The sequence below is a fragment of the Paraburkholderia caffeinitolerans genome (genome assembly GCF_902859945.1).
Classification (GTDB): Bacteria; Pseudomonadota; Gammaproteobacteria; order Burkholderiales; family Burkholderiaceae; genus Paraburkholderia; species Paraburkholderia caffeinitolerans.
Genome location: NZ_CADIKL010000053.1, coordinates 1 through 50,728, shown reverse-complemented (window position 1 = coordinate 50,728; position 50,728 = coordinate 1). Strand labels below are relative to the sequence as shown.

Genomic DNA, 50,728 nt, shown 5'->3' with positions numbered 1-50,728 from the left:
CGTGGTTACCGACGTCGCCTACATGGGCAGCTACTCGCTCTATCACGTGCGCCTGCCCGGCGGCAAAACCATCGTCTCGAACCTCTCCAGCTCGCACCTCATGAACGAGGGCGCGCCGGCCTGGAACGACGATGTCTATGTCTCGTGGTCGCCGGCCAGCGGCGTTGTGCTCACGCAATAAGGGATAGGCCGAGATGAGTACTCCTTCGTCCACCGGGCTTTCGCGCTTTTTGCCCTCGGGCCGCGCGATCGTTATCGGCGCGCCGTATCTGTGGCTGCTGGCGTTCTTCGCGCTGCCGTTTCTGCTCGTGCTGAAGATCAGCTTCGCCGAGCTCAAGCTTGGCATTCCGCCTTATACGTCGATGTTGCAGGCGCAAGACGGCGCCGTGCACGTGGTGCTGCAACTCAAGCACTACGTGTACCTGTTGCAGGACAGCCTCTATCTGGCGACCTATATCAGCTCGTTGAAGATGGCGGCGGTCTCCACCGCGCTGTGCCTGATGATCGGCTATCCGATCGCTTACTTCATCGCGCGCTCGAATCCGGCCACGCGCAACCTGCTGATGATGGGCGTGATGCTGCCGTTCTGGACGTCGTTTCTGATTCGTGTCTACGCATGGATCGGCATTCTCAAGGACGACGGCCTGCTCAATCACGCGCTCATGGCCATTGGCCTGATTCACACGCCGCTGCGCCTTTATCACAGCGACGCGGGTGTGTATATCGGCATGGTTTATTCGTACCTGCCCTTCATGGTGATGCCGCTCTACGCGCACCTCGTGAAGATGGACCTCACGCTGCTCGAAGCCGCCTACGACCTGGGCGCGAAGCCGTGGGTCGCATTCACGCGCATCACGTTACCGCTTTCCAGGAACGGGATTATCGCGGGCAGCTTGCTGGTGTTCATTCCCGCCGTGGGCGAGTACGTGATTCCCGAACTGCTTGGCGGCGCGAACACGCTCATGCTCGGCCGCGTCATGTGGGATGAGTTCTTCAACAACATGGACTGGCCGATGGCGTCGGCCGTGACAGTGACGATGGTGCTGTTGTTGCTCGTGCCGATGGCCGTGCTCCAGTACTACCAGGTCAAGGAACTGGAGGAAGGCAAATGATCAGGCCCAACCGAGCCCTTTCCACGGGCGTGCTCACGATAGGCTTCTTGTTTCTGTACATCCCTATCATCTCGCTTGTTGTTTACTCGTTCAATGCTTCAAAGCTCGTGACGGTGTGGTCGGGATTCTCGGTGCGTTGGTACGGTGCACTCCTTCAGGATGACGAACTGATCAACGCCGCCATACTGTCGCTGAAAATCGCCGTGCTGACCGCAACGGCCTCGGTGGTCATCGGCACGTGGGCCGGCTTCGTGCTCGCCCGCATGGGTCGCTTTCGCGGCTACACGCTCTACGCCGGCATGATCAGCGCGCCGCTCGTGATTCCCGAGGTCATTCAGGGCATCTCGCTGCTGCTGCTGTTCGTTGCCATGCAGCAGATGTTCGACTGGCCCGCCCAGCGCGGGTTGCTCACCATCTGGATCGGCCACGTCATGCTCTGCCTCTCGTTCGTGGCCGTGATCGTGCAGTCGCGCGTGAAGGAGCTCGACAAATCGCTGGAGGAGGCCGCGCTCGATCTCGGCGCGAAGCCCTTCAAGGTCTTCTGCGTGATCACGCTGCCGCTCATCGCGCAGGCGCTCGTCTCCGGCTGGCTGCTGTCCTTCACGGTCTCGGTGGACGACGTGATTCTCTCCGCGTTCCTCTCGGGACCCGGCTACACCACGCTGCCGCTCGTCGTGTTCTCGCGCGTGCGGCTCGGTTTGAATCCGGAAATGAATGCGCTCGCGACCTTGTTCATCACGGTGGTAACGATTGGCGTGGTCGTGGCGAACCGCGCGATGCTCGCCCGCGAGCGCCGCCATGCGGCCCGTGCGCGCAGGCTCGACGAAAGTGCCGATGCGCGCGCCACGCGTGCGCCCGCCGCCGCGCCAACGGCGCTTCATGGCCCGGAACGCATCGTTTGACGACAGTTTGACGACAAAACGTTCGCCGGCTGGCGAACCATAAGGGGACAGAGGAAATGAGGAAGAAGCTGATAGGCGTGTTGTTGGCCGGGGCGCTGCCGGGGTTTGCCGTGGCTAGCCCGAGCAGCGATCAGATGCAGGCGTTGCAGAAGCAGCTCGACGCGCTGCAGAAGGAGGTGCGTTCGCTCAAGCACGAACTCAATGCGCAGCAGGGCAAGGCAGCATCTGCACAGGCGAAGGCGGTAGCGCCCGCCGCTGCGCCCGCCGCTGCGCCGGTAGTCGACGCCGGTTCGCCCGACTACGGCACGCAGCCCGCGAAGCTGACCAATGACGACGTGGACGCCATGAAGCAGCAGATGGCGAACCAGCAGCTCAAGGTGGATTCGCTCACCGAGGCGGCCAACACTGGGCCGATTGCGGGTCTGTCGATCACGGGTTATATCGACCCGTCGTACATCTATAACCATGGCCAGGGAACGTCCTCGTTCCTGTTCGCGAATCACGAAAACGCGTACCAGTACTACAACAGCACGATCGGCGACCTTTACCTCGATATCAAGAAGACCTTCGGCGTCGGGCCGACCGCGCCTTCGGTGGAGGTGTCGCTGATGCCGAACCGTGGCGCGGGCATCTTCATGATGAACGAGCACGGCGACAGCGGCTTCAATATCCTCAACACCGCATTCGCGACCGTGCCGCTGAATTCGCAATGGGCGATGGTGGCGGGCCTGATGCCAGGCCTGGCTGGCTATGAGATGCAGCAGTCCAATCTGATGCTGACGCTCACGCACAACATGCTGTTCGACTTCTCGGATCCGGGCAGCTCGATCGGCGCGGGCATCAACTATACGAGCGACCAGTGGGCGTTCAAGTTCCTGCTCGCCAACGAGCAGTTCCGCACCGCGGGCGCGGTGACGCAAACCGGCGTCAACGCGCTGGGCGACCCCATCACGAACAGCAACAAGATGCCGGCGTTCAGCGCACGCGTGGATTATCTGCACGGCAGCGCGCTCGACGTGGGCGGCTCGTTCACGATCGCCCGGCAGACCCTGCCGAGCGCATTCAACCCGACCACGGGCACGCCGTCTTACGGCTGGGGCGGCGCGGCGCCGAGTGCGTACGGCACGTTCTTCTTCACCGAGGCCGACGCCACCTACACGCTCGCCGACGTGCAGTACAACGCCGAGCTCGATTATGGCCAGCAGCAGCACGGCGCGTTCAACGGCGGCCAGGCGCAATGGTACGGCTTCTCACTGCTCGCGCACCGCAAGTTCAACGCGCCGCTCGTGGGCCATATGGGCGTGACCGCGCGCTACGACCTGCTCGCGGACACGAAGAACGGCGGCGGGGGCGGCGGCATCGGGCTCAACGGCAACGGCATGGATCCGTACAACGGCTTTGGCATCGACGCCGACTGTCTCGCGAACTCGAAGGCCGGCGGCGGCTATGGCTTCGAGTGCAAGGGCGCGGTTCGCCAGGATGTCGCCCTCGATCTGCTGTTCTACCCGACGCAGAAGATCATCGTGAAGGTCGAGTACCGGCACGACTGGGCGAACAACCATGTATTCCTGCATTCCGACGGTTCGTATTCGAAATCGAACGATCTGTTGGGCGCGCAGTTCATCTACTCGTTCTAATGCAGCTTGGACGGCAGCGTCCCCCGGGGACAAAGCCGTCCGCCTCGATTCGTGGCCTATGCTCAAATTCACGCAACAATCACACGTCCCCTCGTACTACGCTGCGAGCGCCCATGACGCGCCGCGCCACGCGCCGCTTGCCGGCCACGTGCGCGCGGACGTCTGCGTCGTCGGCGGCGGCTTCACCGGCCTGTGCTCGGCGCTCAACCTGGCCGCGCGCGGCTACTCGGTCGCGCTGCTCGAAGCGTCGAAGATCGGTTGGGGTGCGAGCGGACGCAACGGCGGCCAGTTGATCGCCGGCTACTCGTGCGGTATCGACACCTTCGCCAAATACATGCCGCAAGAAGACGTCCGGCGTATCTGGGACATGGGGGTGGAGTCCGTCAACATCGTGCGCGAGCAGATCGAGCGGTATCGCATCGACTGCGATCTCAGGATGGGCTTTCTGAGCGCGGCCAACAAACCGCGCCATGTCGACGAGTTGCGCGCCCGGCGCGACGAACTGGCGTCGCGCTTCGGTTATCGCGATTGCCATTACGTTGAGCGGGAAGATCTGGGGCGGTACGTCGACTCGCAGCGCTACTTGGGCGGCCTCTATCACGCGGATAGCGGCCACCTGCATCCGCTCAATTACGCGCTCGGGCTCGCGCGCGCGGCGCGCGGGGCAGGTGTGAGGATTTATGAGGATACCTGTGCAATTTCCTTGAAGAAAACCGCCGCTGGGCACGAGGTTCAGTGCGGTAACGGCAAGGTGGAGGCCCGCTATGTCGTGCTTGCCTGCAACGCATGGCTAGGTCAACTCGCGCCCGACGTGGCGCGCAAGATCTTGCCGGTGGCGACCTACGTCGTTGCGACCGAACCACTCGGCGAGGAGCGGGCGCGTGCGCTGATGCCCGCCAACGCGGCAATCTGCGACTGCAATCACGCGCTCGAATACTTCCGGCTGTCCGCCGACGGGCGATTGCTATGGGGCGGTCGCGCCAGCAGCTCGACGCGCCTGCCGGACGGGATCGGCGAGGCCATGCGGCGGGACATGCTGAAGACGTTCCCGCAGCTAGCTGACGTGAAGATCGACTACGCGTGGGGTGGCCTCATCGACGCGACCATGAATCTCGCCCCGCATTTCGGCCGCATCGAGCCGGACGTGTATTTCGCACAGGGTTTTTCGGGGCATGGCGTGAACGTCACGGCGCTTGCGGGCAAGTTGATCGCCGAGGCTATCGACGCGCAGGCGGCGCGCTTCGATCTGTTCGGCAAGATCAGGCACCGCGATTTTCCGGGCGGTACGCTGCTGCGCAAGCCGATGTTCGCGCTCGCCATGACCTGGAACGCGATGCAGGACGCACTGTGAATGGAAGCGGCGCGCGCGGGCTAGCGTTCGCTTTTGCGCCGCCAGTTTTAACGTAGTCTAGTTTGGAGAAAGAAGATGCTTAACGTCGCGCATATCGTCGACCTCATGAAGGACGAGGGCGAAGTCACTCAATACCGGGTTCCGCGCGGGCTGCTGCTCGCGGGCAATCCCGTTCAGACGCTCAAGCACCGGTTCCTGAGTCCGTGCGGGCAATTCAGTTGCGGCTTCTGGGAGAGCACCGAGGGGCTGTGGACCGTCGATTACGACGAGGCGGAGTACTGCGAGATGCTCAGCGGCGTGTGCGTGGTGCGCGATGCGCACGGCGGGGAGAAGGTGCTGCGCGCGGGCGACCGCTTCGTGATTCCGCCGGGTTTTCAGGGCACCTGGGAAGTCGTGGAGCCGTGCCGCAAAGTCTTCGTTTCGTATGCGCAGAAGGCGGCTGAGCCGCAAGCGCAAACACCGGAATAAAAAACGGCCCTCGCAAGGCAAGGGCCGAACAGTGCGTTCACAGGAGGCGTGGGCACTGGAGACGATCATCCGCGCGGCCGCTACAAGGCGGCCGCGCGAGGTTAGCTTAGTGCTTGGCCAGAACCAGCGACGGATCCTGTTCGGAATGGGCGTGCGGGTCGCCCTTCGGGATGCCGTTGAACAGCAGGTTCAGCCCGACGGAGGTCACGCAGGCGAGCAGGATGCTGCTGTGCAGGATCGGCTGGATCGCGCCGGGCAGCTTCGCGAACAGCGCGGGCGAAAAGGTCGGCAGCAACGAAACCGCAAGCGTGGCCGAGACGATATAGACATTGCGGCGGCTGGTTTCGAAATCCACGCGCGAAAGCGTCTTCACGCCGGTCGACGTCACCACGCCGAACATGAACAGCGCGGCGCCGCCGAGTGCCGGCAGCGGCACCGAAGCGACGATGGTCGCGAGCTTCGGCAGCAACCCGAGCAGGCACAGGATCACGCCCGCGGCCACTGCCACCCAGCGGCTTTTCACGCCGGTCACGACGAGCAGGCCGATGTTCTGGCTATAGATCGTGTACGGGAAGCCGTTGAAAATCCCGCCGATGACGCTCGCGAGGCCGTTCGCGCGCAGCCCGCTCGTCATGTCGGCCGAGGTGAGCTTCTTGTCGACTACGTCGCCGGTCGCGATAAAGAGACCCATCGACTCGATCATGACAATCACCATCACCACGACGATGGTAGCCACCGCGATCGGATCGAAGATTGGCATGCCGAAGTAAAATGGCTGGATCATGTCGACCAGCGGCGCCTCGGCCACGCCATGGAAATTGACCATGCCGAGCGGGATCGCGACAATCATGCCGATCGCGAGCGCCAGCAGCACCGAAACGTTCGACCAGAAGCCCTTGAGCCAGCGGTTGATGGCGAGGATCATCACGAACACGAAAGCCGCGAGCGCGAGATTTTGCGGCGCGCCGAAATCGGGCGAGCCCTTGCCGCCGCCGATCCAATTCACGCCCACCGGGAACAGCGACAGCCCCACGACCATCACGATCGAGCCGCCCACGATAGGCGGAAAGAACTTCACGAGTCTGCCGAACACCGGCGAGAGCAGCATCGTGATCACGCCGCCCGCCATCACCGCGCCAATCACGGCGGTCAGCCCGAGCCCGGGCGCGGTCGCGATCACGAGAATCGGCGGCACCGCGCTGAACGCAACGCCCTGCATGACGGGCATGCGCACGCCGAAGCGCCAGATGCCGCCCGACTGCAAGATTGTCGCGATCCCGCAGGTGAACAGGTCCGCGTTGATGAGCACCGCGATCGACTCCTTCGGCAGCTTGAGCGCACTTGCGATGATCATCGGCACCGCCACCGCGCCGATATACATCACGAGCACGTGCTGCAGGCCCAGCATTACGAGCAGCGGCGGTTTGGGCACGCTGTCGACGGGAGCGATTTCGCGTCGTACCGAATCGAGTTCTGCGGACATCGGGTTGTCTCCTTGCTGTGTAGTAGGTTTAAGCGGATTCAAGCAGGGTCAGGCAGGTTCAGGCGGATTCGAGCGGATTCTTTCAGGCTCACGCAAGCGCGAACGGCGTCGCGCGCAGCCGCTGCCCGGTCGCCGCGAAGATCGCGTTGCCGATGGCCGGCACGACAGGCGGATTCGAAAGTTCGCCGATACCGCCCGGCTTGCGGTCGGTCGGCGGCATCAGTTCGATCTGCACGACGGGCGCTTCATGGATGCGCAGCACCGGGTAGTCGTGGAAGTTGCTCTCGCGGACCTGGCCGTTTTCGATGTGCACAGCGTTCATGAGCGCGGTGCTCACGCCCCAGTGAATACCGCCCGCTAGTTGCTGGTGCACCGAGCCCGGATCCACGGCGATGCCGCAATCGACCACGCAGGTGACCTTGCGTACCGCGATCGTGTTGTCCTTCACCGCGACTTCCGCGACGATGGCGATGAAGCTCTCGTAGCCGTTGTAGATCGCGACGCCCATGCCGCGCCGCGTGCCGTCCGCGTCGTGAATCGTTTGGGGCGTCCATTGCGCGAGCGTCGCCGCGCGTTCGAGCACCGCGCGCAATTCGGGCCGGCTCGCGAGCATCGTGCTGCGATAGGCGATGGGGTCCTGGCCCACCGCATGCGCGGTCTCGTCGACCGCGCTTTCGATCGCGAACACATTGGGCACGAAGCTGACCGCGCGCCACCACCAGATCGGGAAACCGGGTTCGTGGCGCACCCATGCTAGATCGAGCGCCGGCATGTCGTAATGGAAGTCCGCGCGCATGCTTTCGGTGCAGCTCGGGTCGACCGGGAATTTCGCGAGAAAGCCGGGGTCGTCGGGTTCCTTGATCGACGGCACGACCGCGCGCAGGCTGAAGCCCGTCACGTGGCCGCTCGCGTCGAGCGCGACGCGTGCCTTGTGCACGCTCGCGCTCTGATAGAACGTGCCGCGAATATCGTCCTCGCGGCTGTACAGCAGCTTGATGGGCTTGCCGACGCGCTTCGAGATCGCGGTGACTTCAAGGACCTGATGCAGGCCTTCGCGCGCGCCGAAGCTGCCGCCGGCTTCGGTCAGATGGATGCGGACTTTGTCGCGCGGCACGCCTGCAATCGTTTCGGCCGCTTGCGCGCAGCGCGACGGCACCTGCAGGCCGCCCCAATAGTCGACCGAATCGGGCTTTACCCACGCGACGATGCTGAGCGGCTCCATCTGCGCGTGCGCTTTGTACGGCATCGTGTACACCGCCTCGACCACGCGCGCGGCTTGTGCGAATGCGGCTTTCGCATCGCCTTTGCCGTTCGATTGCTTGCCGGGGTCGTCGACGTGTTCGGTCATCTCGCGGATCGCGGCGTCCGAGCTGAAGTTGGCGAGATCGCTGTTCTCCCACTCGACCTTCAGCACCTTGCGTGCGCGCTGCGCGCTCCAGAACTGATCGGCGACGATCGCGACGCCGGGCTGGCACGCGCCGTTCGCGACGCGCGAGGGCGCATGATCGGGCCGGAAATGCGCGATCACCTCGGGAATGTCGAGCGCGAACACGTCGCGCACGCCGGGCAGCGCTTTCACCTCGGCGGCGTTGAACGACTTCACCTTCGCATTGACGACGGGCGGATGGATCACGATCGCCGTGAGCATGCCGGGCAGTTGCAGATCGATTGCGTATTGCGCGCGGCCCGTGAGCTTGTCGACCACGCGATAGCTGCGGCGCGGCTTGCCGATCAGCACGAATTGATCGGGGCGCTTGAGCGTGACCTGTTGCGGCGCCGGGCGCGTGGCGGCGGCGGTGGCGAGTTCGCCGTAGTTGAAGCGGCGTCCGCTCGCGGGGTGGATCACTTCGCTGTTCGCGGTCTGGCACGTCGACGGATCGACGGACCAGCGCTGCGCGGCTTCGGCGACCAGCATCGCGCGCGCCGTCGCGCCGGCACGCCTGAGCGGCTCCCATTGCCACGACACGCTGGTGCTGCCGCCGGTCGCGTGCATGCCCCACAGCTTCTGTATATAGACTGCCGCGAGCGGATCGTCGGGCTGGATGATCCGTACCTGGGACCAGTCGGCGTCGAGTTCATCGGCGAGCAGCATGCCGAGTGCGTTCTTCACGCCAGTGCCGCTGTCGTATTTATGGCAGACCAGAAAGATCTGGCCGTCCGGCGCAATGCGCACCCATGCGTTCGGCGCGAAGCGGCCCGCGGTGCTGTCGCCGACGGTGGCCGCTTGCGCGACGCTGATGCCCGCGCCGCCGATTTCCAGCAGCAGCCCGCCCGCGAGCGCGGCGCTCGTTTGCAGAAAGCGGCGGCGGCTGCCCGAAGCGGGCGCGGCCTGGAGCCCGTTTTGATCGTCGTAGCGCTTCATGCGGCCGCCTTGTCGCGCAGCGCGACGGCCGCGCGATGGATGGCGCGGCGAATGCGGTCGTAGGTGCCGCAGCGGCAGAGGTTGCCGGCCATGGCGGCGTCGATGTCACTGTCGCTTGGATTGTGGTTTGTCGCGAGCAGCGCGGCCGCCGACATGATCTGTCCGGACTGGCAGTAGCCGCATTGCGGCACGTCCTCGTCGCGCCACGCGGCCTGCACGGCGTGCAGCGCTTCCGGCTTGCCGAGCCCTTCGATGGTTTTGATCCGCTTGCCGGCGACCGCGCCGAGCGGCAACTGGCACGAGCGCACCGCCACGCCATCGAGGTGCACGGTGCACGCGCCGCACAGGCCCATGCCGCAGCCGAATTTCGTGCCGGTCAGGTGCAGCGTATCGCGCAGCACCCACAGCAGCGGCGTATCGGGCGGCGCATCGACCGCGTGGTCGGCGCCGTTCACGTTCAACTTTGTCATGTCGTCTCCTGAACGCCGCATTGGCGTAGTGCGCCGTTTCGATTAATCGATTAACTGATTTACCGAAGCATTGGCCGCAGCCTATTTCCGTCATGTGGGTAAAGCCTATGTGCACAGAATCGATATGTGAAATACGATTTAGGAATCCATTCGATACGAGGTTCATATGGATTTAAGGCAGTTGCGGTATTTCATTGCGGTTGCAGAGGAGGGGAATTTCAGTCGTGCGGCCGAGCGCCTGCACATTTCGCAGCCGCCGCTGAGCCAGCAGATCATGGCGCTGGAGGACTCGCTGCACGTGACCTTGTTCGTGCGCGGCCGCCACGGCGCGCGGCTCACGCGCGCGGGCGAGGCGCTGCTCGTGCGCGCGCGCAGCATCGTGAGCGATTGCGATTCGGTCGAGAAACTCGTGCGCCGCGTAGCGGACGGGCTCGAAGGCTATATCCGCATCGGCATCATCAATTCGGTGATGTACGGGCCGCTGCCGCGCACGATGCATTTGTTCCAGAAGCACAATCCCGAGGTCGAGTGGACGCTGCACGAATTGCTGCCCGAGCAGCAACAGGAAGCGCTGGTCGCCGGCAAGATCGATGTGGGCTTCGCGTGCAGCGCCGCGACGCGCGCCGAGCTGCGCTCGATCCGCGTATACCCGCAGCCGCTGCGCGTCGCGCTGCCCAGCGAGCATCCGCTCGCGAAGCGCCGCCGCATTGCGCTCAAAGCGCTCGCCGGCGACGCGTTCGTGCTGCTCAACACGCAAAGCCCGATCATTCGCGACGTGCTCGCGGCCTGCGTGCGCGACGGCTTCCAGCCGCGCGTGCTGCACGAGTCGATCGATCCCGAGACGGTGCTGAGCCTCGTCGGCGCGGGTGTGGGCGTGAGCATTCTGCCCGAATCGCTATCGACCACGCCGCGCGAGAACGTCGTGTTCGTGCGGCTGGACGAGCGCGGCGTCAACGCCGATTTATACGCCTCGGTGCGCCGCGACGACACGCTGCCGGCGCTGGAGCGTTTTCTGGCGCTGCTGGAGGAGGTAACGCTTGAGTGGCAGCGAGAAATCGGCGCAAAAGATATGGATGCCGAATGAAATAGACGTGTAAATCGGCGGCGGCAGGAGCGGGCTCTACCGGCCATGGACCATGGACTCGCAATAGACACACAATCGAAATGCCGGAATTTTGATCGCATGCTTGACAAAGCTTATTCGCGGGCGGCATGATCTGGCCGTGGGTAGAAGCGGTCGATTGAACAAGCAGCGGTGCAATACCGCGATCGTTCAACTGGAGATTGCTCACTGACGGAGTTTCTGTCGGTGGCGCCAATTTTCCAACCATTGCCGCTCTCACAGTGCTCCCGAAATCGAGGCAGTTCACCCGGCGCCGCTCAAGCGCGCCGTGAGCTGCTGCGTTCCACCTCAAGCACTGCGAGGAGAGCCCGCATGATTATCGACACAAGCTGCTATCCGACGAATCTCGTCGATCTCGCCTGGCGGCACGACGGCGACCCGTTCACCGGCGAACGCCTGATCGAAATGATGGACGGTCCGTTTCTGATCAACGGCAAGCCGCGCCGCATCGACAAGGCGTTCATCCAGCCGCCGCAAGGCAACACCATTTACACGTACACCGATGGCGTGAAGACCGGCACCGAATCGATCGATGCTTATATGGCGTACACGGTCGAAATGGTGAAGAAGTACCCGGAGCGCTTTATCGGCTGCTTCGTCTACAACCCGCGCTGCGGCGTCGAGAACGGCGTGAACGCCATCGACTACTACGTGCGCAAGCTCGGCTTCAAGATGGTGCAGTTCCAGGCCAACATGCACGCGTACCGTCCGGACCGCGCGCTCGACTGGCTGCGCCCGGCGCTCGCCAAATGCGCGGAGCTCGGCGTGCTCGTGAAGCTGCACACCGGCGACGGCCCGTACAGCATCCCCACCGAATGGGTGCCGATGATCAAGGAGTTCCCGACGGTGAACTTCATCATGGCGCACTTCGGCGTGCAGACCGGCGGCGTTTACTGCTTCGAGCCGTTCCAGCTCGCCATGGATCTGCCCAACGTGTATTGCGAATCGGGCTGGTGCCTGCAGTCGCGCATCGTCGAATTCGCAAAGGTGCTGCCCAAGCACAAGATCCTGTTCGGCTCCGACACGCCGCCGAATGAACCCGGCATGTGGCTGCGTCTGCTCGAAGTGCTTTGCTTCGATCCGCCGCAAGGCCTCAATCTCGACGAAGACACGCTCGAAGACTATCTCGGCAACAACACCGCGCGCATGATCGGCCTCGAGCCGACGCCGGTGCCGAAGTCCGTCGAAGAAGCCAAGGCGCTGCTCGCTGCATAAGCGCGCCACGTCACACGAACCGGAGACAAGCATGATTATCGATACCCATCTGCACCCGACCAATCTCGTCGACGAAGCGTGGCGCCACACCGGCACGCCGTTCACGGGCGAGCGTCTGCTCGAGATGATGGACGGCCCGTACATCATCAACGGCAAGCCGCGCCGCATCGACATGGGCTTCATTCAGCCGCCGCCGGGCAACACCGGCTATCGCGACGGCAACCGCCGCGGCCGCGAAGGCATTCGCGACTACATGTCGTATATCGCCGAGCTGTGCCAGAAGTACCCGGACCGTTTCATCGGCAACTTCACGTTCAACCCGCGCTGGGGCCCGGAAGAGGGCGCGCAGGAGCTCGAATTCCACATCAAGGAATACGGCTTCAAGATGGTGAAGCTGCACGCGAACATGCACGGCTACCGTCCTGACCGCGCGCTCGATTGGCTGCGTCCCGCGATGAAGGTGTGCGCGAAGTACAACACCGTCGTGCTGATCCACACGGGCGATGGCCCGTACACGATTCCGACGATGTTCTACCCGATCATCCGCGAGTTTCCGATGGTGAACTTCATCATCGGTCACTTTGGTATCCAGACCGGCGGCAACTACTCGTTCGAAGCGTTCTGGATGGCGATGGACACGCCGAACGTGGTGTGCGAATCGGGCTGGTGCTTCCAGTCGCGCATCGTCGAGTTCGCACGCGAGCTGCCGCGCAACAAGATCGTGTTCGGCACCGACTCGCCGCCGAACGAGCCGGGCATGTGGCTGCGCGAGCTCGAAATGCTGTGCGGACCCGCGCCGCAGGGCATGGATCTCGACGAGGACGGTCTCGAGGACTACATGGGCAACAACATCGCGCGCCTCGTCGGCATCAAGACCTCGCCGCCGCCGCGCAACCTCGAGGAAGCGAAGCTGCGCTTGACGGACAGCTACGCGACGCTCGACAACGTCCCCGCCTGATTGGGGACCATGCGGTGGGCCGCGCGTGCATCGGTCGATGTACCGGTGCGCGAGGCGGCCCGCGATAGCAGCTGAGCGCAATGGCGCGGCGCCGTGCAGGATAGGCGGCCCGCGCCGTTGAAAGGCTGATGACAAGGAACCACCATGACATCGACCCGTTCGTCCGCTCTCGATCGCGCAGACGCTAATCCGCAGGACTTTCGCCATTTTCTCGCCGGCTATCGCGCCGCGCACCCCAACGACGTGCTGACGATCAGCGAACGCGTGAGCGCCGACCAGGACGCCACCGCACTCGTCTGGCAGCTTGCCGCGCAGAACCGCCATCCGCTGCTCGCGTTCGAGCAGGTCGACGGCTTGCAGACGCCGCTCGTCACCAATGTGTTCGCGTCGAGAAAGCGCATCGCGTGGATGCTCGACACGAATGTCCAGAATCTGCACAACGAATTTCAGGCATGCAGCCGGCGCATGGTGGCGCCGCGCGTCGTGTCCGATGGCCCGGTGCTCGAATCGGTCGAGACCGAGCGCATCGACCTCACCACGATCCCGACGCTGCGCCATTTCGAAACCGATCGCGGCCCGTACATCACCAACGCGATCCTGATCGCCAACGATCCCGAGACCGGTATCGGCAATGCGAGCTATCACCGCTCGATGCTGCATTCCTCGACTGAGATCGCCACCAGCCTGCATTCGCGCGGACACCTGTGGCGCATGCTGCAGCGCGCGCAGGCGCTCGGCAAGCCGCTGCCGGTCGCGATGGTGATCGGCGCGCATCCGCTCTTCATGCTTTCTGGCGCCGCGAGGCTGCCGTATGGCGTCGACGAGCGCCACGTCGCGGGCGGGCTGCTCGGCGCGCCGCTCGACGTCGTGAAGACGCCGCGTTACGGCATCGAGGTGCCGGCTTACGCGGAGTTCGTGCTTGAAGGCGTGATCGACCCGCATGCGCGCGCCGAAGAAGGGCCGTTCGGCGAGTTCACCGGTTACTCGTCAGATCGTTCTACTAACAATCTGTTCAAGGTGGAAAGCGTGCTGCGCCGGCGCGATCCGATCCTGATCGACGTATCGGGCGGCAACTCTGCCGAGCATCTGAATCTCGGCCGCATTCCGCGCGAGTCCGAGATGGTCGAGAAGCTCAAGGAGCGCTTCCCCAGCGTGACCGCGGTTCACTATCCGTCCTCGGGAACGCACTTTCACGCCTACGTCGCGCTGAAGCAGTCGCGGCCCGGCGAGGCGCGCCAGGTGATGCTCGGGCTGCTCGGCTGGGACCCGTACCTGAAGAACGTGGTGGCCGTCGACGCGGACGTCGACATCACGCGCGACGAAGAAGTGTTGTGGGCGATTGCGACGCATCTGCAACCGCATCTGGACGTGGTGATCGTCGACGGGCTGCCGGGCAGCGCGCTCGATCCGTCCGCCTCGGGCGTGGGCACGACCTCGCGCATGGGGCTCGACGCCACGCGTGGCCCGCACTTCGACGGCGTGCGCGCGCAGATTGGCGCCGATGCGATGACGCGCGCCGCGCAACTGCTCGCCGGGCTTACGCCGCGGAACCTGCGGAGCGCATCATGAAACGCCTGATCGTCGCGATCACGGGGGCGAGCGGCGCGGTGTACGGCGTGCGGCTGCTTCAGCAACTCGCGCGCGTCGAGCACTGCGAGTCGCATCTCGTGATGTCGCCTTCGGGGCTGCTGACGGCGGGCCACGAACTCGGCATGGGGCGTCGCGATGTCGAGGCGCTGGCCGATGTCGTGCACAACCCGCGCGACATTGGCGCGACGCTCGCGAGCGGGTCGTTCCGCTGCGACGGCATGGCGGTCGCGCCGTGCTCGATGCGCACGCTCGCGGCCATCGCGACCGGCCTCGCCGACAACCTGATCACGCGCGCCGCCGACGTGATGCTCAAGGAACGCCGCAAGCTCGTGCTGCTCGCGCGCGAAACGCCGCTCAACCTCGTGCATCTGCGCAACATGACGAGCGTGACCGAAGCAGGCGCGATCGTGTTGCCGCCGGTGCCCGCGTTTTACAACCATCCGCGCACGGTCGACGACATCGTCGACCACACGGTCGGGCGCGTGCTCGACCTGTTCGATATCGACCACGAAGGCCTCGTCGGCCGTTGGCAAGGGCTGCGCGCCGACGCAGCCGCAAACTGATTATTCCGGACCCGTAGAAGGAGACAACACAATGAACCAGCTCAACACGCAAACCCAGCCACAGTCGGTGCAGCCGGTGCCGGTCACGATCCTCACGGGCTTTCTCGGCTCGGGCAAGACCACGCTGCTGAACTACATCCTGACCGAGCGCCACGGCTACCGGATCGCCGTGATCGAGAACGAGTTCGGCGAAGTCGACGTCGATTCGGAACTCGTGATGACCTCCGACGAGGAAATCTTCCAGGTGACCAACGGCTGCATTTGCTGCACGGTCGACGTGCGCACGGACCTCGTGAAGATCCTGCAGAAGCTGCTCGAACGGCCGGAGAAGTTCGATCACATTCTGGTCGAGACGAGCGGTCTTGCGGACCCCACGCCCGTGGCCGCGACCTTCTTCATGGATCACGACGTGGCGCGCCAGGTCGCGCTCGACGGTGTCGTCACGCTGGTTGACGCGCTGCACATCGAGAGCCATCTCGACGATCCGAAGCTGACCGGCTTCGACAATCAGGCAGTCGACCAGATCGTTGCGGCGGACCGCATCATCATGAACAAGACCGATCTCGTAAGCAACGACGCGCTCACGAGGCTCGAAGCGCGGCTGCATCATTTGAACGAAGGCGCGCAGATTCTGCGCTCGAACTACGCGCAAGTCGATCTGACGAAGATTCTCGGCATCGGCGGCTTCACGCCCGGGTGCACGAGTCTCGAGGATCACGATCATGACCACGACGACCATGCGCACGATCACGGCCATGACCACGTGTGCGACGCGAGCTGCGATCACGCGCACGATCACCACGACGCAGACCTCGGCCATCGGCACGATCCGTCGGTAAGCTCGGTGTCGCTCGTGTTCGACCGGCCGTTCGATCGCGAGCGCCTCGAATCGGGCTTGCGCGCGCTGCTCGCCGTGCAGGGCGACGACATGTTCCGCATGAAGGGCATCTTCGAGATCGCGGACGATTCGCGCCGTCACGTCGTACAGGCGGTGCACCGTCAACTCGACCTGCATGCGGGCGAGCCGTGGGCGAACGATGCGCGTGAAAGCAAGCTCGTGTTCATCGGCCGCAACCTCGATCGTCAGCGGCTGCGCGTGATGCTCGATCTGTGCACGTGGCGCGAGCCCATCTGCGCGCCGGCCTGATCGATCCCACAACCGTTATTTGACTGGCATTGGGCGACGTTGAATTTCGCCCGATGCCATGGAGCATTGATTCAATGACAAAACGAATCCATCTCGGCATGTTGACACCGTCGTCGAACACGGTGCTCGAGCCGCTTACCAGCGCAATGGTTGCCGGCTTGCCTGGCGTCAGCGCGCATTTTTCGCGCTTTCCGGTGACGGAGATTTCGCTGGGCGCGCGCGCGACCGGCCAGTTCGAATTCGACAAGATCGTCGACGCGGCGCGTCTGCTCGCCGATGCGCGCGTCGACGTGATCGCCTGGAGCGGAACCTCGGCGGGCTGGCTCGGCTTCGACGGCGACCGCGAACTGTGCCGGCGTATCACCGAGGCCACCGGCGTGCCGGCGACCACGTCGGTGCTCGCGCTCAACGAGATTCTCGAGCGCACGGGTGCGCGCCGCTTCGGCCTTGCGACGCCGTATCTCGAGGATGTGCAGTGCAAGATCGTCGATAACTACGGGCGGCACGATTTCGAGTGCGTGGCTGAACAGCATCTCGGGCTGCAGGTGAACTACAGTTTCGCCGAAGTGACCGATGAGCAGATCCGCACGGCGGTGCGCGAGGTTGCTCGCGCGAAGCCGCAGGCCATCACGACGTTCTGCACGAACCTGCGTGCCGCGCCGCTGGTCGAGGCGTTGGAGGCCGAGACCGGCATTCCCATCTACGACACGGTGGCGACGGCGGTATGGAAGTCGTTGCGGATGGTGGGCGTGGACACGCGCGAGGTTCGCGGCTGGGGCCGGCTGTTCCAGGAAGTGGTTTGAGCTTCAGCGAGTTTTCACGCAGAAACGCCCGGCATGCTGGGCGTTTCTGCGCGTTTCAGCATTGACAGCCGTTCACTTCCGCGAAGCCGTCGATTGCCCGGCCAGTCGCGATTTCCCCACGCTTTGCGCGCCAATCCACACGAGCAATGCCGTGCCCGCAAGCGCGCCGCCCGCCGCGCACACGCCAAGCCAGCCTTCGGCCGCATACGCGGCGCCCGCCGCGCTCGAACCCAGCGCACCGCCAAGGAAATAGCTCGCCAGATACGCGGTCATGATGCGGCTGCGCGCGGTGGCGTCGATTTCGAAAATCACGCTCTGGTTCGCAATGTGCAGCCCTTGCACGCCCACGTCGAGCAGCAGCGTGCCGACAATCAGCAGTGGCAGCGAAGCGCCGCCGCCCGCGAGCAGCGCGAACGAGATCAGCAGCGTCGCGGCGAACGCGCCGGTTGCCTTGTTCTCGTGGCCGAGGTCGACGAGCCGGCCGGCCGGGTGCGCCGCGAGCGCACCGATCACGCCCACGATACCGAATAGCCCGATCTGCGCATCGTCGTACCCATAGGGCGCGCGGCTCAGCACGAAGGTAAGCCCGGTCCACACCACGCTGAAGCACGCGAACGCGAGCGCGCCATAAACCGAGCGCAGCACCAGCAGCGGTTCGTGGCGCATGAGTTGCGCGAGCGATGCGAGCAGGCGCGCGTAGCGCACGGGCGTAACAGGCGTAACGGGCGTAATGTGCGTAATGTGAGTAAGGGGCTGCGTGTTCCTGGGCAGCACCATTGCGAGCACCACGGCGATGGCGACGCTGGCCCCTATCGCAATCGCAAAGATCGCGCGCCAGCCCGCCCAGTACGCGACATAGCCCGCCACGATGCGCGCGAGCAGCACGCCGAGCAGCAGCCCGCTCATCACCACGCCGACTGCGCGCCCGCGCGAGGCTGGGTCCGCGAGCGACGCCGCCATCGGAATCAGGATCTGCGTCGAGCAGGACGTGAAGCCGACCAGCATGCAGCCGGCGGCGAAGACCAGATAGTTCGGACTGAAAACGATGATGCCGAGCGCGGCGACGTTCACGGCGAGCAGCCGCAACACCAGCGCGCGGCGGTCGACCACGTCGCCGAGCGGCACGATCAGCACGAAGCCGGCGGCGTAGCCGAGCTGCGTGAGCGTGACCAGATAGCCGAGATCGGAGACTGGGCGGCCGAACGCGGCAGCGATCGTCGCGAGCAGCGGCTGCGCGTAATAAACGTTGGCGACGATCACGCCACAGGCGATGGCGAACAGCGCCGCCATGCCGCGCGTGAGGCCGGTATTTTTCTTCATCGGGGTCCCCTTGCGAAGCACAGCCATCGCGGCGCGTTGCCGGGGCGGCGCGCGCATCGCGGGGCTCACCCGATAGTAGGGAACCGGTTTCGATATGTAAAATATCGATTCAATAGCTTATTCATATGAAAAACATATGGATTGTCGGCGCGATTTGCCGGCACGCGCGCTGTCGAGGAACGGAATATGCTCACTCTTGTGCATAGTCACAGAAGAAAAGAGGGGAGCATGACAAGTCGATATACGAAACCGCCGCGCGGGCTGGCCTTGCCGCTCGCGACGGTCTGCGTGGCCGCGGGGCTGGCGTTCGCGGCGTCAGGCGTTCGCGCGCAGACCCAGGCCTATACGAGCGAGCCTGTCGATCTGTTCGCCGGGCCTTCCGACGCCTACCCGGTGGTGAGCGAACTCGGCCCCAACGTGCCGGTCACCGTGATGGGTTGCGTGAACGACTACTCGTGGTGCGACGTCGCGCTACCGGGCTTGCGCGGCTGGATCTATGCGGACTATCTCAGCTATCCATATCAAGGCGCGTACGTGCCGCTGACGGGCTATGGCGCGGTCATCGGCCTGCCGATCATCACGTTTTCCGTGGGGGCGTACTGGGGCAGCTTTTATCGCGACCGGCCCTGGTATGGCGACCGCGATCGTTGGGCGCATGCGCCGCCGCCGGGGCGCGGGCGCCCGCCGGAACCGCAGCGGTTTCACGGCGGGCCGGCAGGCGGCGAAGGGCGGCCACCGCCCCCTCCGCCCGGCGGAGCGCGTCCGCCCGTCAACGGCGCTCCGCCACCGGGCGCGGGGCGTCCGCCCGAACCGCCGCGCATGCCTGGCAACGAAGCGCCACCGGTTCATGGCCGGCCGCCCGTGAACGGCGGCCCGCCGGTTGCCGCGCCGCGTCCGCCTGCTGAAATGCAGCGCCCGCCGGTCGAACCGCCGCGCCCGCCCGCGCAGGTGGTCAACCCATCGCACCCACCCATGCCGCAACCGAATATGGGCCGTCCGCCCGCGCAGGGACCCGCGCCCGCGTTCAATCACGCGCCCGGCCAGCCGCCTGGCGGTGGCCGCCCGCCAGAGCCGCAGGCCGAGCACGGCCGTCCCGAGGCGCCGCAGCAAGGCGGCCATCCGTCCAGTCAGGGCGGGGGCAGGGGCGACCAGCGGCAGCAGTACTGAGCGCTTCCGTGTGAGCCAGCAAGGGCGCCTGCAATGGGCGCTCTTGTCCGTTCACGGCCGGCGTGATTAATTTGGATTCCATATCAAGTGTGCCGGCATGCCCACCGTTGACATTGCGTAAGGATCAATCGTGGCCGAGCGCCCACGTCCGAGCTAGCCGACAACCGCGCCCCGTCGATTTAACAATCCCTGACAGTAGCTTTACGAGCTTGCCGCCACAATAGCTTGTAGCGGCGTGTCGAGGTATGGACCGCGCAGGATGGGGTGCGCGGCTCACGCGCACTTGGCAAGGAATTCGGCTACGGGGGCCGGCGCGGTCGGGACACGGCGACGCGCCGGTAGTGAGGAAATCAGAGCGGACCCGAGTTCGCCGGATAACGCTGGAAGACAGCGCCTGGAAGTACCAGGAGTGGCGATGGCGGCGGGAAACGCCATGGTGTGATCGGCTGCGGTCTAGAGCGGGTGTCGGGCGGTGATGCCCGCTCGTGCGTGACGCGCCGGTCCGGCGGCGCTTGCGCCGGCGGTCCTAGTCCGTGGGGAGGACGCCGGAGACCTCGCAGTGCGCGGCCCGCGGCTGTCGCCACTCGTTTTTCATCATGAGGTCCTGTTCACGCATGCACCGTGCGAGCTGCGCGTGGGGCCGTGCTGCCGGGCGCGCGCGGTGCAAGCCGGAGACGCAAGGCCGCGCGGCGTTCAATGGGGGACGTTTTCGACTACCATGAGCAAAAACTGGTTCCCGATCTCTTTCAGCCACATTGCTGCGTGGCGCGTGCCCGTTTGTTTCGAGACGCGGCGAGAGTGGCGCCCGGGCTGTGCAGCATCGGCTGCTCGGCACGGGATAGGGGGTGATGGTCGGGCCTTGCCGGGCCAGCCCATCCCGGGAAGATGAATAACGACACTGGGTGCAGGACATTATGAGAATCGCAGTACTCGACGACGATCCGGCACAGACCGATTTCGTCTGCCAGACGCTGAGCGCGGCTGGCCACGTCTGCCACGCGTTCGCCAAGGGAGGGGAGCTCGTCAAGCAGCTCCGGCGGCAGACGTTCGACTTGCTCGTGCTCGACTGGAACGTTCCCGACATGGCCGGCGATGAGGTCCTGCACTGGGTCCGCCAGAGCCTGTCCACGCGCTTGCCCGTGCTGTTCATGACGAGCCGCAGCCGCGAAGTCGACATCGCGCTGATGCTCAACAGCGGCGCCGACGACTACGTGGTCAAGCCGGTCTCCGCGCCGGTCCTGCTCGCGCGCGTGGCGTCGCTGCTGCGCCGCGCGTATCAGCTGCACGCGCCGACGCAGAAAGAAGTCTTCGGCGAATACGAATTCGATCTGAAGTCGCGCCAGGCGTCGGTCGGCGGCAAGCAGGTGGCGCTCACGCAAAAAGAATTCGAGCTTGCGCTGCTGCTGTTCCAGCATCTGAGCCGGCCGCTTTCGCGCGCGCACATTCTCGACGTGATCTGGAAGCAGTCGGACGATATCCCGTCGCGCACCATGGACACGCACGTCTCCATGCTGCGCTCGAAGCTCGGCTTGCGCCCCGAAAACGGCTATCGCCTCACGCCGATCTACGGCTACGGCTACCGGCTCGAACGCATCGAGGGGGATGCGGCGTGAGGGGCGCGTATTCGGCGATTCCTGCTGGGTATTGCGCCGCGCCCGGGCGCGTGACGCTTTCCGTCGCGCTGTCCTGGCCCAATCCTGCCGGTCCGCAAACCGTTCCGGGCGCACCGTGGGCACCACGCGCAGCCGCGCGCTCCCCACTTGCCTGCGCGATTGCCTGTGCGCTCGCGTTGGGTCTGCTGCCCGCCGTGGGCCGCGCCGAAGCCCGCAAGCCGAACCCGCAGGCGACCGAAATGGCCGTCTACGTCACGCGGCCCGGCGATTCGCTCTACGACATCGCCACGCGCTATCTACGCAATCCCGCCGACTGGACCAAGGTCGCGCGCATCAACCGCGTGAGCGCGCCGCGCCGGCTGCAGCCGGGCACCTCGCTGCGCGTGCCGGTTGCGTTGCTGCGCCAGGACCACTTGAGCGCGCGCGTGATCGCCACTTCGGGGCCGGCGAGCCATGCGTTCGGCAAGGGGCCGATGCTGCCGCTCGTCGTCGGCGGCACGCTCGTCGAAGGCGACCGCGTGCAGACCGGCGAGAACGGCTTCGCCACGCTCGAACTCGCCGATGGTTCGCATATCGTCATCCCGCCGGGCGCCTCGCTCGATCTCTCCACGCTGCGCCAGACCGCGCTCACCGGCTCGACCGATCGCGTGGTCAATCTCCATCGCGGCCAGGTGAATACCGAGGTCACCAAGGCCACGCGCAAGGACGACCGCTTCCAGATCCGTTCGCCTTCGGTGGTGGCGGGCGTGCGCGGCACGAGCTTTCGCGTGAATTACGACGGCGACAAGGGCTCGACGGCGGTTGAAGTGATCGAGGGCGCGGTGGGTGTGGACGCGGCGTCGCGCGCCCCGGCCGCGTCTGTCGCGCCCGCGCCGGGCACGCCGCTCGCGGCTTCCTCGCAGCTCGTCGCGGCGCGCCACGGCAGCCTCACGCTCGCGGGCGGCGCCGTGGGCGCGCCCGTCGCGCTGCTCGACGCGCCCGATCTGCGCAACCCGGGGAAGGTCCAGGACGACGAAACCGTTGCGTTCGATATTGCGCCCGTTACCGGTGCGCACAGCTATCACGTACAGATCGGCCGCGACGCGGGCCTGTTGGACCTGATTCGCGACACGCATTCCGATGGGCCGCACGTCGTCATCGGCGCGCTCGAGGACGGCACGTATTTCGCGCGCGTTTCCGCCATCGACGAGAACGGCCTCGAAGGCATGCCGTCGACCTACGCGGTCCAGCGCCGGCGCCTCGCGCTGGGCGCGTCGGCCGGGCGCGTCGAAGGCACGCGCGACTATGCGTTCCGCTGGTTCGTCGACCAGCGCAGCGCCGCCAATACGCGTTTTCGTTTCGTGCTCGCCACCTCGGAGGACTTGCGCACGCCGCTCGTGGACCGCACCGACATCACGAACGGCGAAGCCGTCGTCAGCGATCTGCCCAAGGGCGTCTACTACTGGACCGTGATTGCCGAGCAGTTCGACGGCGGCAAGTACTTCCAGAAGGCCAGCCCGGTACAGTCGTTCCGTCTCGAGTGGTGAGGCGCTCGCGCATGAGCGTGAGCGCATTCCGCCGTTCCCGCCCCGGCCGTCCGGTCGGGCGGCGCTTTCTGTTCGAGTGGCTGGGCGTGGCGTGCGCCGGCATTGCCGTCGTGCTGCTGAGCGTGGTGGGGCACTGGACGCTTAGCGCCGATCACCTCGTTTACGACCGCTTTCTCGCGGCCCGCGAGCGGCCGGTTTCCCCCGACATCGTGATCGTCGAGATCGACAATGAGAGCGTTGCCGCGCTGGGGCGCTGGCCCTGGCCGCGCAGCGTGCACGCGCAACTCGTCGACTGTCTTGCGAAAGCGGGCGTGGCCGCCGTGGTGTACGACGTGCTCTTCACCGAGCCCTCGCCCGACGATGCGCGCCTGGGCGCCGCGCTGCGCGAGCGGCCCTCGTATCTGCCGGTGCTGCTGTCTCCCGCCAATGAGGCCGACAACGGCCATCGCGAGGTCGAGAAGCCAGTCGCGCCGCTCGCCGAGGTCGCCGCGGGTCTCGGCCACATCAACCTCGAAGTCGACAACGACGGCATCGTGCGCAGCGTCGCGATGTTCGAGGGCGACGCACGGCAGCGCTGGCCCCAGTTGATGGTGCCGGTCTGGCGCGCGGTGCGCGCCGGCGCGCTCGTGCTTCCCGATCTCGCCGGCGCGAGCAGCGCCGCGACCACTGCCGCCGACGCCAGGCTCACGCGCACCAGCGAGCCGGACAGCGAAGCGCGCTTTTTGCTGCCGTTCAACGCCAATACGCACGCTTACCGCAAGGTGTCGTTCTCGCAGGTGCTCGAAGGCCGCGTGCCGCCCGACGTGCTGCGCGGCCGCGTGGCGCTGGTGGGCGTGACCGCATCGGGCTTGTTCGACCGTTTCGCCACGCCGCTCTCGGGCACCCTCGGGCCGCTGCCCGGCGTCTATATCCACGCGCTCACGCTCGATACGCTGCTGTCGGGCACGGCCATCGAACCGGCCTCGCCGATCGCCGTGGTGCTCGCCTCGCTGCTGCCGCTGGCGCTATTGCTGCACGCGTTTCTCGTCTATTCGCCGCTGCGCACGCTGCTCCTGTTGCCGCTGCTGGCGCTGCTCTCGCTGGCCGGCAGCGCCGTGCTGCTCTATTACGCACGCATCTGGCTCCCACCCGTGCCGGCGATCGTTGCGCTCGCACTCGTCTACCCGCTCTGGAGCTGGCGGCGCCTCGAAATGACGATGGCGTATCTGCGCAAGGAACTGCGCCAGCTCGCCGACGAACCTTATCTGCTGCCCGAAGCGCCCACGCCGCCCCGCGAGTTCGGCGGCGACGTGCTGGCCCAGCAGATGGCGCTGATGGCGCAAGCCGCGCAGCGTCTGCAGGACATGCGCCGCTTCGTCTGGGACAGTCTCGACTCGGTGCCGGAGCCGCTCGTCGTCGCTGACCTGCGCGGTGTGGTGCTGATCGCCAACCACGCGGCGCGCGCCTATTTCTCCGACCTGAACGTGAGCGCGGCCGAGGGGCGCGGAATGCCTGAAGTGTTCGGCGATCTCGCGCTCGTGAAGCCCATCGACCCGAACCCCGAGGCGCTCGCGTTGGCGCATGCGCACTGGCCCGCGCCGCTCGATCCCGCGCGCGGCGAGTTTGCGCAACTCATGGAGCGGGGCGTGGAAGTGCGCGCACGCGACGGCAGCGACTACCTGCTGCGTTACGCGAGTTGTACCAACGCGCAGGGGCAGGCGGTGGGCTGGATCGCGGGCCTCGTCGACGTGACCGCGCTGCACGACGCCGAGCGCCAGCGCGAGCACGCGCTGCGTCTCCTGTCGCACGACATGCGCTCGCCGCAGGCGTCGATCGTGGCGCTCGTGGAGACCGAGCGCGAGCGTGGCACGCTGACCGCCGGGCCGGTGCGCGAGGTGATGGACCGCATCGAGCGCTACGCGCGCCGCTCGCTCACCCTTGCCGACGACTTCGTGCAACTCGCCCGCGCCGAGTCGCAGCAATACGCGCTGGAGCCCACCAGCCTGACCGAGCTCGCCATCGACGCGAGCGACGAAGTCTGGCCGCAGGCGAGCGCCAAGCACATTCAGATCGAGACGGCGTCCGACGGCGAGCAGATGGGCTGGATCAACGCCGACCGCTCGCTCATGACGCGCGCCCTGGTCAATATTCTGAACAACGCGGTGAAATACAGCCCACCCGAAACGAGGATTGTCTGTAGTATCGCAGTCGCGGACGGCCAGGCCCCGCGCGTGATCTGTTCGATTCGCGACGAGGGCTACGGCATTCCGCTCGAGGATCAGGCGAAGCTGTTCCAGCCATTCCGGCGTTTTCATGCGGGCCAGCGGCCCGAGGTGAGCGGCGCCGGGCTCGGCATGGCGTTCGTGAAGACGGTGGTGACGCGTCACGGCGGCGAAATCCATGTGGAGAGCGCGCCGGACCAGGGCACAACGGTGACGATGTCGCTGCCGGCGCTCGATACCGCAGCTTGACGGCGCTGGCGTGTGATTGGCTTGGGCACATGAGCACTGATCACTGAGCGCCGCCTGATCCCTCCCAATTGCGCACCATGGCGCCCGAACCGGCTGCCAACGATTCCGATGGAGTTCTCCGTGAAAGTCCTGATGACGATCTGCACCTTGTCGATGCTGGGCGCGCTCGCCGGCTGCGCAGGCGCGAGCGCCGATGTGCGGGCAACTGGCGACCTGAGCGCAACCGATCTGGCCACCGCCACGTACCGGCTCGCGCGCACGCCCGCGCAGGCTGAAGCCGACCAGCCGCTGCCTTACGAGGCGCTGCTGCGCGCCGGCCTCGCACAGCGCGGCTTCAAGGAGGGCACGCCCGAGGCGGCGCGCTATATCGTTTCCGCGGCATGGGCCTCGCGGCCCAGCGACGTCGGCGTGGAAGCCGGTGGTTCCGGTAAGGGGGGCGCCTGCATTGGCGGCTGCGTGCCGTCCGAAGGGCCGTCGTTCCCGTGGTTCGGCAAGCGCTATACGCATACGCTCACGTTGCGCTTCCTCGCGCTGCCGGACGGCCGCGAAGCCTACAAGGTGAGCGCGGAGAAGCGCGACCGCAACGCCGACGCGCAACAGGCGCTCCCGTATCTGGTCGCCGGCGCGCTCGCGCGGCTGCCGTATGCGGGCGCGCCGCAATGGCGCGTGAAGCTGAAGGAAGCCGATCACGCCGCCGCCGGTCAGGCGGGCGCAGCAGCCATGCCTGATGTGATTTCCATTAAGCCGCTCGCGCAGTAAGGCATAGTTAGGCCCCGGCCTGAGCGCGAGTGCGGATGTGCGCAATTTTCCCCAGGCCGCTGGCGGGCGTTGCGCACTAAACTGGTCTCCACGTGCCACGGCAAGGGTTGCCGTTGGGGACGGGTTTTGCATGAAACCAGGAGACGGATATGTTCGATCACGTGGGTCTGCGCGTGCGCGATCTCGCACGCAGCATGCGGTTTTATGAGGCGGCGTTGACGCCACTGGGTTGTGGCGTAAGCGTGGAGTATGGCGATGTTGCTGGCATCGGCAAACCTGGCATGCCTAAGTTATGGCTCCACACCGTACCGGCCAATGACGCTGCCACGCCGCGCGGCGTGCATGTGGCGTTCGCCGCCGCGAGCCGCGCCGAAGTCGACCGCTTTTACGCCGCCGGCATCGCGGCAGGCGGCACGGATAACGGCGCGCCGGGCCTGCGGCCCGATTACAGTCCCGACTACTACGGCGCTTTTCTCATCGACCCTGATGGCAATAACGTCGAGGCCGTCACGTTCGGCGCTTGATAGACGCTTGATCGGCGTTTGATCGGCGCCGGAATCGCGGATGCCGGGCTATGCGGAACCCGTGCCCGCGCTTTCGGCTTGCGGCGCGGCTTCTGTCGGCTCGTCCAGCCAGCGGTTTTCATACACGCATTTGCCGAGCACGCGGCGCTCGGCCCAATGCTCGATCTCCAGCATCGGCTTCGGATAGAACTCGGCTACGTGGCCGACGCAAAGAATCGCCACGGGTTTGGCGCCCGCGGGCATGTGCAGCAGCGCGCGCACTTCGTCCACGTCGAAGATCGACACCCAGCCCATGCCGAGCCCTTCGGCGCGCGCCGCGAGCCACATGTTCTGGATCGCGCACGCGACCGAGGCGAGGTCCATCTCCGGCAAGGTGCGGCGGCCGAAGATGTGCGCTTCGCGGCGGTCCATCAGCGCGACAACGAGCAATTCGCCGCAGTCGCGCATGCCTTCCACCTTGAGCTTCATGAACTCGTCGCGGCGCTTGCCGAGCGCGTCGGCGGTGGCGACGCGTTCGCGCTCGACGGTCTCGTGCAACTGCTCGCGCAAGGCCGCGCTGGTGATGCGCACGATGCGCCACGGCTGCATATAGCCCACGCTCGGCGCGTGATGCGCGGCGTCCAGCAGACGCGCGAGCACCGCCGGATCGACGGGGCCGGGCGTGAAGTGCCGCATGTCGCGCCGCTCGTGGATCGCGCGGTAGACCGCCGCGCGTTCGGCTTCGTCAAAGGGCTGTGCCATGGAAGAGTGCGGCCAGTGAAGGCCGGGTTGGAAGGTGCGCAAATACCATAGCACACGCATTTCGGCCTTCGCGCATGGGCGCGCCGCACCAGGGGTAAAACCGGAGCGTCCGTTTCAGCGCGTGCTGTTGCCCCAGTAAACCACGTCGTCGTGGCGGTCGAACACATAGACTTTCATCGCCATCTGTTCGGCGCTCGTGAGGCTATCGAGTTCGAGGCCGAGCGTGCATTGCGCGCCGTCTTCCTGCTGCACGTTGCGAATGACCGCGCTGGTTTCGATGGGCGTGTCGAGATCGCCGGAGCGCAGGCTGAAGGCAATGCGCAGCCGCTCGCCCACCTGGCCGAGCGCCCATGGCGCAACGAGCGAGAGCCCCAGCGCGCTGATGCCGCGCGCGAGCGCGACGCCCTGATAACCCTCGGCGCCGATGCCGAAACGCACCGGAAAGCGCGCGTGCACGCGAATCGACTTGCGCTCGCGCAGCAGGCGGATATGGGCCGGCTCCGAGAGTACGAGATAGCCTATCGGCGCTTGATGGATCGCGTGCAGCGTGCAGACGAAGCGATAGACGGCCTGGCTCGCGATCGCCACGATTTCGACGTTTTCGCCGGGCGTGAGTGCGACCGGGCGGCCATCGGCGTAGGGCAGCGTCGCGAAGATCGACTCGTTCGGCGCAATGCCGATCAGCTTGCACGGATGCATTGGCGCGCCGCTCGCGCCTTGTTGCGGGCGCAGGCCCATCGATGCGCCAATCGAAAGATGCAGGTCGCGCACGGTCGGCGCGGCTTCGTGCTCCGGCGGCTTCGCGTGCGCGAGTGCGCCCCCGGCCTCGGGCGCTGCGCGGTCGCCGCGCCGCGGCGCGAAGTGGCGGAACAGGAAATCGCGCTCCATCTCGCCCACCAGGGTGGCGCCGCGTTCGAGCAGCAGCGTGCCGTCGTGGTCCACGAGCGGCCATTCGAGCGGCTGGCCGGGCGGGAGGTCGGCTGGCGTGAGCAAGGCAGCGGCGGTTTCGAGTGTGTCGGTCATCGGCGCGCGGGACGGGTGTGAAGTGACGGGATCACTGTGTTTACGGCACGCGCCGCAAAGAATTGAATTTCATCCGCTCACCGCCGGCGAACATAAAAAAGCGGCGCAATGAATGCGCCGCACGTCATCAAAACAGTAATCGAAACAGCAATCGAAACTGAAGCCCGCGATCGATCTCAGTGCGCGCCCGCGTGCTCGTGATCCGCATGCGTGTGCGGCTGCGTGAGTGCGCTCACGGCGGCGAGCACGATGATATTCACGCCGAGCGCGAGAAAGCCGATGTTGATGTCCTTGAACGTATCCGATGCGAACGGGACCAACTGCGCGACGCTCAGGTGCAGCAGCGTGGTGAGCACGACCACCAGCACGCCAGCGAAAATCCCGCAGAACGCGCCTTGTTTCGTCACGCGATTGCGCGCCGCCAGGCTGCACACCAGCGCCGGGAACAGCTGCGTGACGAAGTTGTAGCCCATCAGCAGCAGCGCTACGATGGTCTCGCCGCCCCTGAGCGTGAAGCCCACCGCGACCAGCGCGACCACCGGCACGCAGAAGCGCGCGATGCGCGCGACGCGCTCGTCGGCGGCGTTTTTATTCAGCGCGCCGCGATAGACGTCGTTGGCGATCAGCGTGGACGCCGTGGTGAGAATCATCGAGCCCGGCACGAGCGCGGTGAGCACGCCGGCCGCGCCAATCACGCCAATGAACCACGGATCGAAGGTTTGCAGCGAAAGGCGGAACAGCGAGAGGTCGATGTCGGGGCCCTTGAGGCCCGGCACCTTGAGCACCGCCGCGAATCCGCAGAAGAACACGAACAGCAGGATCAGTTGATAAAGCGGCAGGATGGCGGCGTTGCGGCGGAAAATGCGTTCGTTCCTCGCGGTGTAGACCGACATGAACGTGTGCGGCCACATGAAGAAGCCGAGCGATGCGATCAGCGTAGTCGACTGGAACCACGTCACGCCCTGGCCTTTTGCCGGGAAGCTGAGGAAGCCGGGCTTGGCCGCGTCGATGGCGCGGAACATCTCGGCATGCGAGCCGTAGTAATGGACCGGCAGATAGATGCCGAGGAACACGGCGATGGCGAGAATCATCGTGTCCTTGACGACCGAGTTCCACGCGCAGCCGCGCACGCCCGAGAAGATCACATAGGCGGTGACCACCACCGCGCCGATCCAGATCGCCGCCGTGGAGGGAATCGCACCGTACGAGGCTGTCGACACGATGATGCCGAGTCCCTTCAGTTGCAGCACGAGATATGGCACGAGCGCGGCCACGCCCACGCATGCGACCAGCACGCCGAGCGCGGGGCTGCGGTACTTGGTTGCGAAGAAGTGCGGCTGCGAGACCAGCCCGTGTTCCTTCGCATAGCGCCACACGGGCGGCAGCATCCAATACGAGAGAATGTACGCAAGCGTCCCGTAAGTCAGGATGTAATAGACAGGCGCGCCCTTGCCATAGGCGAAGCCGCTGCCGCCGAGAAACGTGAAGGTGGTGTAGATTTCGCCCGCCATCAGCAGGAACACGAACGCGGTGCCGAAGCTGCGTCCGCCCACCGACCACTGCTCGAGACTCATGTCGTGGCCGCGGCGCGCACGTATGCCCAGATAAAGTGCAATCACGGTCATCGCGGCGATGATGATCAGCGCGCTCATGATCGCACCCCGCCTTGTGCATCCTGCTCGTCGCGGTTAGTCGGATCGAGCTTGTAGACCAGCCCCATGATGGCCGCGGTCAGCACGACCCACATGACGATCCACGCAAGCACGAGTGGCATACCGAGCACGAGCGGCTCGGTGCGGTTGACGAACGGCACGCCTATCAGGATGCCGATGAAGGGTAGCGCAGCGAGCAACTTCAGTGACATGGCAACTCCTTTGGATAAAAAGGAAACCTTGCTTCGAAGTTCGTTTGGGGTTCGGTCAAATCACTCTATGCCCGCGAATGCGCCCCGTAAAGCTGCCAATAATCCCGATGCGATCCCGATGCGATCCCGATGCGATCCCGATGCGATCCCGATGCGATCCCGATGCGCGAGGTTTGTGCCGATGGCGCAGCTTGGTGCGCTGCGTCATGTAGCAGGGTCTTTCGCGCGTGCAAGCCGGCATGCTGCCGGCACGGTGGACGCCGCTCCGGTTACACTTCTCGCTGCCGGCGGCGGCGCCATTTGAGCCCGCTGCGTTCACCGGATCGCTTACATGATCGAGAGCCTGATTTCAGACATTCTGTTCGGTTTTACCGGACTGATCAGCATCATTAACCCCATCGGCATCGCCTTTGTTTTTCTCGACCGCACGGCCTCGCTCAGCGACGAAGAACGGCGCCTGCTCGCCAAGCGCGTCGCCACCAATGCGGGGTTCGTGCTGCTGGCGGCGTTTTTCGTGGGCACGCCCATCCTGCACTTCTTCGGCATTTCGATGGAGGCGCTGCGTATCGGCGGCGGCCTCGCGGTGGCCGTGAGCGGCTGGCAGATGCTCAATGCGCCGGAACCCGAGCCGTCCGTGGCCGATCATCCGGTCAAGCCGCTCAGCGCCGCGTCGGCGCACAGTAAGGCTTTCTTTCCGCTAACGATTCCGCTTACCACGGGTCCGGGCTCGATTGCCACGGCCATCGCGCTCAATGCGAACCGCACGCACAAGCTGTCGGCATTTCTGCTCTCGGGCATTGCCTCGATAGCGATTTCGGTGCTCGTGGTGCTGGTGATCTACTACGTCTACAGCCGCGCCGCGCGCCTGGCGTTTTACCTGGGCACGGAAGGCACGCGCGTGGCCATGCGCATTTCGTCGTTCCTGCTATTGTGCATCGGCGTGCAGATTATTCTCACCGGCTTGAGCGGCTTTCTCGTGCCGCTACTCGGCGGGTACGCGGCTATTTAAAACCGGGGCGCACGGGGTCCTGCGGGCCGCCACAGCACGTCGGGTCGTTTATCGAGTCGTTGAAAGTGGAGGTCACCATGTGCCGCTGGCTTGCCTATACCGGTAACGCTGTGCCGCTCGAAACCGTGCTGTTTCACGCGCGCCATTCGCTGATCGACCAGAGCCTGCATTCGAAGCTCGGCGCGACCACCACCAACGGCGACGGCTTTGGGGTCGGCTGGTATCAGCATCCGCACGACATTCCGTATCGCTATCGGAGCGTGCAGCCCGCCTGGAACGACCGCAACCTGCGCGAGATCGCTCGCGCGGTGCACGCGCCGATGTTCATCGCGCACATACGCGCCGCCACCCATACGCCCGTGCAGGAGACCAACTGCCACCCGTTCCGGCACCGGCGCTGGATGTTCGTGCACAACGGGCTGATCCAGAGCTTTCCGCTCGTGCGGCGCGAATTGCTGGTGGCGGTCGAGCCCGCGCGCTTCAGCGCGATCGAAGGCTCGACCGATTCCGAAGCGATGTTCTATCTGGCGATGACCTTCGGGCTCGAAGTCGATCCCGTGCCCGCGCTCGAGCGCATGGTGGGCTTCGTGGAGGCCACCGCGAAAAAGCACGGCATCGAGCCGGCGCTCAACATGACGGTTTGCGCGAGCGACGGCGAGCAGCTCGTGGCCGTGCGCTACTCCAGCGAGCGCAAGTCGCGCTCGCTCTTTCACACGACCTCGTTCAAGCACCTGCACGAACTCTATCCCGATGATCCGCGCATCGTGGCGGCGGGCGAGGACGCTTATTTGCTCGTGTCCGAGCCGCTGGGGGATTTACCGGAAGTCTGGGCCGAAGTGCCCGAGTCCACCGCGATCGTGGTGCGCGGCGCGCAAGTCGAATATCGCGATTTCGTGCCGGTCATGCCTTGAATTGCAGCGGCTTACCACGCGCGCTGGCCGGACTGATCGTATTTTTCGGCCATGGCGGGAATGCCGGCGCGCACATGGCGCTCGGCACGCCGCACCTGGCGCGTAAGCAGCACGACGTGCGCGGGCGCGACGCGGCGCCGCCGCAATACCCAGAAGGCGCCGCGCAGCAGCGCGAAGCCGGCCGGGCCGAGCGAGCGCTGGCGCGCGAACACCGCGAGCGCGCGGCCCGTGGCGGCCAGCGCGTCGCGCAGCGGCAGACGCATCCATGCCACCCACGCCGAATTACGCGCGAGCGCGCAGTGCTGCGCGCGCGTGAACCAGCGGCATAGCGGCTCGCGATGCGCAAGCGCCGCCTCGCAATACACAATCGCGTGGCCTGCGCTCAGCACGTCGAGCGCGGCCAGTTCTTCCGCGCCGCCATGCGAGAGCCGTTCCTCATAGCCGCCGAGCGCGCGCAACACGCTCGTGCGGAAGACGCACGCCCCCGCCATGAAGCCCGCGAGCGACGGGCCGGGCAGACCCTCGCCGCCAGGCGAGGTGGCGTTGAGCATGAGGCACGCCGGATGGATTTCACGCTCGTCCTCGCCGACCACGCGCGCATTGAGCACCGCCACGTTCGGATGATCGTCGAGCCGTTGCACCGCCTGTGCGAGCGCGCCAGGCGCGAACCAGGTGCTGTCGTCGCAGCACGCCACATAGTCGGTGCGCGCGAGCGCGAAGGCGCGGTTAAAGCCCGCCATGCCGTGATCGCCGAGCGTCTGGACGATGCGTACCTGCGGAAACAGCGAGGCGAGCAGGCTCACGGTGGAGTCGCTGGAGCCGTTGTCGGCCACGATTACGGGCGGATGCTCGGGCAAGGCGGTGAGCCGCGCCACGGTGTCGACGATCTGGCGCACGTGGTTGCGCGTGAGCACGATCACGGTGACGCGCGGGCCGGGTTTGGCAACGGCCCCGGAGCCTGTGTCGGCTCCGGAGACGGGCTTGGGACCGGATTCTGAACCGGAGGATGGGGGAGAAGCGTTCATCGCGTTTCGGGCGGCGGCGAGCCGGCGGCCAGAGTGCGGATTGCTCCGCGGACATGTGTTTGAGCATACGCCGATGCCGCCACGCGTGCACATGCACGGCATACGCGCACAGCGGTTACGCTGCGCCGCGGCACGATCTCATGGCCGCATAACGGGTGGTCCGGCTATCCGCAATCGAGATAATTCATATTCACGATATCGCGTTGCACGATATCGCTCGCAGCCGCCAAACTTGCGCAAAATCAACACACAGGAGACATTCATGCGCACCCAAGTTGGCATCATCGGCGCGGGGCCCGCGGGCCTGCTGCTTTCCCATCTGCTTCATCTGCGTGGCATTGACTCGGTCGTGCTCGAACGGCGCGGCCGCGAACAGATCGAATCCACGATCCGTGCGGGCGTGCTCGAGCAGGGCACCATGGATACGCTCATCGAGGCCGGCGTCGGCGCCCGCATGAAGGCCGAAGGTGCGCTGCATCACGGCTTCGAACTCGCGTTCGAAGGCAAGCGCCGCCGCATCGATCTCACCGAGCTCACCGGCAAATCGATCACGGTTTACGCCCAGCACGAAGTGCTCAAGGACCTCGTCGCTGCGCGCGTGGCCGCCGACGGCAAACTCTTCTTCAACGTCTCGAACACCTCGATTCACGGCATCGAAACGGCGTCGCCCTCGATTCGCTTCGAGCACGAAGGCGAGCAGCACGCGCTCCATTGCGATTACGTGATCGGCTGTGACGGCTCGCAAGGCGTCTCGCGCGCGGCCATTCCGGCGGCATTGCGCAACGATTACGAGCGCGTGTTTCCGTTCGGCTGGTTCGGCATTCTCGTGGAGGCGCCGCCTTCGTCCGACGAGCTGATCTACGCGCGCCACGAACGCGGCTTCGCGCTGGTCAGCACGCGTTCGCCGAACGTGCAGCGCATGTATTTCCAGTGCGATCCCAACGACACGGTCGAAAATTGGTCTGACGATCGCATCTGGGCCGAGCTGCACGCGCGTGTCGATTCGGACGAAGGCCATCACGTGGTCGAGGGCAAGATCTTTCAGAAGAATATCGTCGGCATGCGCAGCTTCGTGTCGACCACGATGCAGCACGGGCGCCTCTTTCTCGCGGGCGACGCGGCACATATCGTGCCGCCCACGGGCGCGAAGGGCCTCAACCTGGCCGTCGCCGATGTGCGCGTGCTGACCGCCGCGCTCGTGGCGTTCTACAAGGAAGGCCGCACCGACCAGCTCGATACGTATAGCGAGACCGCGCTGCGCCGCATCTGGCGCGCCGAGCACTTCTCGTACTGGATGACGCACATGATGCACCGCCTCGACGACGCCTCGCCGTTCGAGCAGCGCCTCCAGGTGGCGGAGTTGGAGCACGTGACCACGTCGCGTGCGGCCGCGACCGCGATGGCCGAAAACTACGTGGGCGCGGTGGCGGTCTAGCGAACTGCTTTGCGGTGAAGGTCTCGCTGGCCCAGACCCACTCCAGATGCTGGTGGCGTGCGCGACCACGATCATGATGCCCGCCGCGCAGCGGGAACCGCAGGAGCGGCTGACGATAGCGGGGATCGGCTGTGCGCCGGTCCCCGCGTGCGCAAGAAAAACTAAAAAGCGAAAAAAGACTGGAAAGGAAGCGGTTTACTGGCTTGCGCTCGCCGCCGCCGCTGCCGCGGCTTTCTTCTGCGCGTTCTGGAGGTTGTTCGGGTAGTTCGGGTCGTTGTTGGCGGGCTTGTAGCCTGCGTCTTCGAGTTGCTTCAGTTCGGCGTTGTTCTTCGCGCGCGCGGCTTTGCGTTCGGCTTTGTGTTGCGCGCGCGCCTGTTTGCGCTTTTCGGCCTTGGTGAGCGGCTGTGAGGCTGGCGCGGCGCTTTGCGCGGTGGCTGCGGGCGCGCTGGCGTCCTGGGCGAAGGCGGGCGCGGTGACGCCCAGCAGGAATGCGGCGGCGGCCGCGGCGAGAGTCAGCTTGCTGGTAGTGGACTGCATGAACACCCCTCTTGATTGATTTTTACCGCTGGATTCAGGGTTTGTAATGCAAGGATCGCGAGAAGCAGCGCGGCGGATGTCACGCTGTTAATGGAGCGCCGGATTGGCCAGCAGCCCTGGGTTGAATGTATACGATCCTTGCAAACGCGGGTAGCAAGTGTGTCCCTGGCTCGCGTCTCGCGCAACAGATCAACGCGCCGATGCAGGTGCGCTCACGCGTTTGTGTCCCGAAGTTTTTCCACCACACGCTCGACGATGCGCGTGCGTTGCTCGAGCGTCGCCGCGCTTTGCGCGCGTACGCGTTCCACCACGGCGCCCGGCGCGCTTTCCGGGCGGCCCGCATCGAACGGCGGCGCTGGCGCATATTCGAGTTCGAGCTGGAGCGCCTGCGCGGCTTCCTCGCCGACTAGTTCCGCCGCGAGCGTGAGCGCGAAATCGATGCCTGCTGTGATGCCGCCGCCGGTAATGAGGTTGCCGTCGCGCACCACGCGTTCTTTCACCGCGATCGCGCCGAACGGTTCGAGCAGCGAGTGAAAGGCCCAGTGCGTGGTGGCGCGGCGTCCGTGCAAGAGCCCTGCGGCGCCGAGCACGAGCGAGCCGGTGCAGACCGACGTGACGTAGCGCGCCGTGCGCGCCTGGCCGCGCAGGAATGCAAGCGTAGCATCGTCTTCCAGCAGTGGCGCCACGCCGCTGCCGCCCGGCACGCAGATCACGTCGAGCGGCGGGCAGTCGTCGAAGACGGTGTCGGGCGTGAGCAGCATGCCGGTAGCCGACATGACCGGCTCGCGCGTTTTCCAGATGAGCCGCACCTGCGTGTCCGGCATCGATGCAAGTACGTCGTAGGGTCCGCAGAGGTCGAGCGGCTGCACCTTGGGGAATAGCAGAAAGCCGATCTTGAGCGCCATGGAGAATGCCTCGAAATGAAGGTGGAATGAGATGCGCGTCGTGCCGGCGACGGTGCGTTCATCGTCACTCTACGCGCGCACGCCTATGCAGGAGCGCCAAAAAGCACGCAAAAGCTGCCAGCCGCGATGCTCGAACGCGCGCGCCAGTTCGCTGACACACTGCTTTTTCAGGTAGCGCGAAGGGGCCGTTGTTGCCTGAAACCGCCATACGTGTGGCGTTTTCGCCGCATCGTGCACGCGTCGCGCTGGCGCGAACCGCGCTCATGCAGGTCGAGCCGGTGCACGTTTACCCCCTGTAAACAAGTATCGAAATGCATTCGGCAGTCTGCGTCGCGCAACAAATTTGCATCTACGATGCAAAAGAGTCACGCAAAACGCTTGCACGCTTGTAGAATCCGCCGTTGAAGCATCTGCATTCCGCTGTGCTTCGTCGATTCACTGACCAACACTGGTAGGAGAAACATGCCGACTTCCGCAAAGAAAGTGGCCGCAAAAAAGGCAGCTGCCCCGGCCAAGAAGGCTGCAGCAAAGAAAGCGCCCGCCACCAAGACTGCAGCAGCTAAGAAGGTCGCCGTGAAGGCGTCCGGCGCACCGTCGCCGATCAAGGACACCTTCACGAAGGCCTCGCTGGCTGCTCACGTCGCTGAGCGTGCTGGCGTCGAGCCGAAGGCCACGAAGGCCGTGCTCGCTGCGCTGGAAGACACGATCCTGGGTTCGGTCCACAAGAAGGGCGCCGGCGAGTTCACGCTGTCGGGTCTTCTGAAGATCGTCGTTCAGGCCGTTCCGGCGAAGAAAAAGCGCTTTGGCAAGGACCCGTTCACGGGTGAAGAGCGCTGGTTCCCGGCCAAGCCGGCAACCGTGCGCATCAAGGCGCGCGCGCTGAAGAAGCTGAAGGACGCAGCAGCGGCCTAAGCGCTTCACGCCGTGGCCAGCGGTCTTTTGGCCGCGGCCCGCGTGAGTCCCCAGAAAATCCCCGTTGGCATCATGCCCACGGGGATTTTTATTTGCGTGCTGAAATGGCATCGCAGCACGTTGTATACGAAGCATGTTTCGATGTTATACATGGGCGTCTCGCGTAATGCGGTGTAATGGACGGAATATTCAGCAATGTATTCCTTGCCGGGTTATGCTCGAATAACCCATCCAAGAAAATAGCATGCCTTTATGTTATGCCAGTTTCCGAACTCAGTATTCGCCAGGTTGAAGCGTTTCGCGCCTTGATGCAGTGGCGCACGGTCACGCGCGCGGCGCGTGCGCTTGGCATCTCGCAACCCGCGGTGAGCCGCCTCGTTGCCGACTTTGAGGCGAGCGTCGGCTTCGCGTTGTTCGAGCGCGCGCGCGGGCGGCTCTTGCCGACAGGCGAAGCGCATGCCCTGCATGCGGAGGTCGAGCGTGCGTTCAGTGGGCTGGAGCGTGTCGTGCAGGCGGCAGCGCAAATCCGCGAGCAGCGTCGCGGCGTGTTGTGCGTGGCGGGCGCGCCCGAACTCGGCCCAGACTTTCTGCCGCGCGTGAGCGCGGCGTTCGCGCAGGAGCACGCGGGCGTGGATGTGACGCTGCTGACGCTAGAACCCGCGCTCGCGCTCGAACGCGTGGCAGCGGAGCGGTGCGACCTGGCGCTCGTCGGCGAGGAAGCGGCGCCGCGCGCGGTGCGTCTCGAGCGCCTCGGGCAATGGCCGATGCGCTGCATCGTGCCGCGCGGCCACCGCCTCGCACGCAAGCGCGCGATTGGCGCCACCGACTGCGAAGGCGAGCGCTTCGTTTCATACGCAGCGGGAACGCACGCGCGCCTGCGCATCGACCGGCTGTTTTCGGAGTGCGGCGTGACGCGTCTTACAGGCGTGGAAACGGATCTCGCGCAGGCGCTCGTGACGCTGGTGGAGGCGGGAATGGGCATCGCGCTCGTCGACCCGCTCACGGCGGCTGGGGCGAGCGCGCGCGTGGTGGTGAAGCGCTTCGTGCCGGAACTGGAGGTGCCGCTCAATGTGGCGCGATATGCGCAGCGGGACGCGGCGCCGCTGGCGGAGGCGTTCTTGCGTCATGCGCGAGCGGCGCTTGCAAGGTTGCGCTGAGCGTGTTCCGAGGGTGTGCGAGGTGCACTGCGCCTGCGCTGATGGCGCGCGGCGAGCACCGCAAGTTGGACGCGTCGCCCGGCTTTTCAGGCGCTTCGATCTTTCGTACTAAAACTAAAACGCGCCGCCCATGAAAAAGCCAGCCTTGGCTTGCACCGAAGGCTGGCTTGAGTAGCGTGCAGCTTTTAGCCGCTGCATGGTCTCTTCGCTTGGCCGGGCCTGAGCCCGGCTCATGTCGATTAGAACTTGTGGCGGATGCCCAGGCTGACGATCTCTTGCGAGCTCGAATTCGAGTTGTAGCCGTACGAGCCGATCGAGGCGTTGGCCGCGCCGCCGGTGCCCGACTGCGTGCCGTTGGCGTGCTGGTAAGCCGCCACTGCGTACAGGTCGGTGCGCTTCGACAGGTTGTAGTCCGCGCCCAGCGAAACCTGGTTGTAGGTGTTCGACGCGTTGCCCGCGCCGTGCGTCCAGATATAGCCCAGGCCGAGCAGGAGGGCCGGGTTCACCTGGTAGCCGAAGTAACCGCCTGCAACGTTGTAGCGCTGGCTCGACTGGAACAGCGAGTAGCCGTCCGACTTGTACTGGACGTTGGCGTAACGTGCGCCGAACGTGAACGGACCCGAGACGTATTGCGCAGCGATCGAAGCGTTGTTGATCGACTTGGCCGAGCCGTACGCGACGTTGATCTCGCTGTCGAACATGGCGCCTGACGTGGCGTTTGCCGCCCAGCCGCCATTCGTCGGGACAGCCTTGAGGCGGTCTGCCGGGTTCGACGAGTTGTCCATGCGGAAGTAGCCGGCAGCAATGTTGAAGCCACCGATGCCGTACGTAGCAGCCGCACCCCAGCTTTGGCCCGAGCCCGTCGAGCCTGCGACGCCGCCCAGTGCATACATGCCTTCGAACTGGAAGCCGCTGAACAGCGGCGACACGTACTTGATGGCGTTGTTCGTACGCGAGCTGTTGTCGTTGTTGTCGACGTCACCCGGCGTCGTGAACGTGCTGCCGAAGTAGTTGTCGGCCGTCAGGGGCTGAACCATGTCGACCAGCGGGTCGTACTGGCGGCCCAGCGTGACCGTACCGTATTGGTCAGACGTCAGGCCGACAAACGCTTGACGACCGAACATGAGGCCGCCCTGGCCCAGCTTGCCGGTGTTGACGTCAAAGCCGTTTTCCAATTGGAAAATTGCCTTCAGGCCGCCACCGAGGTCTTCCGTGCCCTTCAGGCCGAAGCGGTCACCCGAGATGTTGCCGGCGTACAGGCCAACCAGGTTCTTGTTCTGGAGATTCGAGTGACCAACCCACTGGATCGACTCGTCGATCACGCCGTACAGGGTCACGCTGCTCTGCGCATGGGCTGCGCCCGAGACGGCCAGGATGGCCAGCGAGAGGGTCGAGAGGGCGATTCGTTTCATCCGGTTTTCTCCACGCAGATATTTAGTTGTTGCTTGAATTGGTACGTGCCATTGCGGAACGGAGAATAACGCAGGGGCGCAATTCAACTGAACTGAAAAAAAATGACTGTCGCAAAAAGCTGACACATCGGTAGAAAGCCTTGTAATACGGGGCTCTAACGAATTCTTTCGGATCTGGAACAGAGTGAATGCCTGCGCAGCACTATTGTTGTTTCCGATGCGAATCGAAAAGTTTGCAATCGTTATGGGTGTATATCAGGGTAAATACTGAGCAGTCGAAAGCGGGTGCAGGTTGCTCAGTATTTCGAACTTGACATGGCCGGCGCGAGCCGCCGAGGGAGCACTAATCGCCCGGTTTGTCCGAATCAGGGGCGGCGGTGGCGCGGCGGCGGCCTGCTGCTGCCGTCACGGCAAGCGCGGCGCTCGCGACGAGCGCCACCGAGCGCCATGGGTGGCGCTGGACGTAGCGGTTGGTGGCCGCCACCGTGCGGCCTGCCCGCACGAGGGTACGGGCGGCGGCCTCGGTGGCGCTTTTCTCCATGTTTACTACTGAGCGGCGGATTTGCAGGCTGCCGGCGCCGCCCCGCGCGAACGCGCCGTCCTCGGCGCGCACCTGGCCGATGGCTCGCAGCGGCGCACCGGTTGCACTTGCGCCATGAGCCGCATCCCGGGCGGCGTGCGGGCTGGCAGCGGGGGCCGCGTTTCCGATTGGAACCGCATGGGCCGGCGGGCTGCCCGCCGCGGCTTCGCGCACGGGGGCGATCGTGGAGGCGGCGAGCACGGAGGCGAGCTTGGCGCGGCTGCCGGGCGGCGTTTCCGCTAGGAAACCCCATGCGCCGCGCGGATCGTGCAGGCGTGCGCGCGCCGCCGAGAACTCCGCGCCGAGCAGCAAAACCGCCGACGAGAAGTACAGCCACATCAGCAGCACGGCCAGCGAGCCCGCTGCGCCGAACGCTGTGGCCATGCCCGCACGCGCCAGATAGAGCGCGAAAAGTTTCTTGCCCACCGAAAACAGCACCGCAGCCACGGCGCCGCCCACCATGGCGTCGCGCCAGCGCACCTCGGCGTCAGGCAGGAAGCGCAGCAGCGCGGCGAATGCAAAGGCGAGCACGATCAGCCCGACCGTCAGTTGCAGCAGGTTTCCGATGATCACAAAAGACGTTTCGCCCCACAGCCAGCGGCCGACGAAAGCGATGACCGTATCGAGCACAACCGAGACGAACAGCAGAATGGCGACGCCGAGCACGAGGCCGAACGAGATCAGCCGCACCCGCACGAGCGCGAGCACCGACGAGGTGCGCGGGCCGGTTGGCGGCCAGACAATATTGAGTGCGGAGTTGAGCGACGAAAACGTTGCGGACGCGCCGATCGCGAGCATGGCGAGCGAAATCATGGCGGCGATGCTGCCGGTGCCGCCCGCGCGATGCGCGTTCTCGACGATGGTGGTGACGCCCGCTGCGGCGTCGTTGCCGAGCACGTTATGGACCTGGCGGAACAACTCGCCGCGCGCCGCGTCGGCGCCGAAGAACCAGCCGGCTACCGCGATCACCATGACGAGCGTGGGCGCGAGCGAGAACGCCGAATAAAACGCGATGCTTGCGGCCAGAGATGGGCAACGATCGGCGATGAACTGCCGGCACGCGCTCACGACCCAGGAAGCTTCCTTGCGCGCGGCGGAGCCGAGCCGCTCCGATGAGAGGGTTGCCATGTTGTGCGTCCTGGGTTCCGGCTGGGTGGTTTGGCGGAGGGGTTTCATATTGCCGGCATTGTGCCCCGCTCGGGCGGAGGGTGGCAGCGCTGGACCTCATACGAATTCGTCCGGCCTCGTCGAATATAGCAAGCCCAGTACCCGAGCACAGCGCCGGACACGGTACAGGATCTATTTTTCGAAGCGTCTTATACTGGAAAGACCCACAATCCCCAAGCCGAGGACGCACACTATGCTGCAAATGTCCCGGCGCCAGTTCCTCAAGGTCACGGCAACGTCGCTGGCGGGTTCCAGCCTAGCATTGATGGGTTTCGCGCCCGACAATGCGCTTGCCGAGGTCCGACAATACAAACTGGCGCGCACCACTGAAACCCGCAACACCTGCCCGTATTGCTCGGTGGGCTGCGGGATCCTCATGTACGGTCTCGGCGATGGTGCGAAGAATGCCACCGCGAGCATCATCCATATCGAGGGCGATCCCGATCATCCGGTCAATCGCGGCACGCTGTGCCCGAAGGGCGCGAGCCTGATCGACTTCATTCACAGCCCGAACCGGCTCCAGTATCCCGAGTATCGGGCGGCGGGCTCGAACGATTGGAAGCGCATTTCGTGGGACGAGGCGCTCGACCGCATTGCGAAGCTGCTCAAGGAAGATCGCGACGCGAATTTCGTCGAGAAAACCGCGGATGGCAAGACCGTCAACCGCTGGCTGACCACCGGCATGCTGGCCGCCTCGGCGGGCAGCAACGAAGTCGGTTATCTCACGCATAAAGTGGCCCGCTCGATGGGCCTGCTCGCATTCGACAACCAGGCGCGTGTCTGACACGGCCCGACGGTGGCAGGTCTTGCCCCGACGTTTGGCCGTGGTGCGATGACGAACCATTGGGTCGACATTCGCAATGCGGACGTGATTCTGGTGATGGGCGGCAATGCGGCCGAGGCGCACCCGTGCGGCTTCAAGTGGGTCACGGAGGCCAAGGCGCACCGCAAGGCGCGGCTCATCGTGGTGGACCCGCGCTTCACGCGCACGGCATCGGTCGCGGACTATTACGCGCCGATTCGCACCGGCACGGACATCGCGTTCCTGGGCGGCGTGATCAACTGGCTGCTCGCGAACGACAAGATTCAGCACGAGTATGTGAAGAACTACACGGACTTCGCCTTTATCGTGCGCGAGGACTTCGCGTTCAACGACGGCATTTACTCGGGCTACGATGCGCAAAAACATGCGTATCCCGACAAGTCGTCGTGGGATTACGAGATCGGCGAAGACGGCTTCGTGAAAACCGACGCCACGCTGCAGAATCCGCGCTGCGTCTATCAGTTGCTCAAGCAGCATTACTCGCGCTACACGCCCGAGATGGTGGAGAAGGTGTGCGGCACGCCGAAGGAGAAATTCCTCAAGGTGTGCGAAATGCTGGCGAGCACGGCCGTTCCGGGCCGCGCGGGCACCATCATGTACGCGCTCGGCTGGACTCATCACTCGATCGGCTCGCAAATGATCCGCACGGGCGCGATGGTGCAACTGCTGCTCGGCAACATCGGCATCGCGGGCGGCGGCATGAACGCGCTGCGCGGTCACTCGAACATCCAGGGGCTCACCGACCTCGGGTTGATGTCGAATCTGCTCACCGGGTATATGACGCTGCCCAACGAGGCCGAGCAAAGCTACGACGATTACATCAAGAAGCGCGCGCTACAGCCGCTGCGGCCGAACCAGCTCAGCTACTGGCAGCGCTACAACGCGTTCTTCGTGAGCTTCATGAAGTCGTGGTGGGGCGACGCGGCCACCAAGGAGAACAACTGGGGCTATGACTGGCTGCCGAAGCTCGACAAGCCCTACGACCTGATGCAGACCATCGAGCTGATGAACCAGGGCAAGGTCAACGGCTATATCTGCCAGGGCTTCAATGTGATTGCGTCCGCGCCGAACAAGGCGAAAACGCTGGCCGCGCTCGGCAAGCTCAAGTGGCTTGTGATCATGGACCCGCTCGCCACCGAGACCTCCGAGTTCTGGAGGAAGGTGGGCGATTACAACGATGTCGACAGCGGCTCGATCCAGACCGAAGTGTTCCGCCTGCCCACGACCTGCTTCGCGGAGGAAAACGGCTCGCTCGTGAGCTCGAGCCGCGTGCTGCAATGGCACTGGAAGGGCGCGGAGCCGCCGGCCGAGGCGAAGAGCGATCTCGAGATCATGTCTGGGCTGTTCCTGCGCATCCGCGCGGCGTACCAGAAGGACGGCGGCAAGCTGCCCGATCCGATCGTGAAGCTCGACTGGCCGTATTCGAATCCGGCGAGCCCCACGCCCGAGGAGCTCGCGATGGAGTACAACGGCCGCGCGCTCGCCGATCAGACCGACCCCAAGGACGCCACCAAGGTGCTGGTGAAGAAGGGCGAGCAGCTTGCGGGCTTCGCGCAGCTCAAGGACGATGGCAGCACGGCAAGCGGCTGCTGGATCTTCTGCGGTGCGTGGACCCAGGCCGGCAACCAGATGGGCCGGCGCGACAACTCCGACCCCACCGGCATCGGCCAGACGCTCAACTGGGCCTGGGCCTGGCCGGCGAACCGCCGCGTGTTGTACAACCGGGCCTCGTGCGATACGGCGGGCAAGCCGTTCGATCCCATGCGCAAGCTGATCGGCTGGAACGGCAGCGCATGGACCGGCGCGGACGTGCCCGACTACAAGATCGACGAATCGCCCGATCTCGGCATGGGGCCGTTCATCATGAACCCCGAAGGCGTCGCGCGTTTCTTCGCGCGCGACGGCATGAACGAAGGACCATTTCCCGAGCACTACGAACCATTCGAGAACCCGCTCGGCTATAACCCGTTCCACCCGAACAACCCGCAGGCCACCAGCAACCCGGCGGCGCGCGTGTTCCCGGACGACCGCAAGACGTTCTCGACCGCGCAATCGTTCCCGCACGTCGCCACCACGTACCGGCTCACCGAGCACTTCCACTTCTGGACCAAGCATGCGCGCCTGAACGCGATCATTCAGCCGCAGCAGTTCGTCGAGATCGGCGAGGAGCTGGCGAAGGAGGTGGGCGTGGTCGATGGCGCTCGCGTGAAGGTGTCGAGCAATCGCGGCTACCTGATTGCCGTGGCGGTGGTCACCAAGCGCATCAAGGTGCTCACCATCGACGGCAAGAAGGTGCACCACGTGGGCGTGCCGCTGCACTGGGGTTTCACGGGACTGACCAAACCCGGCTATCTGACGAATACGCTCACGCCGCCGGTCGGCGACGGCAATTCGCAGACGCCCGAGTTCAAGTCGTTCCTCGTGAAAGTGGAAAAGGCGTAAGGGGAGCTCGATATGGCATTGCAATCGCTCGACATCAAGCGCCAGTCGGCCACCACGACGCCGCCACCCGGCGTGCGCGAGCCGTCCACGGGCGCGGTGGCGAAACTCATCGACGTCACGAAATGCATTGGCTGCAAGGCGTGCCAGACCGCGTGCATGGAATGGAACGACCTGCGCGACGAGGTGGGCATCAACACGGGCGTCTACGACAACCCGCGCGATCTCACCGAGCACTCGTGGACCGTGATGCGCTTTACGGAATACGAGAACCCGGACGGCAACCTCGAATGGCTGATCCGCAAGGACGGCTGCATGCATTGCGAGGACCCGGGCTGCCTCAAGGCGTGCCCGTCGCCGGGCGCGATCGTGCAGTACACGAACGGCATCGTGGATTTTCATGAGGAAAACTGCATCGGCTGCGGCTATTGCATCACTGGCTGCCCATTCAATATTCCGCGTCTTTCGAAGAAGGATCATCGCGTTTATAAATGCACGCTGTGCTCCGATCGCGTGGCCGTGGGGCAGGAGCCCGCATGCGTGAAGACCTGCCCAACCGGAGCGATCGTGTTCGGCACCAAGGAGGACATGAAGCAGCACGCGGCGGAGCGCATCGTCGACCTCAAGGAGCGCGGCTTCGACAAGGCCGGGCTCTACGACCCGCCGGGCGTGGGCGGCACCCACGTGATGTACGTGCTGCATCACGCGGACCAGCCCTCGCTGTATCACGGCTTGCCCGACAACCCGCGCATCAGCCCGCTCGTGCGGCTGTGGAAGGGCGTGGCCAAGCCGCTCGCGCTCGCGGGCATCGCGCTCGCAGCGGTGGCGGGATTCTTCCACTACACGCGGGTGGGGCCGAACGAGGTGAATGCCGAGGACGAGCAGGCCGCGCGCGACGAGGCGCGGCGCATGCGTGGCGAACCCGAGGAGCGCGGCGATGAAAAACGATGAACCGCAACTGATCCAGCGTTATACGGCCAACGAGCGCACCAACCACTGGATTACCGCGATCACCTTCGTGCTGCTCGCACTCTCGGGTCTCGCGATGTTTCATCCGTCGATGTTCTGGCTTTCCGCGCTGTTCGGCGGCGGGCAATGGACGCGTATTCTGCATCCGTTCGTCGGCGTGGTGATGTTCATTTCGTTCATGCTGCTTGCGCTGCGCTTCTGGCATCACAACTATCTGGATGCGAACGACTGGAAATGGTTCGGGCAGATGGGCGATGTGCTGGCCAACCGCGAAGACAAGCTGCCCGAAGTCGGCCGCTACAATGCGGGACAGAAGCTGCTATTCTTCGTGATGGTGGTTTGTCTCGTGCTGCTGCTCGTGAGCGGCATCGTGATCTGGCGGCGCTACTTCTCGCTGTACTTTCCGGTCACGCTGATCCGCTGGGCAGCGGTCGTTCATGCGGGCGCGGCGTTTGCACTGATCGTGGGTATCATCGTGCATATTTACGCTGCACTATGGGTGAAGGGTTCGATTCGCGCGATGACGCGCGGGTACGTGACCTGGGGCTGGGCGAGAAAGCATCATCCGCGCTGGTTCCGCGAGAACATCAAGTAGCAGGCGCGCGCGGTCCTGCACAAGCCGCCCGCCCGCGAGGGCGCGGCGGCTTTTTGTTATTGGAGACGATTCGTTGTGACGCAACCCACGCAGCGCATTCTCGATCCCGAACAGATTCAGGCGCAGGATCCCTCCGCGATTCCGCGCATCCGCCTGCCTGAACGCGCGACGCATTTCAGCGAGCGCGCCGCGCGACTGCGCAAGCTGGCGGAGCGCAACCCCATTGGCGGCTATGTGCGACTCATGGCGGTACTCGTCGATGCGCAGCAGCAGGTGCTCGAGCATCTCGAAGCGCAAATGCCGCCGCAAGCAGCCATTGCCCATGCCCAGCGCCACTCAATGCCGATCCTGCCCGCACTCGGCGCCGAACGCGACCCGCAATGGCGCGCGGTGCTGCGCCGCCTGGCCGACCGTGTGGAAGCGGCGGGCGCGGTCACGCCCGCGCTCGCGAAAGTGCTGGACACGCTGCGCGCGATGAGCGACGCCGAACTCGACGCGCAAGCCGACGCCTTGCTCGCGCAACGCCACGCGGAAGTTGCACCGGCCACGGCGCCCTTCATCATGGCGGCGCTGCAAGTGGTGTGGACCGACCTCGCGAGCCGCCTCCATGTGCAGGACGTGCCTTACGTGGATGCGCCTGGCGTGTGCCCCGTATGCGGCGTGCAACCGGTTGCGAGCATCGTGCGCGTGGGCGGCGCATTCCAGGGCTATCGCTATGTGCAATGCAGCTTGTGCGGCACCGAGAATCACGTGGTGCGCGTGAAGTGCACGAATTGCGATTCGACGAAAGGCATTGCGTATCACGGCATCGAAGGCGGTAATCCGGCCTTGAAAGCGGAATCGTGCGACGAGTGCCATACCTATCGCAAGATCGGCTATCAGGAGAAGGACTTGGAATTCGAGCCGCTCGCCGACGACCTTGCGAGCCTCACGCTCGACTTGCTGATGGGCGAAGCGGGCTACCAGCGCGCGAGTGCGAATCCGCTGCTTTATCCCGAAGCGCCGGCCGGACAATGATGGGGGCGAGCGAGAAGGTCGATAAAGGCGCGCTGAATGCTCTGCTTGCGCAAATGCCCGCTGTGGAGCGCGTGATCGCTTCGCCGCAAGCGCAGCCGCTGATTGCGCAGCATGGGCGCACGCAGGTGCTCGCGGCCATCCGCGCGACGCTCGACGGCTGGCGGAACGAGGCACAGGCGGGCACGCTCGTGATGGAGGTGAGCGAAGCGACGCCGTTTTCCATCGAGCGCGTGATTGCCGATGCCGATCGCGCGCTCGCGGCGCGAGCGCAAAACAATCTGCGCACGGTCTTCAATCTGACCGGCACGGTGCTGCATACGAATCTGGGCCGCGCGCTGCTGCCCGACGTTGCCGTGGGCGCCGTGGTGCAAGCGCTTACGCAGCCCGCGAACCTCGAATTCGATCTGGCCACCGGCAAGCGCGGCGACCGCGACGACCTGATCGACGAACTCATCTGCGAATTGACCGGCGCCGAAGCGGCGACCGTCGTGAACAACAACGCGGCGGCGGTGTTGCTCGCACTTTCCGCGCTGGCCGCACGCAAGGAGGTGATCGTCTCGCGCGGCGAACTCGTGGAGATTGGCGGCGCGTTTCGCATCCCCGACATCATGAGTCGCGCGGGTGCGAGGCTGCGCGAGGTGGGCACGACCAATCGCACGCACCTTAAGGATTATGAAGCCGCTATCGGCGCGCGCACGGCGCTGCTGATGAAGGTCCACTGCAGCAACTATGCGATCAGCGGCTTCACGAAGAGTGTCGAGTTGGACGAGCTCGCGCCGCTCGCGCAGCGCCATGGTTTGCCGGTTGCCGTGGATCTCGGCAGCGGCACGCTCGCCGATCTCACACAGTGGGGTCTGCCGGCCGAGCCCACTGTGCGCGCCACCGTCGAAGCGGGCGCTGACCTCGTCACGTTCAGCGGCGACAAGCTGCTGGGCGGCCCGCAGGCCGGACTGATTGTCGGGCGCAAGGAGTTGATCGCGACGATCAAGAAGCATCCGCTCAAGCGCGCGCTGCGGGTGGGCAAGCTCACGCTCGCGGCGCTCGAACCGGTGCTCAAGCTCTATCAGGCGCCCGAATTCCTGCGCGAGCGCTTGACGACGCTGCGGCTGCTCACGCGTCCCGCGAGCGAAATGCACGAGGCGGCCGAGCGTGCGCTGCCCGCATTGCAACGTGCGGTCGGCGAAGCCTATGCGGTGAGTGTCGAGCCGATGCTCAGTCAGATCGGCAGCGGCGCATTGCCGGTCGATGTGCTGCCAGGCTACGGGCTGGTCGTGCGTCACCGGGGCAAGGGAGGCAGCGGCCGCGCATTGCTCAAACTGGAGCGTGCGTTGCGCGCGCTGTCGCGCCCCGTGATCGGCCGCATCGCTGACGACGCGCTGCGGCTCGATCTGCGCTGCCTCGAACAGGCGGACGAAGCTGTTTTCGTCGCGCAACTCGCGGAGCTGCATCTGTGATCGTCGGCACGGCGGGGCATATCGATCACGGCAAGACCACGCTCGTGCGCGCGCTGACCGGCGTGGACACCGACCGGCTCAAGGAAGAAAAAGCGCGCGGCATTTCGATCGAGCTTGGCTATGCCTATACGCCGCTCGCGAACGACGACGTGTTGGGTTTCATCGATGTACCGGGGCATGAGAAGCTCGTGCACACCATGGCGGCCGGCGCCTGCGGAATCGACTTCGCGCTGCTTGTGATCGCCGCCGACGACGGGGTGATGCCGCAAACGCGCGAGCATCTCGCGATCCTGCAATTGCTCGGCGTCACCCATGGCGCGATTGCGCTGACCAAGACGGACCGCGTGGATCCTGCACGCCTCGCGGAGGTGCGCGCGGAAATTGCCGCGTGGCTCGCGCCGACCGCGCTGGCGGGCGCGCCGTGCTTCGAAACGCAGGCGACACAGGCGGGCGACCCGGGTGTCGCGAAACTCGATACCTGGTTGCGCGAGCGCGCCGCGCACTGGCACGCACGCCGCGACGACGGCCTGTTTCGTCTCGCCGTGGATCGCGTTTTTACCTTGACGGGGCAGGGCACGGTGGTGACCGGCACGGTGTTCTCAGGGCGCGTGCGCATCGGCGAGAACCTGCTGCTTGCACCTGCGGGCATGCCGGTGCGGGTGCGCAGCATTCATGCGCAAAATCGCGCTGCGGAGGCGGGGCAAGCGGGACAACGTTGCGCGCTCAACCTTCATGGCGTGGAGCGAGAGCAGATCTCGCGCGGGGACTGGATCGTCGATGCACGGCTCGCACAGTCCGCGACGCGCCTCGACGTCGACCTGCAACTGCTCGACGACGCGGGCGTCACGCTTCAGCATTGGTCGCCGCTGCATGTGCACCTGGGCACGATGCATCGCGTGGCGAATGTCGCCTTGCTCGAAGGCGACACGCTTGCTGCGGGGGAGCAAGCCCGTGCGCAACTCGTCTTCGATGCGCCGCTGCACGCGATGCCCGGCGACCGCTTCATCGTGCGCAACGCGCAGGCGAGCCGCACCGTGGGCGGCGGACGCGTGCTCGACCCGTTCGGGCCTGCGCGGCGCCGGCGTACGCCGGAGCGTCGTGCGTGGCTCGATGCGCTGTGTGCCTGGCTCGACGAAGGACGGATCGGCGCGCTGATCGAACAGGCGCCGCACGGGCTCACGCGTGCAACGCTCGCGCAATTGACCGGCTTCGACGCAGATACGCTTGCGCTGCCCGACGACGCAGTCGTGATCGCGCCGCAAGGGCGCACCGCCGAACCCGTCGTGCTCGCGCGCGCACACTGGACGAGCCTCGCGGCGCGCATCGTCGAGATACTGGGCGAATTCCATGCGCGCACACCGGATGAGCAAGGACCGGACGCCGCGCGGCTGCGGCGCATGGCGGCGCCGCTCGCGAGCGACGAGATCTGGCGCGCGGCAGTGGACGCGCTCATCGAAGCGGGTCGTGTCGCGCGCAGCGGGCCGTGGCTGCATCTGCCTTCGCATGCGGTCTCGCTCGATGCCGATGAAGAAGCGCTTGCCGCGCGACTCATGCCGTTGATCGCGCTAGGACGTTACGACCCGCCCTGGGTGCGCGATCTCGCACGCGAAGCACGAGAGCCTGAAGAGAAGGTGCGTGCGCTGCTGCGCAAGCTTGCGCGGCTCGGCAGGCTGTATCAGGTCGTGCGCGATCTGTTCTACGATCGCGACGTGATTCATGAGCTTGCGCGTCTCGTGGCGCAATTGGCCGAAGCGCCGCAATCGCAAGGGGTGAGCGCAGCGACGTTTCGCGATGCTGCGGGACTCGGACGCAAGCGCGCGATCCAGATTCTGGAGTTCTTCGATCGCGTTGGATATACTCGGTTTCAACGCAATTTACATGTGTTGAGACCCGATAGTCGCATGCGTGAATGGGTTTAATGCGCGGTTTTTATTTGTTGCTTGATTATTGTTTTGCAACGGAAGGCAATCGTATCGGGTGGTGCGGCTGGGCTTCAAACCCAGTTGGGGACGTCAGCCGTTCCCGGGATGGTTCGACTCCATCTGCCTTCCGCCATGATGTTTTCGGGGCATGGGAGTCGCACATGCGCAGGACGAAAATCAAACGTTGCGAAGCAGCTCCAGCACCCGCTTCACGTCCGGGTCGGCAAGGTCGCCTTCTGGTTCCTTGCGTGCAAGCAGCAAGTCCATCAGGTCGTTATCGCTCAGCTC

Annotated in this window: 43 protein-coding genes, 1 tRNA gene and 1 pseudogene; 31 read left to right on the top strand and 14 right to left on the bottom strand. The window is 65.2% G+C overall.

The window, feature by feature from the left end; genetic code table 11:
* From HV773_RS32800 to HV773_RS32775, 6 genes are all read left to right on the top strand, one after another.
* On the top strand, positions 1 to 181 hold a 181-nt coding region (locus HV773_RS32800; RefSeq protein WP_175198011.1), incomplete at its 5' end, for a TOBE domain-containing protein.
* 13 nt (positions 182 to 194) lie between these two features.
* Positions 195 to 1,112, top strand: a complete 918-nt coding sequence (locus tag HV773_RS32795) for an ABC transporter permease subunit (protein WP_175198010.1) — start codon at positions 195 to 197, stop codon at positions 1,110 to 1,112.
* A complete protein-coding gene (locus HV773_RS32790) occupies positions 1,109 to 2,014 on the top strand; it encodes an ABC transporter permease subunit (RefSeq protein WP_175198009.1) in 906 nt (301 codons plus the stop codon). Before HV773_RS32795 ends, HV773_RS32790 begins: the two co-directional genes overlap by 4 nt.
* Before the next feature lie 56 nt (positions 2,015 to 2,070).
* On the top strand, positions 2,071 to 3,651 hold the full coding sequence (locus HV773_RS32785; RefSeq protein ID WP_175198008.1) for a DUF3138 family protein: 1,581 nt from the start codon (positions 2,071 to 2,073) through the stop codon (positions 3,649 to 3,651).
* Between the two features lie 58 nt (positions 3,652 to 3,709).
* On the top strand, positions 3,710 to 5,002 hold the full coding sequence (locus tag HV773_RS32780) for an NAD(P)/FAD-dependent oxidoreductase (RefSeq protein ID WP_175198007.1): 1,293 nt from the start codon (positions 3,710 to 3,712) through the stop codon (positions 5,000 to 5,002).
* A gap of 75 nt (positions 5,003 to 5,077) precedes the next feature.
* Positions 5,078 to 5,470, top strand: coding sequence for a cupin domain-containing protein (locus HV773_RS32775; RefSeq protein WP_175198006.1), 393 nt, complete (start codon positions 5,078 to 5,080; stop codon positions 5,468 to 5,470).
* Positions 5,471 to 5,576: 106 nt separating this feature from the next.
* Here the strand turns inward: HV773_RS32775 and HV773_RS32770 are convergent, their stop codons facing one another.
* The 3 genes from HV773_RS32770 to HV773_RS32760 all read right to left on the bottom strand — a co-directional run bounded on the left by HV773_RS32770 (position 5,577) and on the right by HV773_RS32760 (position 9,785).
* Complete coding sequence (locus tag HV773_RS32770; protein WP_175198005.1) at positions 5,577 to 6,953, bottom strand: nucleobase:cation symporter-2 family protein; 1,377 nt, start codon at positions 6,951 to 6,953, stop codon at positions 5,577 to 5,579.
* Positions 6,954 to 7,041: 88 nt separating this feature from the next.
* Positions 7,042 to 9,315, bottom strand: a complete 2,274-nt coding sequence (locus tag HV773_RS32765) for a xanthine dehydrogenase family protein molybdopterin-binding subunit (protein WP_175198004.1) — start codon at positions 9,313 to 9,315, stop codon at positions 7,042 to 7,044.
* On the bottom strand, positions 9,312 to 9,785 hold the full coding sequence (locus HV773_RS32760) for a (2Fe-2S)-binding protein (protein ID WP_175198003.1): 474 nt from the start codon (positions 9,783 to 9,785) through the stop codon (positions 9,312 to 9,314). The genes HV773_RS32765 and HV773_RS32760 overlap by 4 nt, the downstream gene beginning before the upstream one ends.
* A 166-nt stretch (positions 9,786 to 9,951) precedes the next feature.
* Here HV773_RS32760 and HV773_RS32755 point away from each other — a divergent pair, with 166 nt between their 5' ends.
* The 7 genes from HV773_RS32755 to HV773_RS32725 all read left to right on the top strand — a co-directional run bounded on the left by HV773_RS32755 (position 9,952) and on the right by HV773_RS32725 (position 17,184).
* On the top strand, positions 9,952 to 10,869 hold the full coding sequence (locus HV773_RS32755) for a LysR substrate-binding domain-containing protein (protein WP_175198002.1): 918 nt from the start codon (positions 9,952 to 9,954) through the stop codon (positions 10,867 to 10,869).
* A gap of 351 nt (positions 10,870 to 11,220) precedes the next feature.
* Positions 11,221 to 12,123 (top strand): amidohydrolase family protein, encoded by a 903-nt coding sequence (locus tag HV773_RS32750; RefSeq protein WP_175198001.1) that lies wholly within the window; start codon positions 11,221 to 11,223, stop codon positions 12,121 to 12,123.
* 31 nt (positions 12,124 to 12,154) lie between these two features.
* Positions 12,155 to 13,081 carry an amidohydrolase family protein gene (locus tag HV773_RS32745; RefSeq protein WP_175198000.1) on the top strand — a complete coding sequence of 309 codons (927 nt, stop codon included), beginning with the start codon at positions 12,155 to 12,157 and terminating at the stop codon, positions 13,079 to 13,081.
* Between the two features lie 144 nt (positions 13,082 to 13,225).
* Entirely contained in the window at positions 13,226 to 14,650 is a 1,425-nt protein-coding gene (locus HV773_RS32740) for a UbiD family decarboxylase (RefSeq protein ID WP_175197999.1), read from the top strand.
* Positions 14,647 to 15,234 carry a UbiX family flavin prenyltransferase gene (locus HV773_RS32735; RefSeq protein WP_175197998.1) on the top strand — a complete coding sequence of 196 codons (588 nt, stop codon included), beginning with the start codon at positions 14,647 to 14,649 and terminating at the stop codon, positions 15,232 to 15,234. Before HV773_RS32740 ends, HV773_RS32735 begins: the two co-directional genes overlap by 4 nt.
* A gap of 31 nt (positions 15,235 to 15,265) precedes the next feature.
* Positions 15,266 to 16,381: a CobW family GTP-binding protein gene (locus HV773_RS32730; protein ID WP_175197997.1), complete on the top strand. Its 1,116-nt coding sequence runs from the start codon at positions 15,266 to 15,268 to the stop codon at positions 16,379 to 16,381.
* A gap of 74 nt (positions 16,382 to 16,455) precedes the next feature.
* On the top strand, positions 16,456 to 17,184 hold the full coding sequence (locus HV773_RS32725; RefSeq protein WP_175197996.1) for a maleate cis-trans isomerase family protein: 729 nt from the start codon (positions 16,456 to 16,458) through the stop codon (positions 17,182 to 17,184).
* Between the two features lie 72 nt (positions 17,185 to 17,256).
* On the opposite strand, the gene HV773_RS32720 is transcribed toward HV773_RS32725, so the two are convergent.
* Complete coding sequence (locus tag HV773_RS32720; RefSeq protein WP_175197995.1) at positions 17,257 to 18,504, bottom strand: MFS transporter; 1,248 nt, start codon at positions 18,502 to 18,504, stop codon at positions 17,257 to 17,259.
* Positions 18,505 to 18,732: 228 nt separating this feature from the next.
* On the opposite strand from HV773_RS32720, the gene HV773_RS32715 reads away from it, so the two are divergent.
* From HV773_RS32715 to HV773_RS32690, 6 genes are all read left to right on the top strand, one after another.
* Positions 18,733 to 19,671: an SH3 domain-containing protein gene (locus HV773_RS32715; protein WP_175197994.1), complete on the top strand. Its 939-nt coding sequence runs from the start codon at positions 18,733 to 18,735 to the stop codon at positions 19,669 to 19,671.
* A 914-nt stretch (positions 19,672 to 20,585) separates the two neighbouring features.
* Positions 20,586 to 21,284, top strand: a complete 699-nt coding sequence (locus HV773_RS32710; RefSeq protein WP_175197993.1) for a response regulator transcription factor — start codon at positions 20,586 to 20,588, stop codon at positions 21,282 to 21,284.
* Between the two features lie 50 nt (positions 21,285 to 21,334).
* A complete protein-coding gene (locus tag HV773_RS32705) occupies positions 21,335 to 22,810 on the top strand; it encodes a FecR family protein (RefSeq protein ID WP_246282557.1) in 1,476 nt (491 codons plus the stop codon).
* Positions 22,811 to 22,821: 11 nt separating this feature from the next.
* Positions 22,822 to 25,260, top strand: a complete 2,439-nt coding sequence (locus HV773_RS32700) for a CHASE2 domain-containing protein (RefSeq protein ID WP_175197992.1) — start codon at positions 22,822 to 22,824, stop codon at positions 25,258 to 25,260.
* A gap of 120 nt (positions 25,261 to 25,380) precedes the next feature.
* Positions 25,381 to 26,019 (top strand): DUF4136 domain-containing protein, encoded by a 639-nt coding sequence (locus tag HV773_RS32695; protein WP_175197991.1) that lies wholly within the window; start codon positions 25,381 to 25,383, stop codon positions 26,017 to 26,019.
* 149 nt (positions 26,020 to 26,168) lie between these two features.
* Positions 26,169 to 26,543: a VOC family protein gene (locus tag HV773_RS32690; RefSeq protein ID WP_175197990.1), complete on the top strand. Its 375-nt coding sequence runs from the start codon at positions 26,169 to 26,171 to the stop codon at positions 26,541 to 26,543.
* 48 nt (positions 26,544 to 26,591) lie between these two features.
* Here HV773_RS32690 and bluB read toward each other — a convergent pair whose 3' ends face one another.
* The 4 genes from bluB to HV773_RS32670 all read right to left on the bottom strand — a co-directional run bounded on the left by bluB (position 26,592) and on the right by HV773_RS32670 (position 30,171).
* Positions 26,592 to 27,284 carry a 5,6-dimethylbenzimidazole synthase gene (bluB, locus tag HV773_RS32685; RefSeq protein ID WP_175197989.1) on the bottom strand — a complete coding sequence of 231 codons (693 nt, stop codon included), beginning with the start codon at positions 27,282 to 27,284 and terminating at the stop codon, positions 26,592 to 26,594.
* Between the two features lie 114 nt (positions 27,285 to 27,398).
* Entirely contained in the window at positions 27,399 to 28,307 is a 909-nt protein-coding gene (locus HV773_RS32680; RefSeq protein WP_175197988.1) for a flagellar brake protein, read from the bottom strand.
* A 176-nt stretch (positions 28,308 to 28,483) separates the two neighbouring features.
* Positions 28,484 to 29,959 (bottom strand): sodium:solute symporter family protein, encoded by a 1,476-nt coding sequence (locus tag HV773_RS32675; RefSeq protein ID WP_175197987.1) that lies wholly within the window; start codon positions 29,957 to 29,959, stop codon positions 28,484 to 28,486.
* Positions 29,956 to 30,171, bottom strand: a complete 216-nt coding sequence (locus tag HV773_RS32670) for a DUF3311 domain-containing protein (RefSeq protein ID WP_175197986.1) — start codon at positions 30,169 to 30,171, stop codon at positions 29,956 to 29,958. The genes HV773_RS32675 and HV773_RS32670 overlap by 4 nt, the downstream gene beginning before the upstream one ends.
* A gap of 331 nt (positions 30,172 to 30,502) precedes the next feature.
* Between HV773_RS32670 and HV773_RS32665 the strand changes: the two genes are divergently transcribed.
* Positions 30,503 to 31,180, top strand: a complete 678-nt coding sequence (locus tag HV773_RS32665; protein WP_175197985.1) for a MarC family protein — start codon at positions 30,503 to 30,505, stop codon at positions 31,178 to 31,180.
* Between the two features lie 77 nt (positions 31,181 to 31,257).
* The gene (locus HV773_RS32660) at positions 31,258 to 32,091 is read left to right on the top strand and encodes a class II glutamine amidotransferase (protein ID WP_175197984.1); all 834 of its coding nucleotides are present in this window, start codon (positions 31,258 to 31,260) and stop codon (positions 32,089 to 32,091) included.
* Positions 32,092 to 32,102: 11 nt separating this feature from the next.
* Here the strand turns inward: HV773_RS32660 and HV773_RS32655 are convergent, their stop codons facing one another.
* The gene (locus tag HV773_RS32655; RefSeq protein WP_175197983.1) at positions 32,103 to 33,116 is read right to left on the bottom strand and encodes a glycosyltransferase family 2 protein; all 1,014 of its coding nucleotides are present in this window, start codon (positions 33,114 to 33,116) and stop codon (positions 32,103 to 32,105) included.
* 262 nt (positions 33,117 to 33,378) lie between these two features.
* Between HV773_RS32655 and HV773_RS32650 the strand changes: the two genes are divergently transcribed.
* Positions 33,379 to 34,551 carry a 4-hydroxybenzoate 3-monooxygenase gene (locus HV773_RS32650; RefSeq protein WP_175197982.1) on the top strand — a complete coding sequence of 391 codons (1,173 nt, stop codon included), beginning with the start codon at positions 33,379 to 33,381 and terminating at the stop codon, positions 34,549 to 34,551.
* Between the two features lie 195 nt (positions 34,552 to 34,746).
* On the opposite strand, the gene HV773_RS32645 is transcribed toward HV773_RS32650, so the two are convergent.
* Positions 34,747 to 35,088: a DUF4148 domain-containing protein gene (locus HV773_RS32645; protein ID WP_175197981.1), complete on the bottom strand. Its 342-nt coding sequence runs from the start codon at positions 35,086 to 35,088 to the stop codon at positions 34,747 to 34,749.
* 212 nt (positions 35,089 to 35,300) lie between these two features.
* Positions 35,301 to 35,993, bottom strand: a complete 693-nt coding sequence (locus HV773_RS32640) for a DJ-1/PfpI family protein (RefSeq protein WP_175197980.1) — start codon at positions 35,991 to 35,993, stop codon at positions 35,301 to 35,303.
* 462 nt (positions 35,994 to 36,455) lie between these two features.
* Between HV773_RS32640 and HV773_RS32635 the strand changes: the two genes are divergently transcribed.
* Together HV773_RS32635 and HV773_RS32630 are read left to right on the top strand one after the other, a co-directional pair.
* Positions 36,456 to 36,905 (top strand): HU family DNA-binding protein, encoded by a 450-nt coding sequence (locus HV773_RS32635; protein WP_175197979.1) that lies wholly within the window; start codon positions 36,456 to 36,458, stop codon positions 36,903 to 36,905.
* 257 nt (positions 36,906 to 37,162) lie between these two features.
* Complete coding sequence (locus HV773_RS32630) at positions 37,163 to 38,062, top strand: LysR substrate-binding domain-containing protein (RefSeq protein ID WP_175197978.1); 900 nt, start codon at positions 37,163 to 37,165, stop codon at positions 38,060 to 38,062.
* A 239-nt stretch (positions 38,063 to 38,301) separates the two neighbouring features.
* On the opposite strand, the gene HV773_RS32625 is transcribed toward HV773_RS32630, so the two are convergent.
* Both HV773_RS32625 and HV773_RS32620 read right to left on the bottom strand, forming a co-directional pair.
* Positions 38,302 to 39,474: a porin gene (locus HV773_RS32625; protein WP_175197977.1), complete on the bottom strand. Its 1,173-nt coding sequence runs from the start codon at positions 39,472 to 39,474 to the stop codon at positions 38,302 to 38,304.
* Between the two features lie 343 nt (positions 39,475 to 39,817).
* Complete coding sequence (locus HV773_RS32620) at positions 39,818 to 41,182, bottom strand: YihY/virulence factor BrkB family protein (protein ID WP_175197976.1); 1,365 nt, start codon at positions 41,180 to 41,182, stop codon at positions 39,818 to 39,820.
* A gap of 232 nt (positions 41,183 to 41,414) precedes the next feature.
* Between HV773_RS32620 and fdnG the strand changes: the two genes are divergently transcribed.
* The 7 genes from fdnG to HV773_RS32585 all read left to right on the top strand — a co-directional run bounded on the left by fdnG (position 41,415) and on the right by HV773_RS32585 (position 50,573).
* Positions 41,415 to 44,486 (top strand): formate dehydrogenase-N subunit alpha, encoded by a 3,072-nt coding sequence (gene fdnG, locus HV773_RS32615; protein ID WP_175197975.1) that lies wholly within the window; start codon positions 41,415 to 41,417, stop codon positions 44,484 to 44,486.
* Positions 44,487 to 44,498: 12 nt separating this feature from the next.
* Positions 44,499 to 45,434: a formate dehydrogenase subunit beta gene (gene fdxH / locus HV773_RS32610; protein WP_175197974.1), complete on the top strand. Its 936-nt coding sequence runs from the start codon at positions 44,499 to 44,501 to the stop codon at positions 45,432 to 45,434.
* On the top strand, positions 45,421 to 46,047 hold the full coding sequence (locus HV773_RS32605; protein WP_175197973.1) for a formate dehydrogenase subunit gamma: 627 nt from the start codon (positions 45,421 to 45,423) through the stop codon (positions 46,045 to 46,047). Before fdxH ends, HV773_RS32605 begins: the two co-directional genes overlap by 14 nt.
* Before the next feature lie 75 nt (positions 46,048 to 46,122).
* Positions 46,123 to 47,064, top strand: coding sequence for a formate dehydrogenase accessory protein FdhE (fdhE, locus tag HV773_RS32600; RefSeq protein ID WP_175197972.1), 942 nt, complete (start codon positions 46,123 to 46,125; stop codon positions 47,062 to 47,064).
* On the top strand, positions 47,061 to 48,518 hold the full coding sequence (gene selA, locus HV773_RS32595; protein ID WP_377729436.1) for an L-seryl-tRNA(Sec) selenium transferase: 1,458 nt from the start codon (positions 47,061 to 47,063) through the stop codon (positions 48,516 to 48,518). Before fdhE ends, selA begins: the two co-directional genes overlap by 4 nt.
* Positions 48,515 to 50,437: a selenocysteine-specific translation elongation factor gene (gene selB, locus HV773_RS32590; protein WP_175197971.1), complete on the top strand. Its 1,923-nt coding sequence runs from the start codon at positions 48,515 to 48,517 to the stop codon at positions 50,435 to 50,437. The genes selA and selB overlap by 4 nt, the downstream gene beginning before the upstream one ends.
* A 40-nt stretch (positions 50,438 to 50,477) precedes the next feature.
* Positions 50,478 to 50,573: transfer RNA gene (locus HV773_RS32585), tRNA-Sec, on the top strand.
* Between the two features lie 44 nt (positions 50,574 to 50,617).
* Here the strand turns inward: HV773_RS32585 and HV773_RS37605 are convergent.
* Positions 50,618 to 50,728, bottom strand: a pseudogene (locus HV773_RS37605) (succinate dehydrogenase assembly factor 2); the annotation flags it as partial.

Bases quoted from the DNA above. Each gene is read 5' to 3' on its own strand.
- HV773_RS32795 (WP_175198010.1), top strand. From the start codon at position 195: ATGAGTACTCCTTCGTCCACCGGGCTTTCGCGCTTTTTGCCCTCGGGC.
- HV773_RS32790 (WP_175198009.1), top strand. From the start codon at position 1,109: ATGATCAGGCCCAACCGAGCCCTTTCCACGGGCGTGCTCACGATAGGC.
- HV773_RS32785 (WP_175198008.1), top strand. From the start codon at position 2,071: ATGAGGAAGAAGCTGATAGGCGTGTTGTTGGCCGGGGCGCTGCCGGGG.
- HV773_RS32780 (WP_175198007.1), top strand. From the start codon at position 3,710: ATGCTCAAATTCACGCAACAATCACACGTCCCCTCGTACTACGCTGCG.
- HV773_RS32775 (WP_175198006.1), top strand. From the start codon at position 5,078: ATGCTTAACGTCGCGCATATCGTCGACCTCATGAAGGACGAGGGCGAA.
- HV773_RS32770 (WP_175198005.1), bottom strand. From the start codon at position 6,953: ATGTCCGCAGAACTCGATTCGGTACGACGCGAAATCGCTCCCGTCGAC.
- HV773_RS32765 (WP_175198004.1), bottom strand. From the start codon at position 9,315: ATGAAGCGCTACGACGATCAAAACGGGCTCCAGGCCGCGCCCGCTTCG.
- HV773_RS32760 (WP_175198003.1), bottom strand. From the start codon at position 9,785: ATGACAAAGTTGAACGTGAACGGCGCCGACCACGCGGTCGATGCGCCG.
- HV773_RS32755 (WP_175198002.1), top strand. From the start codon at position 9,952: ATGGATTTAAGGCAGTTGCGGTATTTCATTGCGGTTGCAGAGGAGGGG.
- HV773_RS32750 (WP_175198001.1), top strand. From the start codon at position 11,221: ATGATTATCGACACAAGCTGCTATCCGACGAATCTCGTCGATCTCGCC.
- HV773_RS32745 (WP_175198000.1), top strand. From the start codon at position 12,155: ATGATTATCGATACCCATCTGCACCCGACCAATCTCGTCGACGAAGCG.
- HV773_RS32740 (WP_175197999.1), top strand. From the start codon at position 13,226: ATGACATCGACCCGTTCGTCCGCTCTCGATCGCGCAGACGCTAATCCG.
- HV773_RS32735 (WP_175197998.1), top strand. From the start codon at position 14,647: ATGAAACGCCTGATCGTCGCGATCACGGGGGCGAGCGGCGCGGTGTAC.
- HV773_RS32730 (WP_175197997.1), top strand. From the start codon at position 15,266: ATGAACCAGCTCAACACGCAAACCCAGCCACAGTCGGTGCAGCCGGTG.
- HV773_RS32725 (WP_175197996.1), top strand. From the start codon at position 16,456: ATGACAAAACGAATCCATCTCGGCATGTTGACACCGTCGTCGAACACG.
- HV773_RS32720 (WP_175197995.1), bottom strand. From the start codon at position 18,504: ATGAAGAAAAATACCGGCCTCACGCGCGGCATGGCGGCGCTGTTCGCC.
- HV773_RS32715 (WP_175197994.1), top strand. From the start codon at position 18,733: ATGACAAGTCGATATACGAAACCGCCGCGCGGGCTGGCCTTGCCGCTC.
- HV773_RS32710 (WP_175197993.1), top strand. From the start codon at position 20,586: ATGAGAATCGCAGTACTCGACGACGATCCGGCACAGACCGATTTCGTC.
- HV773_RS32700 (WP_175197992.1), top strand. From the start codon at position 22,822: ATGAGCGTGAGCGCATTCCGCCGTTCCCGCCCCGGCCGTCCGGTCGGG.
- HV773_RS32690 (WP_175197990.1), top strand. From the start codon at position 26,169: ATGTTCGATCACGTGGGTCTGCGCGTGCGCGATCTCGCACGCAGCATG.
- bluB (WP_175197989.1), bottom strand. From the start codon at position 27,284: ATGGCACAGCCCTTTGACGAAGCCGAACGCGCGGCGGTCTACCGCGCG.
- HV773_RS32680 (WP_175197988.1), bottom strand. From the start codon at position 28,307: ATGACCGACACACTCGAAACCGCCGCTGCCTTGCTCACGCCAGCCGAC.
- HV773_RS32675 (WP_175197987.1), bottom strand. From the start codon at position 29,959: ATGAGCGCGCTGATCATCATCGCCGCGATGACCGTGATTGCACTTTAT.
- HV773_RS32670 (WP_175197986.1), bottom strand. From the start codon at position 30,171: ATGTCACTGAAGTTGCTCGCTGCGCTACCCTTCATCGGCATCCTGATA.
- HV773_RS32665 (WP_175197985.1), top strand. From the start codon at position 30,503: ATGATCGAGAGCCTGATTTCAGACATTCTGTTCGGTTTTACCGGACTG.
- HV773_RS32660 (WP_175197984.1), top strand. From the start codon at position 31,258: ATGTGCCGCTGGCTTGCCTATACCGGTAACGCTGTGCCGCTCGAAACC.
- HV773_RS32655 (WP_175197983.1), bottom strand. From the start codon at position 33,116: ATGAACGCTTCTCCCCCATCCTCCGGTTCAGAATCCGGTCCCAAGCCC.
- HV773_RS32650 (WP_175197982.1), top strand. From the start codon at position 33,379: ATGCGCACCCAAGTTGGCATCATCGGCGCGGGGCCCGCGGGCCTGCTG.
- HV773_RS32645 (WP_175197981.1), bottom strand. From the start codon at position 35,088: ATGCAGTCCACTACCAGCAAGCTGACTCTCGCCGCGGCCGCCGCCGCA.
- HV773_RS32640 (WP_175197980.1), bottom strand. From the start codon at position 35,993: ATGGCGCTCAAGATCGGCTTTCTGCTATTCCCCAAGGTGCAGCCGCTC.
- HV773_RS32635 (WP_175197979.1), top strand. From the start codon at position 36,456: ATGCCGACTTCCGCAAAGAAAGTGGCCGCAAAAAAGGCAGCTGCCCCG.
- HV773_RS32630 (WP_175197978.1), top strand. From the start codon at position 37,163: ATGCCAGTTTCCGAACTCAGTATTCGCCAGGTTGAAGCGTTTCGCGCC.
- HV773_RS32625 (WP_175197977.1), bottom strand. From the start codon at position 39,474: ATGAAACGAATCGCCCTCTCGACCCTCTCGCTGGCCATCCTGGCCGTC.
- HV773_RS32620 (WP_175197976.1), bottom strand. From the start codon at position 41,182: ATGGCAACCCTCTCATCGGAGCGGCTCGGCTCCGCCGCGCGCAAGGAA.
- fdxH (WP_175197974.1), top strand. From the start codon at position 44,499: ATGGCATTGCAATCGCTCGACATCAAGCGCCAGTCGGCCACCACGACG.
- HV773_RS32605 (WP_175197973.1), top strand. From the start codon at position 45,421: ATGAAAAACGATGAACCGCAACTGATCCAGCGTTATACGGCCAACGAG.
- selA (WP_377729436.1), top strand. From the start codon at position 47,061: ATGATGGGGGCGAGCGAGAAGGTCGATAAAGGCGCGCTGAATGCTCTG.